47 protein-coding genes and 1 pseudogene (1 of these 48 cut by a window edge) are annotated in these 57061 nt (G+C 65.1%); 16 read left to right on the forward strand and 32 right to left on the reverse strand.

The window, feature by feature from the left end; translation table 11 throughout:
* Positions 1–55: 55 nt before the first annotated feature.
* The 5 genes from RYH74_RS22855 to RYH74_RS22875 are packed head-to-tail and all read right to left on the reverse strand — an operon-like array spanning position 56 to position 5387.
* On the reverse strand, positions 56–1120 hold the full coding sequence (locus RYH74_RS22855) for a 2,3-butanediol dehydrogenase (RefSeq protein WP_317410224.1): 1065 nt from the start codon (positions 1118–1120) through the stop codon (positions 56–58).
* A 52-nt stretch (positions 1121–1172) separates the two neighbouring features.
* On the reverse strand, positions 1173–2279 hold the full coding sequence (locus RYH74_RS22860; protein WP_085665407.1) for an acetoin dehydrogenase dihydrolipoyllysine-residue acetyltransferase subunit: 1107 nt from the start codon (positions 2277–2279) through the stop codon (positions 1173–1175).
* Positions 2276–3298: an alpha-ketoacid dehydrogenase subunit beta gene (locus tag RYH74_RS22865; RefSeq protein WP_013970705.1), complete on the reverse strand. Its 1023-nt coding sequence runs from the start codon at positions 3296–3298 to the stop codon at positions 2276–2278. Before RYH74_RS22865 ends, RYH74_RS22860 begins: the two co-directional genes overlap by 4 nt.
* A gap of 33 nt (positions 3299–3331) precedes the next feature.
* Positions 3332–4309: a thiamine pyrophosphate-dependent dehydrogenase E1 component subunit alpha gene (locus RYH74_RS22870; RefSeq protein ID WP_085592049.1), complete on the reverse strand. Its 978-nt coding sequence runs from the start codon at positions 4307–4309 to the stop codon at positions 3332–3334.
* A 22-nt stretch (positions 4310–4331) separates the two neighbouring features.
* Positions 4332–5387, reverse strand: a complete 1056-nt coding sequence (locus tag RYH74_RS22875) for an ATP-NAD kinase family protein (RefSeq protein ID WP_137162904.1) — start codon at positions 5385–5387, stop codon at positions 4332–4334.
* A gap of 283 nt (positions 5388–5670) precedes the next feature.
* On the opposite strand from RYH74_RS22875, the gene RYH74_RS22880 reads away from it, so the two are divergent.
* Positions 5671–7524 carry a sigma-54-dependent Fis family transcriptional regulator gene (locus RYH74_RS22880; RefSeq protein ID WP_085617855.1) on the forward strand — a complete coding sequence of 618 codons (1854 nt, stop codon included), beginning with the start codon at positions 5671–5673 and terminating at the stop codon, positions 7522–7524.
* A 172-nt stretch (positions 7525–7696) separates the two neighbouring features.
* Here the strand turns inward: RYH74_RS22880 and accC are convergent, their stop codons facing one another.
* From accC to RYH74_RS22910, 6 genes are all read right to left on the reverse strand, one after another.
* Positions 7697–9052: an acetyl-CoA carboxylase biotin carboxylase subunit gene (gene accC / locus RYH74_RS22885; protein ID WP_003257054.1), complete on the reverse strand. Its 1356-nt coding sequence runs from the start codon at positions 9050–9052 to the stop codon at positions 7697–7699.
* Between the two features lie 17 nt (positions 9053–9069).
* Positions 9070–9531, reverse strand: a complete 462-nt coding sequence (gene accB / locus RYH74_RS22890; RefSeq protein ID WP_075044486.1) for an acetyl-CoA carboxylase biotin carboxyl carrier protein — start codon at positions 9529–9531, stop codon at positions 9070–9072.
* 101 nt (positions 9532–9632) lie between these two features.
* Positions 9633–10088, reverse strand: coding sequence for a type II 3-dehydroquinate dehydratase (gene aroQ / locus RYH74_RS22895; RefSeq protein ID WP_003255330.1), 456 nt, complete (start codon positions 10086–10088; stop codon positions 9633–9635).
* A 179-nt stretch (positions 10089–10267) separates the two neighbouring features.
* The gene (locus tag RYH74_RS22900; RefSeq protein WP_317410197.1) at positions 10268–12040 is read right to left on the reverse strand and encodes a protein-disulfide reductase DsbD; all 1773 of its coding nucleotides are present in this window, start codon (positions 12038–12040) and stop codon (positions 10268–10270) included.
* 313 nt (positions 12041–12353) lie between these two features.
* The gene (locus RYH74_RS22905; protein WP_317410198.1) at positions 12354–14315 is read right to left on the reverse strand and encodes a methyl-accepting chemotaxis protein; all 1962 of its coding nucleotides are present in this window, start codon (positions 14313–14315) and stop codon (positions 12354–12356) included.
* Positions 14316–14557: 242 nt separating this feature from the next.
* Entirely contained in the window at positions 14558–15916 is a 1359-nt protein-coding gene (locus tag RYH74_RS22910) for a diguanylate cyclase (protein ID WP_075044488.1), read from the reverse strand.
* Positions 15917–16164: 248 nt separating this feature from the next.
* On the opposite strand from RYH74_RS22910, the gene RYH74_RS22915 reads away from it, so the two are divergent.
* The 5 genes from RYH74_RS22915 (at position 16165) to RYH74_RS22935 (ending at position 21113) form a co-directional block, all read left to right on the forward strand.
* Positions 16165–17232, forward strand: a complete 1068-nt coding sequence (locus tag RYH74_RS22915) for a DUF2333 family protein (RefSeq protein WP_013970713.1) — start codon at positions 16165–16167, stop codon at positions 17230–17232.
* Positions 17233–17234: 2 nt separating this feature from the next.
* Positions 17235–17771, forward strand: a complete 537-nt coding sequence (locus RYH74_RS22920; RefSeq protein ID WP_085617861.1) for an NUDIX hydrolase — start codon at positions 17235–17237, stop codon at positions 17769–17771.
* A 298-nt stretch (positions 17772–18069) separates the two neighbouring features.
* Positions 18070–18441, forward strand: a complete 372-nt coding sequence (locus RYH74_RS22925; protein ID WP_003257057.1) for a translation initiation factor Sui1 — start codon at positions 18070–18072, stop codon at positions 18439–18441.
* 152 nt (positions 18442–18593) lie between these two features.
* Positions 18594–20507 carry an arginine decarboxylase gene (speA, locus tag RYH74_RS22930; RefSeq protein ID WP_025337567.1) on the forward strand — a complete coding sequence of 638 codons (1914 nt, stop codon included), beginning with the start codon at positions 18594–18596 and terminating at the stop codon, positions 20505–20507.
* 150 nt (positions 20508–20657) lie between these two features.
* The gene (locus RYH74_RS22935) at positions 20658–21113 is read left to right on the forward strand and encodes an REP-associated tyrosine transposase (RefSeq protein WP_023662678.1); all 456 of its coding nucleotides are present in this window, start codon (positions 20658–20660) and stop codon (positions 21111–21113) included.
* Between the two features lie 93 nt (positions 21114–21206).
* On the opposite strand, the gene RYH74_RS22940 is transcribed toward RYH74_RS22935, so the two are convergent.
* Positions 21207–22544, reverse strand: coding sequence for an MATE family efflux transporter (locus RYH74_RS22940; protein ID WP_317410202.1), 1338 nt, complete (start codon positions 22542–22544; stop codon positions 21207–21209).
* 248 nt (positions 22545–22792) lie between these two features.
* On the opposite strand from RYH74_RS22940, the gene RYH74_RS22945 reads away from it, so the two are divergent.
* On the forward strand, positions 22793–27694 hold the full coding sequence (locus tag RYH74_RS22945) for an alpha-2-macroglobulin (protein ID WP_317410203.1): 4902 nt from the start codon (positions 22793–22795) through the stop codon (positions 27692–27694).
* 161 nt (positions 27695–27855) lie between these two features.
* On the opposite strand, the gene RYH74_RS22950 is transcribed toward RYH74_RS22945, so the two are convergent.
* Entirely contained in the window at positions 27856–28149 is a 294-nt protein-coding gene (locus RYH74_RS22950; protein ID WP_025337571.1) for a hypothetical protein, read from the reverse strand.
* Positions 28150–28226: 77 nt separating this feature from the next.
* Here RYH74_RS22950 and pbpC point away from each other — a divergent pair, with 77 nt between their 5' ends.
* Together pbpC and RYH74_RS22960 are read left to right on the forward strand one after the other, a co-directional pair.
* Entirely contained in the window at positions 28227–30581 is a 2355-nt protein-coding gene (pbpC, locus tag RYH74_RS22955) for a peptidoglycan glycosyltransferase PbpC (RefSeq protein WP_286100974.1), read from the forward strand.
* A gap of 225 nt (positions 30582–30806) precedes the next feature.
* Positions 30807–32471, forward strand: a complete 1665-nt coding sequence (locus tag RYH74_RS22960; protein ID WP_317410204.1) for a ShlB/FhaC/HecB family hemolysin secretion/activation protein — start codon at positions 30807–30809, stop codon at positions 32469–32471.
* Between the two features lie 134 nt (positions 32472–32605).
* On the opposite strand, the gene RYH74_RS22965 is transcribed toward RYH74_RS22960, so the two are convergent.
* From RYH74_RS22965 to RYH74_RS23000, 8 genes are all read right to left on the reverse strand, one after another.
* Positions 32606–33382, reverse strand: a complete 777-nt coding sequence (locus tag RYH74_RS22965; RefSeq protein WP_317410205.1) for a response regulator transcription factor — start codon at positions 33380–33382, stop codon at positions 32606–32608.
* Between the two features lie 119 nt (positions 33383–33501).
* Positions 33502–33972: a prepilin peptidase gene (locus RYH74_RS22970; protein WP_075044498.1), complete on the reverse strand. Its 471-nt coding sequence runs from the start codon at positions 33970–33972 to the stop codon at positions 33502–33504.
* 279 nt (positions 33973–34251) lie between these two features.
* The gene (locus tag RYH74_RS22975) at positions 34252–34821 is read right to left on the reverse strand and encodes a DUF4136 domain-containing protein (RefSeq protein WP_075044499.1); all 570 of its coding nucleotides are present in this window, start codon (positions 34819–34821) and stop codon (positions 34252–34254) included.
* Between the two features lie 19 nt (positions 34822–34840).
* Complete coding sequence (locus RYH74_RS22980) at positions 34841–35476, reverse strand: DUF4136 domain-containing protein (RefSeq protein ID WP_025337577.1); 636 nt, start codon at positions 35474–35476, stop codon at positions 34841–34843.
* Between the two features lie 21 nt (positions 35477–35497).
* Positions 35498–36247, reverse strand: a complete 750-nt coding sequence (locus tag RYH74_RS22985; protein WP_015268825.1) for a methyltransferase domain-containing protein — start codon at positions 36245–36247, stop codon at positions 35498–35500.
* Entirely contained in the window at positions 36244–36549 is a 306-nt protein-coding gene (locus RYH74_RS22990; protein ID WP_013970728.1) for a MazG-like family protein, read from the reverse strand. Before RYH74_RS22990 ends, RYH74_RS22985 begins: the two co-directional genes overlap by 4 nt.
* 157 nt (positions 36550–36706) lie before the next feature.
* Positions 36707–37558, reverse strand: a complete 852-nt coding sequence (locus tag RYH74_RS22995) for a MaoC family dehydratase (protein ID WP_317410209.1) — start codon at positions 37556–37558, stop codon at positions 36707–36709.
* A gap of 2 nt (positions 37559–37560) precedes the next feature.
* On the reverse strand, positions 37561–38913 hold the full coding sequence (locus RYH74_RS23000) for a 3-oxoacyl-ACP reductase (RefSeq protein ID WP_075044502.1): 1353 nt from the start codon (positions 38911–38913) through the stop codon (positions 37561–37563).
* 118 nt (positions 38914–39031) lie between these two features.
* Between RYH74_RS23000 and RYH74_RS23005 the strand changes: the two genes are divergently transcribed.
* Positions 39032–40309: an acetyl-CoA C-acetyltransferase gene (locus RYH74_RS23005; protein ID WP_317410212.1), complete on the forward strand. Its 1278-nt coding sequence runs from the start codon at positions 39032–39034 to the stop codon at positions 40307–40309.
* Positions 40310–40504: 195 nt separating this feature from the next.
* Positions 40505–41284, forward strand: coding sequence for a helix-turn-helix transcriptional regulator (locus RYH74_RS23010; protein ID WP_317410214.1), 780 nt, complete (start codon positions 40505–40507; stop codon positions 41282–41284).
* A gap of 126 nt (positions 41285–41410) precedes the next feature.
* On the opposite strand, the gene RYH74_RS26605 is transcribed toward RYH74_RS23010, so the two are convergent.
* From RYH74_RS26605 to RYH74_RS23030, 5 genes and pseudogenes are all read right to left on the reverse strand, one after another.
* A complete protein-coding gene (locus RYH74_RS26605) occupies positions 41411–42178 on the reverse strand; it encodes a methyl-accepting chemotaxis protein (RefSeq protein ID WP_371033815.1) in 768 nt (255 codons plus the stop codon).
* Positions 42179–42268: 90 nt separating this feature from the next.
* Positions 42269–43354, reverse strand: a pseudogene (locus tag RYH74_RS26610) (sensor histidine kinase); the annotation flags it as partial.
* 168 nt (positions 43355–43522) lie between these two features.
* A complete protein-coding gene (gene cueR / locus RYH74_RS23020; protein ID WP_085593413.1) occupies positions 43523–43933 on the reverse strand; it encodes a Cu(I)-responsive transcriptional regulator in 411 nt (136 codons plus the stop codon).
* Complete coding sequence (locus RYH74_RS23025) at positions 43930–46329, reverse strand: heavy metal translocating P-type ATPase (RefSeq protein WP_075044507.1); 2400 nt, start codon at positions 46327–46329, stop codon at positions 43930–43932. The genes cueR and RYH74_RS23025 overlap by 4 nt, the downstream gene beginning before the upstream one ends.
* A gap of 52 nt (positions 46330–46381) precedes the next feature.
* Positions 46382–46768, reverse strand: a complete 387-nt coding sequence (locus tag RYH74_RS23030) for a hypothetical protein (protein ID WP_046616857.1) — start codon at positions 46766–46768, stop codon at positions 46382–46384.
* A 145-nt stretch (positions 46769–46913) separates the two neighbouring features.
* On the opposite strand from RYH74_RS23030, the gene RYH74_RS23035 reads away from it, so the two are divergent.
* Positions 46914–47111: a heavy-metal-associated domain-containing protein gene (locus tag RYH74_RS23035; RefSeq protein ID WP_317410217.1), complete on the forward strand. Its 198-nt coding sequence runs from the start codon at positions 46914–46916 to the stop codon at positions 47109–47111.
* A gap of 194 nt (positions 47112–47305) precedes the next feature.
* The gene (locus RYH74_RS23040; RefSeq protein ID WP_075044509.1) at positions 47306–48487 is read left to right on the forward strand and encodes a multidrug effflux MFS transporter; all 1182 of its coding nucleotides are present in this window, start codon (positions 47306–47308) and stop codon (positions 48485–48487) included.
* On the opposite strand, the gene RYH74_RS23045 is transcribed toward RYH74_RS23040, so the two are convergent.
* Complete coding sequence (locus RYH74_RS23045) at positions 48438–48635, reverse strand: hypothetical protein (RefSeq protein WP_317410219.1); 198 nt, start codon at positions 48633–48635, stop codon at positions 48438–48440. The two genes, RYH74_RS23040 and RYH74_RS23045, sit on opposite strands and share 50 nt — an antisense overlap.
* 487 nt (positions 48636–49122) lie before the next feature.
* Here RYH74_RS23045 and RYH74_RS23050 point away from each other — a divergent pair, with 487 nt between their 5' ends.
* Positions 49123–49836 (forward strand): ArsR/SmtB family transcription factor, encoded by a 714-nt coding sequence (locus RYH74_RS23050; protein ID WP_013970739.1) that lies wholly within the window; start codon positions 49123–49125, stop codon positions 49834–49836.
* 16 nt (positions 49837–49852) lie between these two features.
* Here the strand turns inward: RYH74_RS23050 and RYH74_RS23055 are convergent, their stop codons facing one another.
* From RYH74_RS23055 to RYH74_RS23075, 5 genes are all read right to left on the reverse strand, one after another.
* Positions 49853–50800, reverse strand: a complete 948-nt coding sequence (locus tag RYH74_RS23055) for an adenosine deaminase (RefSeq protein WP_075044511.1) — start codon at positions 50798–50800, stop codon at positions 49853–49855.
* 86 nt (positions 50801–50886) lie between these two features.
* Positions 50887–51573: an SDR family oxidoreductase gene (locus RYH74_RS23060; RefSeq protein ID WP_075044512.1), complete on the reverse strand. Its 687-nt coding sequence runs from the start codon at positions 51571–51573 to the stop codon at positions 50887–50889.
* 369 nt (positions 51574–51942) lie between these two features.
* Positions 51943–52527: an IMPACT family protein gene (locus RYH74_RS23065; RefSeq protein ID WP_016484768.1), complete on the reverse strand. Its 585-nt coding sequence runs from the start codon at positions 52525–52527 to the stop codon at positions 51943–51945.
* Positions 52528–52536: 9 nt separating this feature from the next.
* A complete protein-coding gene (locus RYH74_RS23070; protein ID WP_003257076.1) occupies positions 52537–53199 on the reverse strand; it encodes a TetR/AcrR family transcriptional regulator in 663 nt (220 codons plus the stop codon).
* A gap of 90 nt (positions 53200–53289) precedes the next feature.
* Positions 53290–54207: a LysR family transcriptional regulator gene (locus tag RYH74_RS23075; protein WP_025337589.1), complete on the reverse strand. Its 918-nt coding sequence runs from the start codon at positions 54205–54207 to the stop codon at positions 53290–53292.
* A gap of 118 nt (positions 54208–54325) precedes the next feature.
* Here RYH74_RS23075 and RYH74_RS23080 point away from each other — a divergent pair, with 118 nt between their 5' ends.
* Both RYH74_RS23080 and RYH74_RS23085 read left to right on the forward strand, forming a co-directional pair.
* The gene (locus RYH74_RS23080; RefSeq protein WP_317410222.1) at positions 54326–55672 is read left to right on the forward strand and encodes an aspartate aminotransferase family protein; all 1347 of its coding nucleotides are present in this window, start codon (positions 54326–54328) and stop codon (positions 55670–55672) included.
* A 73-nt stretch (positions 55673–55745) separates the two neighbouring features.
* Positions 55746–57061 carry the 5' portion of a CoA-acylating methylmalonate-semialdehyde dehydrogenase gene (locus tag RYH74_RS23085; RefSeq protein ID WP_023662877.1) on the forward strand. Its footprint extends 178 nt past the window's final position, so 1316 of the gene's 1494 nt are visible here — the first part of the coding sequence; the start codon lies at positions 55746–55748; its stop codon lies beyond the right edge, outside the window.

Raw genomic sequence — 57061 nt, forward strand, 5'->3', positions numbered from 1 at the left:
CCTGCTTCGCGGGCACGCCCGCTCCCACAGGTTCCGTGTTGCCTTTGAGGTGCAATCAGCGCACGCCCGGCGAAACGATGATCTTCACGTTCTCCTCCTTGTTGTTGACCAACTCCTCGAAGCCCAGCTCGACAATCTGCTCCAGCCCGATCCGCCCGGTCACCAGCGGGCGAATGTCCAGCCTGCCGTCAGCGATGAAGGCAATCACATCGGCAAACTCGCCGTTGTACGCCAACGCTCCCAGCACCTGCTTTTCGGTGGACACCAGTTCGAAGAAGTTGAACTCGCTAGGCTCCTCGAATATCCCCACCAATACGCACTTGCCCGCCTTGCGGATGGTGTCGATGGCCAGCTTGGCCGTGTGCTTGTTGCCGATGCATTCAAAACTCACATCCGCCCCCAGCCCGGCAGTCAGCTTGCGAATTTCCGCCAGGGCGTCGCACTGGCTGGGGTCCAGCACCACGCTGGCGCCAACCTCTTTGGCCTTGGCCTTGCGTGCCGAGGACATTTCCAGGGCGATCACCTGCGCCGCGCCTGCCGCCTTGGCACACATGATGGTGCACAGGCCGATGGTGCCGGCGCCGACCACCACCACCGTCTGGCCAAGCAGGCTACCGGCCTTCTTTACCGCATGCATGCCCACCGCCAGCGGTTCGATCAGCGCCCCGGCCTCTGCCGGGAAACCCTGCGGCAGCCGGTACAGCAGGTTGGCGGGCACGTTGACCAGTTCGGCAAAGGCGCCGTTGTTCATCAGGCCGGTGAAGGCAAGGCGCTCGCAGATGTTGTACAGGCCGTGGGTGCAGTAGTAGCAGGTGCCGCAATGCTGGCAGGCGTCCGCAGCCACCCGGTCACCGACGGCAAAACCTTCCACGCCTTCACCCAGCTTGGCGATCTGGCCGCAGAACTCGTGGCCGAGGATGCACTGGCCCTGGATGCCGGTCAGCGGGTGCGGTGCCTCCACCGGGATGAATACCGGGCCGGCGACGTATTCGTGCAGGTCGGAGCCGCAGATGCCGCACCAGTCCACCTTGATCTGCACCCAGCCGGGCGCAGGGTCGGCCGGCAGGGGCACCTGTTCGACGCGAATATCATTGCGGCCATGCCAGACGGCGGCACGCATGTGGGTGTGGCTCAGGTCATTCATTGTTGTTCTCCAGGCTCACGGAAAGGGCTTAGTGCTTGCGCAGGAACGCGAGCAGTTGCTGGTTGACCTGTTCGGCCGCCTCCATCTGCACCATGTGCCCAGCCTCGGGCAGCACCAGCACTTCAGCCTCCAGCCCTTCGGCATGGCTGGCCGGGATGATCGCGTCCTTGCCGCCCCACACCACCAGGGCCGGGTGCTGCCCCAGCACCCCGCGCAGGTCGTGGCGCTGCCGGTCGCCGTCGGCGATGGCCGATGCCAACAGGCGCAACGCGTCGTCCACCCCTTCCAGGCGCTTGAACTTGAGCATGTCCTCCAGCATCTGCCGGGTGACCAGTGCCGGGTCGGCAAACAGCTGTACCATCTGCGGCTTGAGGGCATTGCGGTTGGCGGCAGCGACGAAGCCTTGCAGGTACTGCCCGTTGATCGCCTCGCCCAGCCCGGCACTGGCCACCAGGCTCAGGCTGGCCACCCGCTGCGGCGCCAGGCGCGCCACGTTCAGGCTGACCGCGCCGCCCATGGAGTGGCCGGCCAGGTGGGCCTTGGCGATGTCCAGGTGGTCGAGCAGGGCCAGCACGGTTTCGCTCAACTCATCCAGGTCGCCCCGTTGCAGGGCCTTGGCCGACTCGCCATGGCCCGGCAGGTCGAGGGCGATCACCCGTCGCTCGGCAGCCAGCGCCGGGTGGTTGAACAGCCAGTTGTTGAGGTCGCCGCCAAAACCGTGCACCAACACCAGTGGCGTGCCGCCTTCGCCCAGCTCGAACCAGCGCAGCAGGCGGCCCCCCACTTGCGCCTTCTGCGGGGCCGGCCCCTGGGCCTGGTCGGCGCCACCCTCGGCGACGAACTCGGCCTGGAAGCGCTGCACCACGGCATCGATTTCAGCTTCTTCGGCTTCGCCTTCCACCACCACCGCCAGCAGGGCACCGACCGGCAGGGTTTCATCAGGCCTGGCCACCTGGCGGCGCAACACTCCGCTGAACGGGGCTTCGACGCTGCTGCTGATCTTGTCGGTCTCGACGTCCAGCACCTCGTCGCCCTTGTTGATTTCGTCACCTTCCTGTTTCAGCCAGGTGTCCACCCGGCCCTCGGTCATCGACAGGCCCCACTTGGGCATGGTCAGGGTATGGATCTGGCTCATGCGGCACTCCTTGCGGCTTCGATCACTTTGCGTACCGCAGCCTCGATCTTCGCCGCGTCAGGGATGTACAGGTCTTCCAGTGCATCGGAGAACGGCACGGGAGTATGCGGGGCGGTGACCATTTCGATCGGGCCCTTGAGCGCGCCGAAGGCCTTCTGTGCCACCAGTGCGCTGATGTCGGTGGCCATGGAGCAACGCGGGTTGGCTTCGTCGATCACCACCAGGCGGCCGGTCTTTTCCACGCTTTCCAGGATGCTGTCCTCGTCCAGCGGGCTTGTGGTGCGCAGGTCCAGCACCTCGCAGTCGATACCCTGGCGGGCCAGGTTGTTGGCTGCTTCCAGCGCCACATGCACCATGCGGCCATAGGTGACCAGGGTCACGTCGTCACCATCGCGCAGGAAGTTGGCTTCGCCAAACGGCACGGTGTAGACCTCTTCCGGCACCTCGCCTTGCATGCTGTAGAGCAGCTTGTGCTCGCAGAAAATCACCGGGTCGTTGTCGCGGATCGCCTGTATCAACAGGCCCTTGGCATCGTACGGCGAGGACGGGCAGACCACCTTCAGGCCGGGAATGTGCGTCCACAGCGAGGTGAGCATCTGCGAGTGCTGGGCCGCCGCACGCAGGCCGGCGCCGTACATGGTGCGCATCACCAGCGGGGTGACCGCCTTGCCGCCGAACATGTAGCGGAACTTGGCGGCCTGGTTGAGGATCTGGTCCAGGCAGCAGCCGGCGAAGTCGACGAACATCAGCTCGCACACCGGGCGCAGGCCCTGGGTGGCAGCACCGACGGCGGCGCCGACGTAGCCGATTTCCGACAGCGGCGCGTCGAGCACGCGCCCCGGGAACTGATGGTAAAGGCCCTTGGTCACGCCCAGCACGCCACCCCAGGCGTCATCCTCGCCGGGGGCACCGGCGCCGCCGGCAACGTCTTCGCCAATGATGAACACCGTGTTGTCGCGGCGCATTTCCTGGGCCAGGGCTTCGTTGATGGCCTGCTGGTAGCTGATCTTTCTTGCCATGGTGATTCTCCTGTTGTTCTTGTAATCCGCGGCTCAGGGGTAGGCGACGTAGACGTCGGTGAGCAGGTCGGCGGGCTGTGGCTTGGGATCGGACTTGGCGCGGCGCACGGCGTCTTCGATCAGGTCCTCGACGCGGGCGTCGATAGCGTCCAGTTGCGCAGCCGTGAGCAGGCCGGCGCGGGTGGTCTTGTTGCGGAACTGCATGAGGCAGTCGCGGGATTCGCGCAGGTTCTTCACTTCGTCCGGGGCGCGGTAGGTTTGTGCATCGCCTTCGAAATGGCCGTAGTAGCGGCTGAGCTTGACCTCGATCAGCGACGGGCCTTGCCCGGAGCGTGCACGTTCGATGGCAGCACCGGCGGCCTCGTACACGGCAAAGAAATCGAAACCGTCGATGGTGACACCGGGCATGCCGAACCCGGCCGCGCGGTCGGCGATATGGTCGCAGGCAACCGACCAGGTCGAGGCGGTGGCTTCGGCGTAGCCGTTGTTCTCGGCCACGAAGATGCACGGCAGGTTCATGATCGAGGCCATGTTCATGGCTTCGAACACGGCGCCTTCGTTGGAAGCGCCATCGCCGAAGAAGGCCACCGACACATCGTCGCTGCCCTTGATTTTGGCCGCCAGCCCGGCCCCGGCCACCAGCGGTGCACCGGCACCGACGATGCCGTTGGCGCCGAGCATGCCTTTTTCCAGGTCGGCGATATGCATCGAACCGCCCTTGCCACCGCACACGCCGGTCTTCTTGCCGTAGATTTCGGCCATCATGCCGTACACATCCACGCCCTTGGCGATGCAGTGGCCATGGCCACGGTGGGTCGAGGCGATGCAGTCGCTGTCGCGCAGGTGGGCCATCACCCCGGCCGCGGAAGCCTCTTCGCCGGCATACAGGTGGACGAAGCCGGGGATCTCGCCGGTGGCGAACTCCACGTGCAGGCGTTCTTCGAAGGCGCGGATGGTGCGCATCACTTCATAGGCATGCAGCAATTGTTCGGTACTGAGTTGATTGGACATCTTGTTGTTCTCCAGGGTTGTCTCAACACGGGTTTGCAGGGTGCAACCGGTGGCCGCGCGGTACGGCCAGCAGGTGATGGCGGGCGGCATGCGCCAGCACGGCCTCGACATCCACGCTCAACGGGCCTTGGTGATCGAGGGTGATGGTTGGGGTGTCGTGCTCGGCGAATTCGATTTCGCGCTCGCCGTCCAATGCCAGGGTGCCGCTGGCCAGGCTCAGGCGATGGGCTACGCCGGGCGTCAGCGGGCCGCTGGCGGTGATGCCGCAGCCTTGCAGGAGGCCGGGTGCCAGCGGCGCGAGCAGCGCCTGCTCGGCGCCGGGGTTCAGGCGTACCCAGGCGCCGTGCGGGTCCTGGCGCGAGACTGGGCACCACAGGCCGCACAGGGCCGAGAGGCCAATGGCATGGGGTTCAGCGAAACAGGCGAAGACTTCACAAAGGTCCTCGCTGCGGCTCAGGGCCCGAGCGCCGATGAAACGCTGGGGCGACACCGCCACCTCCACCAGGGCCCATTCGGCAAGCTGTTGTTCGGGCACCTTAACCAGCAGGCGCTTGTTGCGGCGCAGGCCGATGCTGGCCGGTACCCGGCCGCTGGCAAGCAGGCCACCGGCCAGGCCGGCGCTGGTGGCCTCGCGCAGTTCGGGGAAGGCATTGTTGGTGCCGGTGGACAAGGTCAGCAGCGGTACGTCACCGGCCTCGGCAGCGACTGCCTTGTGGGTGCCGTCGCCGCCAAGCACGGCGATCATCGCCACACCGCGTTCGACCATGCGGCGGGTGGCCAGGCGGGTATCGGCAACGGTCTGGGTCAGCGGCAGGTCGAGTATTTCGATGGCCGGCCAGTGCTGGTCACGGGCGACCGGGCCCTGGCTGGCCTTGAGCACGGCGGCGGCAATGCCGGTCATGTCACTGGGCAGCAGCACCTGGCCGATGCCGGTGGCACCGAAGGCGGCCAGCAGGCGCTGGATCGCCGAAGCCTTGTCGGTGCTCGAATAGAGCCCGGCGTTGGCGGTCAGGCGGCGCAGGTCGCGGCCAGAGGCAGGGTTGGCAATGATCCCGACGGTCGGGGCGGGTAGCGGCATGGCGCACCTCGTATTCTTGTTTGCCAGGGCTGGAGCAAGCGCGGTGCCAGCTTCTTCTGAGTTGGCTGAAGTGCCTGAAGTAGAGCGGCTTCATTGCGCTTCTGCAGGTGCTGATGGTTCTGCTGGCGAGACGCCCGGTGCCAGTGCGGGCCCGACGTTGCCGAGACGCTGAGACGCTGCGTCTCAAGCCGGCCGGTAATCACGCAGTGCTTGTCGGGGCATGCCCGGAAGCGCTTAATGGCCGGACAACGATAAAAACAGCAACGAGAACCGGAGGGCCTGAATGCTTGCCGCGAACTCCCGAGCCCATGTCGACTGCGTCAGCAGGGTGCTGAAGAATGCCGACCGCCTGCCGCAGGCGCCGGTGCCACCGCTGATCCTCGATTCATGGCGCCGTTCCATGGAGCTGTACCGCCTCGACCCCGGGTCCCAGCAGGGGCCGCGCATCCTGTCCCAAAGCCTGCTCAACGAATGCCGCGAGCGCGCCGAACTGTTCCTGCGTATCGCCAGCGATGCCGTGGCCCGCTTGCATGAACGGGTGCGCGGTGCCGACTACTGCGTGCTGCTTACCGATGCCTTGGGGCGCACCATCGATTACCGAGTCGAGTCGGCCATCCGCAACGACTGCCGCAAGGCCGGGCTGTACCTGGGCACCTGCTGGTCGGAGGGCGAGGAGGGCACCTGCGGCGTGGCGGCGGTGTTGACCAGCAAGGCGCCGGTCACGGTGCACAAGCGCGACCACTTCCGCGCTGCGTTCATTGGCCTGACCTGTACGGCGGCACCGGTGTTCGACCCGTTGGGCGAGTTGCTGGGCGTGGTGGATGTCTCGGCCTTGCAGTCGCCGGACGACCGCCGCAGCCAGCACCTGATCCGCCAACTGGTCGAGCAGACTGCCCGCGAGATCGAAAATGCCTTCTTCATGCACAGTGCCCAGGGCCATTGGGTGATGCGTGCCCATGGCACGCCGGGCTATGTGGAAAGCCAGCCCGATTACCTGCTGGCCTGGGATGGCGATGGTCGCCTGCAGGCGATCAACAGCCTGGCGCGCCAGCGGCTGGTGGAGCACCTGGGACGTTTGCCCGAGCACATTGGCGAGCTGTTCGACATGGACCAGCTGCGCCGCGTGAACGCATCGTCCGCTCAACGCCTGCCGGGCCTGGGTGGGCTGTACGGCCGGGTCAGCGCACCCCGCCAGCGCCAGCGTGCGCAGCCGTTGCGCCAGGCCCAGGACGCCCGCATCGAGCAGCATCTGCGCCTGGCCACGCGGGTCAAGGACTGCAACCTGGCGGTGCTTGTGCAAGGCGAGACGGGGGCCGGCAAAGAGGTATTCGCCCGCCAGCTGCATCAGCAAAGCCTGCGTCGCGATGGCCCGTTCGTCACCCTGAACTGCGCGGCGATTCCGGAAAGCCTGATCGAGAGCGAGCTGTTCGGCTATGTGGCCGGGGCCTTCACCGGGGCTTCCAGCAAAGGCATGCAGGGGCTGTTGCAGCAGGCCGATGGCGGCACGCTGTTCCTCGACGAAATAGGCGACATGCCGCTGAACCTGCAAACCCGGTTGCTGCGCGTGCTGGCCGAGGGTGAAGTGGCGCCGCTGGGCGCGGCGCGGCGGGAGCGGGTGGATATCCAGGTGATTTGCGCGACCCACCGTGATTTGGCAGCGATGGTGGAGGATGGGCGTTTTCGTGAGGACCTGTACTTCCGCCTGGCCAATGCCCGCTTCGCGTTGCCGCCGCTGCGCGAGCGTGAGGACCGCTTGGGGTTGATTCACCAGTTGCTGGCCGAGGAGGCCGAGGCCTGCGGGGTCGAGGTGGTGTTGGCGGATGATGCGCTGCAGGCGCTGCTGGTTTACCGCTGGCCGGGGAACTTGCGCCAGCTGCGGCAGGTGTTGCGCTATGCCTGTGCGGTGAGTGAGGGGGGGCGGGTGCAGGTGCACGACCTGCCGCAGGAGGTACGCGGCGAGGTGGTCGCTTCGGCAGAAAGCAGCATGTCTTGTCCGGCCCGGCAGTTGCTGCTGGATGCGCTGATCCGCCATCGCTGGAAGCCGGCCGATGCGGCGCGGGCTCTGGGGATATCGCGGGCGACCTTGTACCGGCGGGTGCATGAGCACCACATCGAGATGCCGCGGATGAAGGGATAGGGCCCGGGGCTGCTTTGCAGCCCAATCGCCGGCAAGCCAGCTCCCACCTCGACCGCATAGACCTCAAGCCGTGTGCAATCCCTGTGGGAGCTGGCTTGCCGGCGATGAGGCCCTGACAGGCAATAAAAAACCCCGGCACAAGTCCGGGGTTTCGGTACATCACACTACGCGATCACTCCTGGCTAGCCAGTTTGTGCTCGAGGTAGTGAATGTTGACGCCGCCTTTGCAGAAACCTTCATCACGCACCAGGTCGCGGTGCAGCGGGATGTTGGTCTTGATGCCGTCGACGACGATCTCGTCCAGGGCATTGCGCATGCGCGCCATGGCTTCGTCGCGGTCCTTGCCGTAGGTGATCAGCTTGCCGATCAGCGAGTCGTAGTTCGGCGGAACCGAGTAACCGCTGTACAGGTGCGAATCCACACGCACGCCGTTGCCGCCCGGGGCGTGGAAGTGCTTCACCTTGCCTGGGCTCGGGATGAACTTCTTCGGATCTTCGGCGTTGATACGGCATTCCAGCGCATGGCCACGGATGACCACGTCCTCCTGGCGGAACGACAGCTTGTTGCCAGCGGCGATGCTCAGCATCTCCTTGACGATGTCGATACCGGTCACCATCTCCGACACCGGGTGCTCAACCTGCACGCGGGTGTTCATCTCGATGAAGTAGAAGCGGCCGTTCTCGTACAGGAACTCGAAAGTACCCGCACCACGGTAGCCGATCTCGATGCACGCATCGACGCAGCGCTTGAACACTTCCTGACGGGCTTTCTCGTCGATGCCCGGGGCTGGCGCTTCTTCCAGTACCTTCTGGTGACGGCGCTGCAGCGAGCAGTCACGGTCGCCCAGGTGGATGGCGTTGCCCTGGCCGTCGGACAGTACCTGTACTTCCACGTGACGTGGGTTGGTCAGGAACTTCTCCAGGTAGACCATCGGGTTGCCGAAGGCTGCACCGGCTTCGGTACGGGTGAGCTTGGCCGAGGAAATCAGGTCCTCTTCCTTGTGCACCACGCGCATGCCGCGACCACCACCGCCACCGGCGGCCTTGATGATCACCGGGTAGCCGACGTCACGAGCAATCGCCAGGGCGACTTCTTCATCTTCCGGCAGCGGGCCATCGGAGCCCGGCACGGTCGGTACGCCCGACTTGATCATCGCGTCCTTGGCCGAAACCTTGTCGCCCATCAGGCGAATGGTGTCGGCTTTCGGGCCGATGAAGGCGAAACCGGATTTTTCCACCTGCTCGGCGAAGTCGGCGTTTTCCGCCAGGAAGCCGTAGCCCGGGTGGATCGCGGTGGCGCCGGTCACTTCGGCGGCAGCGATGATCGCCGGGATATGCAGGTAGGAATCCTTGGACGATGCAGGGCCGATGCAGACCGACTCGTCTGCCAGGCCCAGGTGCATCAGTTCACGGTCGGCAGTGGAGTGCACGGCGACGGTCTTGATGCCCAGCTCTTTGCAGGCACGCAGGATCCGCAGGGCAATTTCCCCGCGGTTGGCGATCAGGACTTTTTCGAGCTTCCCAGACATCGTTGGCTCTCCGCGATTCAAACGACGGTGAACAGCGGCTGGTCGAACTCAACCGGCTGGCCGTCTTCTACCAGGATGGCGTCGATGACACCGCCAACATCGGCTTCGATGTGGTTCATCATCTTCATGGCTTCGACGATGCACAGGGTGTCGCCTTTCTTCACGCTCTGGCCAACTTCAGCGAAGTTCGGCGAGGTCGGCGAAGGCTTGCGGTAGAAGGTACCTACCATCGGCGAGCGGATCACGGTGCCTTTCAGGGCCGGGGCAGCGGCAGCGGCTTCAGCGGCCGGAGCGGCAGCGGCGACCGGGGCAGCAACAGGGGCAGCGGCTACCGGAGCCGGTGCGAAGTACTGCTGGGCAGCTGGGGTCTTGCTGTGACGGCTGATACGGACCGACTCTTCGCCTTCCTTGATCTCCAGTTCGTCGATGCCAGACTCTTCCAGCAGCTCGATCAGTTTCTTGACTTTACGGATATCCATTAATCATCAACTCCCAAAGGTTCGGTCAGGGGGCGAAATACAAAAAAAACGTATCTGAAACGTTTCTCTCGAACCCTGGCCCACTGAGGCCAGGGTTTTCATCATTTGGGCTGTGCGTTGGCAGCCAGTTGTTCCAGCGCGGACTCCAGGGCCAGGCGATAACCGCTGGCGCCCAGGCCGCAGATCACCCCTACGGCAACATCGGAAAAGTAGGAGTGGTGGCGGAACGGTTCGCGTTTGTGCACGTTGGACAAGTGCACTTCGATGAATGGGATGCTCACCGCAAGCAATGCGTCACGTAATGCGACGCTTGTGTGGGTGAAAGCAGCCGGATTGATCAGGATGAAGTCCACACCCTCGTTGCGTGCGGCGTGAATGCGGTCGATCAGTTCGTATTCGGCGTTGCTCTGCAGGTACTGCAGATGGTGGCCTGCGGCGCGGGCACGTTGCTCCAGGTCCTGGTTGATCTGGGCCAGGGTCACGGCGCCGTAGTGGCCAGGCTCGCGGGTACCGAGCAGGTTGAGGTTGGGGCCGTGGAGCACCAGTAGCGTTGCCATCTGCGGATTCCTTGGATTTGTAGGGCAATTCGACACAGCGCGGCGAGTGTGCCGTAAAGCGACGGCAAGTGTCCAGTTCCCGGCAATAGCCAGCACGATGTCCGAGGTTCGCGCGAAGTATGTGACCAAATAATTAAATTCGGTCACTGATTTCAGGATTTTTCACAGCTCGCGGGAAGTTATAGACCGACTTTGCCGCGCACGCGTGTCAGAATTTGCGCGAATTCACCGGCATTTATCTCGCCAATGACCCGATCAGCGGTTATTTCGCTACCTTTCGCGGCAAAGAACAACAGGGCGGGAGGGCCGAACAGCTGGTAGCGGTCGAGCAGGCTGCGTTGTTCGGCATTGCTTTCGGTGATGTCGAAACGCAGCAGCTTGAAGCCAGCCAGTTGCGCTTGCACCTGTGGGGCGGTGAGCACCTCGCGCTCGATCACCTTGCAGCTGATGCACCAGTCGGCGTACCAGTCCAGCAGTACCGGCTGGCCGGCCGCCTTGGCCTGGGCCAGGGCTGCGTCCAGTGCGGCGGGGGTAGTGATGGTCTGCCAGCTATCCGCCTGCACCGCCGCCCCGTTGCCGGTGGCCACAAGGGTTGCCGGCGGCAGCGGGCGCAGTGGGTCGCCGTGGCCGCTGAGGGCGCCGTACCAGCAGGCCAGGGCGTACACCAGCAGGGCCAGGCCGAGCAATTGGGCCAGGCGCTGGCGCGCGGTCTTGACGACAAATTCGAGGGCACCGAGGAACAGCGCCACGCCAGCGGCGAGGAAACCGACCAGCAGCAAGGTCAGCGGGCCTGGCAGCACACGGCTGAGCAAACCGATGGCCAAGCCCAGCAGCAGGACGCCGATGGCGTTCTTCACCGAGTTCAGCCAAGGGCCGCTTTTCGGCAGCCAGGCCGCGCCACCGGTAGCCACCAGCAGCAATGGTGCGCCCATGCCCAGGCCCAGGGCGAACAGCTTGAGTGCGCCGCCCAGGGCATCGCCGCTGGCGCTGATGTACAGCAACGCACCGGCCAGCGGCGCCGACACACAGGGCGAAACCAGCAGGCTGGAGAGTACGCCCAGTATTGCCGCGCCCAGCAGCGAGCCGCCCCGGGTGTGGCTGGCGACATTGTTCAGGCGGTTGCTCAGGGCTTGCGGCAGTTTCAGTTCGAACAGGCCGAACATGGCCAGGGCGAACACCACGAAGAACAGCGCGAAGGGCACCAGCACCCAGGCCGACTGCAGGCGCGCCTGCAGGTTCAGGCCGGCGCCGAACAACCCCATCAGGGCGCCGAGCACCGCGAAGCTGGCTGCCATCGGCAGCACGTAGGCCAGCGACAGCGCCAGCCCGCGCAGGCCGCCGGCCTGGCCACGCAGCACCACGCCGGAGAGGATCGGCAGCATCGGCAGCACGCAGGGGGTGAACGTCAGGCCCACCCCGGCGAGGAAGAACAGCAGCAGCGACTTCCAGGTCCAGGCGTGTTCAGCGCTGGCCGGGGTGCTTGCGCCGCCTTCGCCATCGATACTCAGGCGTGCGGTTTCCGGGGGGTAGCACAGGCCTTTGTCAGCGCAGCCCTGGTAGCCCACCAGCAGGGTGAAGGCACGCGGGTCGTTGCGCGGCAGCTCGATATCGAGCACGCCGTGGTATACCTCGACATCACCGAAGAACTCATCGTGCTTGGCCTCGCCCTTGGGGATGTTTGGTGTGCCCAGGGCAATGTCGGCCGGTTCGGTGCGGAACTGGAAGCGGTGGCGATAGAGGTAGTAGCCGTCGGTAGCGACGAAGCGCAGCTTGATGGTTTGCGCATCGGCCTGGACCAGGCTGAGCTTGAAGGCCTCGTGTACCGGCAGGAAGTCGGCGTTGTTGGCCAGCGAAGCTGCGCCGAGGGTGGCGCTGGGGCGGTTGTCGAGCAGGCCCGTGGCGAAGGCAGGGCTGGCCAGCAGCAGGAACAGCAGGAAAAACAGGCGGCGCATGGCGGACTCGCGAGGTGGAACGTGCTGGGCATGATAGCGGAGTTGGTGCAGGTTGGGGCCATGCGGGTGGCGGGGGCGACACATGGCCGCTGGCTCATGTGCTGCCTGTGCCGGCCTCTTCGCGTGTAAACCCGCTCCCACAGGACCTGCTCCAACCTCGAGGCATATGCTGTACCTGTGGGAGCGGCCTTGTGTCGCGAAAGGGCCGCAACGCGGTCCCGGCAATATCAGCTGGGAGGCACAGATACTGGGGGCGCTTCGCACCCCTTTCGCGACACAAGGCCGCTCCCACAAAGGTACAGCGTATGCCTTCTCAGACTCTGAAGGCCCGCACCGCCCGGTTCAGTTCACCGCCCAGGCTCAGCAACTGCTCGCCTTGCTCGCGCCCCTCGCCAATGCGCTGCAGGTTGTCCTCACCCAGCTCATGGATCCGCTCGCTGTGGTCGCGAATTTCGCTCACGGCACCACTCTGCTGCGCCGTGACATCGGCAATCCGCACCGCAGTGTCCGAAATGGTGCGAATGGCACAGACAATCTCGTCCAGCGCCCCATCCGCCGCCTGCGCCTGGTTGGCCGTGGCCTCGGCATGCTCAAGCTGCGCACGCATCCCGGCCACCGAACTTCTGGCTGCCTGCTGCAAGCGGTCGATCAGTGCCTGAATCTCGCCGGTCGCACCGGTGGTGCGCTGTGCCAGCGAACGCACCTCATCGGCTACCACGGCGAAACCACGGCCCATCTCACCGGCGCGGGCCGCTTCGATCGCGGCATTTAGCGCCAGCAGGTTGGTCTGCTCGGCAATCGAGCGGATCACCGTCAGCACGCCACCGATGGTGGCCGACTCCTCCGCCAGTTGCTCGATCATGCGGGCGTTGCCCTGCACCTCGTCGACCAGCTCACGCAAGCCTGACAGGCTCTGGCCGATCACCGCCTGGCCCTGCTCCACTGCACGCCCGGCATCGCGGCTGGCGTCGGCTGCGGCACTGGCGTCGCCGGCCACTTGCTGGATGGTTGCTTCCAGCTCACCCAAGGCATCGCGGATCTGCCCGGTGTCGCCGGCCTGGCGTTCGGCGCCGTCATGCAGGGCGGCGCTCATGCCGGCCAGGGCGTGGCTGCTGCCAGCCACCTGCTCGGCGTTGTGGCGGATGGTGCCGACCAGCTCCACCAGGTACTGGCGCAGGCGGTTGAGCGATTCCTGGATGTCGCGCAGTTCGCGGTTGGTCCTGCCCAGGGCGATGGCCTCGGCGAAGTCACCCTCGGCCCAGCGCGACAGGGCAGGGGCCAGGCCGGTCAAAGTGCGCGCCAGGCGGCGTTGCAAGGTGTCGATCAGCAGGGCGATAAGCAGGATCAGGCCGATCATCAGGCCCTGGATGATGCGCACTTCGCCGGCAATTTTCCCATGCTGACCGCGTACCTCGGGCTCCAGTGCCGCAATGGCCTGTTGCACGGCCTCCAGGCGTTGGCCGGTGCTGGCCGCCAGGGCGACGCGGCGCTCGATCTGTTCGCGGGTGCGCTGCAGTTCCGCCGGGTAGCGGCCGAGCAGGCTCTGCAGTTCGCGCTTGAGGCCGACGGCAATGTCTTCCTGCTGGGCGCTGGCCTGGGTTTCCAGGCCCATCATCGCGGCGAAGTCGTCGGCACCGGATTCGGCGCTACGGGTTACGCCCAGCAAGGGCAAGGCGTCGATCGCCTGGGCCTGGGCACGGATCAGTTGCAGTTCGCGCTCCACTTCGTCGGCCAGCTCCGGGCGGCCGCTGCTGACCAACTTGTCCCGGGCCAGCGACAGGCGACCGAGGTGCACGGTGGCGTCGAGCAGTGGCACCAGGTAGCGGTTGGCGTCGGCGCTGCCGCTGTCGCGGGCGTAGCCGGCCAGTTGTTCGAAGTTGGCGCCCAGTTCCCGCTCGGCCTGCAGCAGCAGGGCTTGCGGGTCACCAGCCAGCTTGCCGGCGGCCAGCAGCTCCTCGGCGGTAAAGGCTTGCAGGCTGTCCAGGCTGGGGCGCAGTTTGTCGGCCAGTTCGCTGGGCCACTCGGCCAGCGCGGCCTGCAGCTGCTGGTTGGCCTCCATCGCCGCGGCGTGGCGCAGGGCATCGCCACTGCCCAGGTACGCCTGGATGTTGCGGGCCGCCTGGTTCTGGAACTGCTGGGACAGGCCCAGGTAGCGCTCCATCAACTGGTAGGGGCGCTCAAGGGCCCGCTGCGACCACCAAAGGGTGGCGCCCAGGGCGATACACACGGTTACCAGCAACAGGGTGTTGAAATTGGTCAGCCACTTCAGGCGCATAGCCGCGAGCTTCCTGCGGGGAGGGGAGAGGTCGGTGGCTGAAGTTATTGCGATTTTGTGACGGGGTGATGACGACAGGGGGTTGGCGCCATAAAAAAGTGGCACAGTGCCTCCATTTCAATCTGTGCCGGCCTCTTCGCGGCTAAAGCCGCTCCCACAGGTACTCCACTGGACTGAGGGATTGCGCAGTCCCTGTGGGAGCGGCTTTAGCCGCGAAGAGGCCGGCACAGGCAAAGCCTGATTCAGGGCTCTACACGCACCACGCAATTACGCCCGGCATGCTTGGCCCGATACAGCGCCTCGTCCGCCGCACTGGCCATGGTCAGCGCATCCAGCCCCTCATCCATTTGCACCACCCCGGCACTGAAGGTGCACTGCAAGTCCCGTGGCTGCGCCGGGTAGAGAATCTCGGCAAAGCGCCGGCGGATTTCGTCCAGCACCTTGTGCGCCGCGTCCAGCGCGGTATTGGGCATGACAATGGCGAACTCTTCACCACCGTAACGGCCAATGAAATCGGTCTTGCGCAAGCGCTGCTTGAGAAACAGCGCCAGGCTCTTGATCACCCGGTCGCCCATGGGGTGGCCGTGGCGGTCGTTGATCTTCTTGAAGTGGTCGATGTCGAGCATGGCAAAGCTCAACGGCTGCTGCTCGCGACGGGCGCGGAAGCTGCAGTCTTCCAGCAGTTGCAGGATGTGGGTGTGGTTGTACAACCCGGTCAGGCTGTCGCGCACCATGCGCGCCTTCAGGTGCCGAGCGCGGGCGGCGCGGTTGCGCACGGTGGTGATCAGGTGGCGTGAGCGAAATGGTTTGGTCAGGAAGTCATCACCGCCTTCGCTCATGGCATCCAACTGCTTGTCCAGGTCGTCCTCGGCAGACAGGTAGATGATCGGCACGCTCACATAACGGTCGCTGTGGCGGATCACCTTGGCCAACTCAGGGCCGGTGCAGGCCGGCATGTACAGGTCGAGGATGATCAGGTCGGGCTGGAAGTCGGCCAGCTCGGCCATGGTGCGGATCGGGTCGGTCAGGCTGCGGGTGATCATGCCGGCACTGGCCAGCACGCGCTCGGTGTACAACGCCTGGGTGCGCGAGTCGTCGATGATCAGCACGCGCAACGGGTCATGCTGGGTGGCATTGGTCAGCAGTTCGACCTTTTCCAGCAGGCTGGAGGCTTCCAGGGTGCCGGTGAGGAAGTCCTGGCCACCGGCGCGCACGGCGGCCAGGCGGGTCGGGGTGTCGGTTTCGTGGTGGCTGAAGAACAGCAGCGGTATATGCCGGGCCAACCCCTGCTGCACCTGGGCAGCCAGCAGCAAGCCTTGGCCGGCACCGTTGAAGTCGACATCCATGATGATGGCCGAGGGCGGGTATTCGCCGATCGAGGCCTGAAACGCCGCGGCGCTGGCCAGCGCCTGCACCACCAGGCCAAAGAATTCCAGTTGCTGGGCCAGGCGCTGGGCACGTTCGTGGTCCTGCAGCAGGATATACACCGGCTTGCGCAGGGGCGGCAGCAGCACCTGGTCGAGCGGGTCGTCCTTGCGCAGGCCGCTACGCGTCAGCTGTTGGGCGGGGCACAACGGGCTCGGCTCGGCTGCTTGGCTCATGTCCTGGCTACTTGTAGGTTGGGGTGTGCAGGGGCAATGATGGCTCTATGCTAGCAGTTCTTTTCAGGTGCGTGAGTGCGCTGCATCAACAAAGCGGTCAGAACGAATATTCAGTTGCTGACCGATTGGTCGCTTATGCGTAAGGCGGTGTCTGCTTTATAGTGCTGCCACGCGGGCTTGCCGTGGCACCCTGGCGCAGGCCTGTGGTCCAAGCCCCTGAACCGTCGTGACTGATTAAGGACAAAGCCATGCTGGACTGGAAAAACCGCGAGGCCAAAGCCGAGCCCCGCGAGCGTGTCGACGGCCGTGGCGCCGCCGCCCGTAGCTACCTTGGCGGCCTCTGGAGCCGTGCCCTGGGGACCCTGATCGGGTTGTACCTGCTGGTGTGTATCGGCCTGGGCTGGTACTGGAGCCAGGAGCCGGAGCTGTTCCCGGTGCAGCAGAACGCCCAGGCCGCAGCCGAGCGTACCGGCCAGCAGATGGTGGTGGGCTACACCACTATCGAAACCCTCAAGACCGTGGCCGGCACCTTGCTGAACAAGCCCGGTGGCTACATTTCCAACGACCGCTTCCCGCCAGGGCTGTGGATGGACAACATGCCGAGCTGGGAATATGGCGTGCTGGTCCAGGTGCGCGACCTGTCCCGTGCCCTGCGCAAGGACTTCGCCCGTTCGCAGTCGCAGTCGACCGAAGACGCCGACCTGGCCAAGGCCGAGCCGCGTTTCAACTTCGACAACAAGAGCTGGATCCTGCCATCGAGCGAGTCGGAGTTCGAAGAGGGCATCAAGTCGCTGACCCGCTACCAGACCCGTCTGGCTGCCGGCGACAAGGGCGCGATCTTCTACACCCGTGCCGACAACCTGAACAACTGGCTGGGTGACGTGGCCACCCGCCTGGGCTCGCTGTCGCAGCGCCTGTCGGCCAGCGTTGGCCGGGTCAAGCTCAACACCACGCTGAAGACCGAGTCGCTGGTCGCCGGCCAGGCACCGCAGGTGGACGAGGAGCTGGTGGAAACCCCATGGCTGCAGATCGACAACGTGTTCTACGAAGCCCGAGGCCAGGCCTGGGCGCTGTCGCACCTGCTGCGCGCCATCGAGGTGGACTTTGCCGACGTGCTGGCGAAGAAGAACGCCACGGTCAGCGTGCGCCAGATCATCCGTGAGCTGGAAGCTTCGCAGGAAGCCCTGTGGAGCCCGATGGTGCTCAACGGCAGCGGCTTCGGCATGTGGGCCAACCACTCGCTGGTCATGGCCAACTACATTTCCCGGGCCAACGCGGCGGTCATCGACCTGCGTCAGCTGCTGTCGCAGGGTTGATGATGGCGATCAGCCCGAACGAGGCCGCCCACCGGGCGGCTTCCGACCGAGAACTGGTCACCTGGGTGGACGAAGCCGACCAGGTGCTGGGTGCCTTGCCCCGCGCCGAACTGCGCGAGCGCGGCCTGATCGGGCGCTGCACGTTCATTCTGCTGTTCAACAGTGCCGGTGAGCTGTGCGTGCACCGGCGTACCCTGAGCAAGGCGCTGTACCCGGGGTACTGGGATGTGGCGGCAGGCGGCATGGTGACGGCCGGGGAGGCGTATGCCGATTCGGCGGCGCGGGAGCTGGCCGAGGAGCTGGGGATCGACGGTGTGGAGCTGCGTTTTCATGAGCGGTTCTACTTTGACCAGCCAGATAACCACTTGTGGTGTGCGGTGTATTCGGCGGTGTCGGATGCGCCGTTGCGGTTACAGCCGGAAGAGGTGATCGAGGCACGCTTCATTGGCCTGGAGCAGGCTGAGCAAGAAAGCCTGACCAAGCCGTATTGCCCGGACTCGTTGGCGGCGTTGCAGCGCTACAAAGCCAGCCTCAAATAGATGCGTGGCCCATGCCGGCCCCTTCGCGGGTAAACCCGCTCCCACAGGGATTTCACAGGTCGTGAAACCTGCGCAGTACCTGTGGGAGCGGGTTTACCCGCGAAGGGGTCGCAAAACATTCGCAAAATGCCGCATTCCAGTACTTAGCAACAGCCGGATTTATCGTTACACTGCGCGCCCTTTTCGGGCTGCCGCAGGTCTTGCGGTGGTAGCGCCGCCCCTGCCAGAGTGGGGCTTCGCGGTCGGGCTCAACCCCCTGGGGCCGACCAGTTTTTGTCCTCAGCACAGAGGAACAAAAGTGGCCAAGAAAGCTTCTTCCTTCGCCGCCCTTGGCGGTCTCGTTTACTCCACCGACACCGGTCGGCACTGCCCCGACTGTAGCCAGCCGGTGGATGCCTGTACCTGCAAGCAGCAGGTCATCCCCGAAGGCGATGGCATTGCCCGTGTGCGCCGCGAAAGCAAGGGCCGCGGCGGCAAGACCGTGACCACCGTCACCGGCGTGCCGCTGCCGCTCGATCAGCTCAAGGAGCTGGCCTCTACCCTCAAGCGCCGCTGCGGTACCGGTGGCGCCCTGAAGGATGGGGTCATCGAAATCCAGGGCGACCATGTCGAACTGCTGATCGGTGAGCTGACCAAGCAGGGCTTCAAGGCGAAAAAATCCGGCGGCTGATGCGGCCACGCGATTTTTTGCCCAGTGCTTTCTAAACTCGTTGCCGTGACCAGGGTCTACCCGAGGGCACGGACGAATCGTCATTTTTGGCTTTTACACTGCGCCCGCCTTCTTGCGGGGCAGTGTCTTCGACTTATCTATAGGGGACTTGAATGTCCGTACGACGCACACGCAAAGACGATGGTAGCCAATGGACCGTGGCCGACAGCCGCAGTGTTTATGGTATCCGCCATTGGGGCGCTGGTTATTTCGCCATCAATGAAGCCGGGCGCGTCGAAGTACGCCCCAACGGCCCCAAAAGCGCACCGATCGACCTGTTCGAACAGGTCGACGAATTGCGCCAGAGCGGCCTGTCGCTGCCATTGCTGGTGCGCTTCCCCGACATTCTGCAAGACCGCGTGCGCCAGCTGACCGGCGCCTTCGATGCCAACATCGCGCGCCTGGAATACCAGAGCAAGTACACCGCGCTGTACCCGATCAAGGTCAACCAGCAGGAAGCGGTGGTGGAAAACATCATCGCCACGCAGAACGTCTCCATTGGCCTGGAAGCCGGCTCCAAGCCCGAGCTGCTGGCAGTGCTGGCGTTGGCGCCGAAGGGCGGCACCATCGTCTGCAACGGCTACAAGGACCGCGAGTTCATCCGCCTGGCGCTGATGGGCCAGAAGCTCGGCCACAACGTGTTCATCGTCATCGAGAAAGAGTCGGAAGTGGCCCTGGTGATCGATGAGGCTGCCGAGCTCAAGGTCAAGCCGCAGGTCGGCCTGCGCGTGCGCCTGTCGTCGCTGGCCTCGAGCAAGTGGGCCGACACCGGTGGCGAGAAGTCCAAGTTCGGCTTGTCCGCCGCCCAGCTGATCTCGGTGGTGCAGCGCTTCCGCGATGCCGGCCTGGACCAGGGTATCCGCCTGCTGCACTTCCACATGGGTTCGCAGATCGCCAACCTGGCCGACTACCAGCACGGCTTCAAGGAAGCCATCCGTTACTACGGTGAGCTGCGTGCGCTGGGCCTGCCGGTCGACCATATCGACGTTGGCGGTGGTTTGGGCGTGGACTACGACGGTACCCACTCGCGCAATGCCAGCTCGATCAACTACGACATGGACGACTACGCCGGCGTGGTAGTGGGCATGCTCAAGGAGTTCTGCGACGCGCAGGGCTTGCCGCACCCGCACATCTTCTCCGAGAGCGGCCGTTCGCTGACCGCGCACCACGCCATGCTGGTGATCCAGGTGACCGACGTCGAGAAGCACAACGACGACGTGCCGACCATCGAGAACAAGGAAGCCCTGCCCGAGACCGTGCAGTGGCTGGTCGACCTGCTCGGCCCGACCGACATCGAGATGGTGACCGAGACCTACTGGCGCGCCACCCACTACATGGGTGACGTGGCCGCGCAGTATGCCGATGGCAAGATCAGCCTGGCCGAGAAGGCCCTGGCCGAGCAGTGCTACTTTGCCGTGTGCCGCCGCCTGCACAACTCGCTGAAAGCCCGCCAGCGCTCGCACCGCCAGGTGCTGGACGAGCTGAACGACAAGCTGGCCGACAAGTACATCTGCAACTTCTCGGTGTTCCAGAGCCTGCCGGACACCTGGGCCATCGGCCAGGTACTGCCGATCATCCCGCTGCACCGCCTGGACGAAGAGCCGATGCGTCGTGCCGTGCTGCAGGACCTGACCTGTGACTCCGACGGCAAGATCAACCAGTACGTCGACGAGCAGAGCATCGAGACCAGCATGCCGGTGCATGCGGTGAAGGAGGGCGAGGACTACCTGCTGGGTGTGTTCCTGGTCGGTGCCTACCAGGAAATCCTCGGTGACATGCACAACCTGTTCGGTGACACCGACTCGGTGAACATCTACCAGAACGCCGACGGTAGCGTGTACCACGCCGGTATCGAGACCCACGACACCATCGAAGACATGCTGCGCTATGTGCACCTGTCGCCGGAGGAGTTGATGACGCATTACCGTGACAAGGTGGCCAGCGCCAAGATCACTGCGCGGGAGCGGACACAGTTCCTGGATGCCCTGCGCCTTGGTCTGACCCGGTCTTCGTACCTGTCGTCGTGATTGCCAGGCCGCTCCCGCTTTTTTGTGGGAGCGGCCTTGCGTCGCGATATGAGGGCGAAGCCCTCACAGCGTCATACCTGGTAATGGTCCAGTCCTCGCCTATCGCATCAGCGCCGCTACCTTTGAATGCAATGTTCAAAGGAGGACGACATGGAAAGTCCCGGCTCCCATCGTTTACGTAGTGGCCGAGTGTCCGAACCAGGGCGTCTCTACCTGCTCACCACGACCACTCGCAACCGAACACCGTTGTTCAAAGACTTCTTGTTCGCCAGAACAGTTATCCAGCAATTGCGGCTCAGCGAAGAGCGCAAGGCGTGTCGATCTCTGGCGTGGGTCTTGATGCCGGATCATCTTCACTGGCTTCTCGAGCTTGGGCCGTCGAGCCTGGGTAGGCTGATGTGCGAGTTCAAGTCCAGAAGCAGTTGTGCGCTGTACAAGGTGGGGGCTGAAAGGCGGCATATCTGGCAGACCAGCTTTCATGATCGGGCTTTGCGCCGCGAGGAGGATGTGAGGGCAGTGGCGCGCTACATCATCGCCAATCCCATTCGGGCTGGCCTGGTGCGGCGGGCTGGTGATTATCCACATTGGGATTGTGTGTGGCTGTGAATCCGCAGGTGAGGGCTTCGCCCTCATTTCGCGACACAAGGCCGCTCCCACAAAGTCCTGCGTACGCCGATCAATGTGGGAGCGGCCCCGGCATTACTGAACCCAAAGCCCTTTTTCCTGCAACCGCCACCCCACCCACCCCAACGTCACCGCCCGCAACGCCATGAACCCGAGAAACGCCAACCACAACCCATGGTTGCCAAACCCACCCATGAGCACTCCCAAGGGCAGCGCAATCACCACCGACACCAACATCGCATTACGCATCTCCCGCGCCCGGGTCGCGCCAATGAACAAGCCATCCAGCAAATAGCTCCACACCGCAATCAACGGCAGCAATGCCAGGTACGGCAGGTACGGATAAGCCGCTGCCCGCACACTTTCGATGTCGGTCTGCAAATCGATGAACAGGTGCCCGCCCAGCAGGAACAACCCGGCAAACCCCAGGCTGGTGATCAGCGACCAGCCACAGGCCACCACCAGCGAGCGGCGCAATGTGTCGCGGTCGCGGGCGCCAATGGCATGGCCGCACAGGGCCTCCACCGCATGCGCCAACCCGTCGAGCGCATAGGCAGTCAGCAGCAGGCCATTGAGCAGCAGGGCATTGGCCGCCACGGTGGCTTCGCCCAGGCGAGCGCCCTGCACGGTTATCAGCAGGAACACCAGTTGCAGCGCCAGGCTGCGCAGGAAGATGTCGCGGTTCACCGCCAGCAGCGGCCGCCAGGCCTGCCAGCGCTTGAGCGCCGCCCACACGATCTGCCCCGGGTAGGCGCGCAGGGCCGGGCGGGTCAGGGCCAGGCCGAGCAGGGCGGCGCTCCACTCGGCAATCACCGACGCCCGCGCCGAACCTAGCACGCCCCAGCCCAGGCCAAGCACGAACCACAGGTTCAAGACGATGTTCAGCAGGTTGGTGGTCAGCAGGATGGCCAGTGGCGCCCGCGCGTTCTGGGTGCCGAGGAACCAGCCGACCAGGGCGTAGCTGGCCAGTGCCGCGGGCAGGCCGAGCAGGCGGGTATGGAAGAAGTCTTCGGTGGCTTGCTGCAGGGCCGCGCTGGGTTGCATCGCGTGCAGCGCCAACTGGCTGAAGGGCAGGGCCAGCAAGCCGATCAGCAGGGCGAAGCCGACCGCCAGCAACAGCCCTTGTACCAATACCTGGCGCAACGCTGCACCGTCGCCACGCCCGGCGGCCTGGGCTGCGAAGCCGGTGGAGCCCATGCGCAGGAAGCCCATCAGGCCGACCATGAAGGTGAACAGCGTGGCGCCCACGGCTACGGCACCCAACTGGTGGGCGTGGGGGAGGTGGCCGATGACCGTGCTGTCGACCAGGGCTACCAGCGGCACGGAGATGTTGGACAGGATCATCGGCGCGGCCAGGGCCCAGACCTTGTGGTGGGTGGGGCGGTGCTGCCAGTCGGCGGTCAGTGAGGTCATCGGGTGTCCTGGGGAATCCTGGGGCTGCTGCGCAGCCCTTTCGCGACACAAGGCCGCTCCCACAGGTGGCGTGCAAACTGGAAGCCTGTGCAGTACCTGTGGGAGCGGCCTTGCGTCGCGAAAGGGGCGCAAAGCGCCCCCGCTTTTCTAAATTGCCAGCAGTGTACCGGCCATGCAGTCAATTCGCGCGACCATAGTTGCGCTATAGTTGCTGCCCTCACGTACACGCTGCCTAAGAGTTCTACTCCATGTTCAACAAAGGATTGTTGCTGGCCTGCGCGCTGGCTTTGCTCAGTGCCTGTGACTCTTCGACGCCGGACAAGCCGGCGCCATCCGAAAAGCCGGCGGCCACAGCGCCCGCTGCTACCCCGGCACCCCAACGCGAAGACCCGGCCGTACTCGCCAAACGCTACGAGGGCCGCGAGCTGACGGTGCTGGATGTTTCCGAAGTGCAGCTCGATGGCGCCGCGACGCTGTCGATCAGCTTCTCCGCGCCGCTGGATGCCAAGCAGGACTTCGCCAGCAAAGTGCACCTGGTCGACACCGTCAAAGGCAAGCTGGACGGCGCCTGGGAGCTCTCCGACAACCAGATGGAGCTGCGCCTGCGCCACCTGGAGCCGCAGCGCAAGCTGGTGCTGACCGTCGACAAGGGCCTGCTGGCGGTCAATGGCAGGCAACTGGACAGCGAGTCGATCAGCCGCCTGGAAACCCGCGACATGCAGCCGACCATCGGCTTCGCCAGCCGTGGTTCGCTGCTGCCCACGCGCCTGGCCGAGGGCCTGCCGGTGATCGCCCTCAACGTCGACAAGGTCGATGTCGAGTTCTTCCGCGTGAAGCCGGACATGCTCTCGACCTTCCTGGTCAACTGGGGGCGCAACAGCAGCCTGTACTACTACCAGTCCAAGGAAACCCTGGACATGGCCGATCTGGTCTACAGCGGCCGCTTCGACCTCAATCCCGCACGCAACACCCGCGAGACCGTGCTGCTGCCGATCGCCGGCATCAAGCCGCTGCAGGAGCCAGGCGTGTACCTGGCGGTGATGCGAGCCTCGGGCACCTACGACTACTCGCAACCAGCGACGCTGTTCACCCTCAGCGACATCGGTGTGTCCGCGCATCGCTACCGCGACCGCCTCGATGTGTTCGCCCAGGCCCTGGAAGGTGGCAAGGCGATGAACGGCGTGAACCTGGAAATCCATGACGACAAGGGCAAGCTGCTGGCCCAGGCCAGCACCGATAGCGATGGCCACGCCCAGCTGCCGATCACGCCCAAGGCCGACACCCTGATCGCCACCCAGGGTGTGCACACCACCCTGCTGCGCCTGAGCAGCGCGGCGCTGGACCTGGCCGAGTTCGACATCACCGGCCCGCAGGCCAACCCGCTGCAGTTCTTCATCTTCGGCCCGCGTGACCTGTATCGCCCCGGTGAAACGGTGTTGCTCAACGGCCTGCTGCGCGACCAGGACGGCAAGCCGGTCAAGGCGCAGCCAGTGAGCGTGGAAGTGCGTCGCCCGGATGAGCAGGTCAGCCGCAAGTTCGTCTGGGAAGCCGACGGCAATGGCCTGTACCAGTACCAGCTGCAGCTGGCCAGCGAGGCGCCGACCGGGCGCTGGCAACTGCTGCTCGACCTGGGCGGTGGGCGCAAGCAGGTGTATGAATTCCTCGTCGAAGACTTCCTGCCCGAGCGCCTGGCGCTGGAACTCAAGGGCAGCAGCAAACCGTTGTCTCCGGATCAGGATGCGCGCATCCAGGTCAATGGCCGTTACCTCTACGGCGCCCCGGCTGCCGGCAACCGCCTGAGCGGCCAGGCCTATGTTCGCCCGCTGCGCGAGGCGGTACCGGCGCTGCCTGGCTACCAGTTCGGCTCGGTCACCGAAACCGAGCTGAACCAGGACCTGGAGCTGGACGAAGTCACCCTCGACCAGGCCGGCAAGGCCGTGGTCGATATCGAAAGCCGCTGGGCCGAAGCCCGCTCGCCGCTGCAACTGACCGTGCAGGCCAGCCTGCAGGAGTCCGGTGGCCGGCCGATCACCCGGCGCCTGGAACAACCCATCTGGCCGGCCGAGCGCCTGCCAGGCCTGCGAGGCCTGTTCGACGGCGAGGAAACCGACAGTGACGGGCCGGTGGAGTTCGAGTTCCTGGTGGCCGACCGCAACGGCAAGAAGCTGGCGGCCAACGACCTCAAGGTGCGGCTGGTACGCGAGCGCCGCGACTACTACTGGAACTACTCGCAGAGCGATGGCTGGAGCTACGCCTACAACGAGAAATTCCTCACCCAGAGCGAAGAGACCGTCAGCGTCAAGGCCGGCTCCACCGCCAAGCTGAGCTTCCAGGTGGAATGGGGCCCGTACCGTGTCGAGGTGGAGGACCCGGAGACAGGCCTGGTGTCCAGCGCGCGCTTCTGGGCCGGCTACCGCGCCCAGGACAACGCCGAAGGCGGCGCGGTGCGACCGGACCAGGTCAAGCTGGCGCTGGACAAACCGGCCTACGCCGACGGTGCTACCGCCAAGGTCACCGTCACCCCGCCCGCAGCCGGCAGTGGCTACCTGATGATCGAGTCCAGCGATGGCCCGCTGTGGTGGCAGGAGATCGACGTGCCCGCCGAGGGCAAGACGTTCGACGTGCAGCTGGACAAGCAGTGGGCCCGCCACGATCTGTACATCAGCGCGCTGGTGATCCGCCCGGGTGAGCGCAAGGCCAACGCCACGCCGAAACGCGCGGTGGGCGTGCTGCACCTGCCGCTGAACCGCGCCGAGCGCAAGCTGGCGGTGAGCCTGCAGGCGCCGGACAAAATGCGTCCGAAACAGCCGCTGACCGTGAAGGTCAAGGCTGCAAATGCCGATGGCAGCGTGCCGAAACAGGTGCATGTGCTGTTGTCGGCGGTGGACGTGGGCATCCTCAACATCACCGACTTCAAGACCCCCGACCCGTTCGCCAGCCTGTTCGGGCGCAAGGCTTACGGTGCTGACCAGCTGGATATCTACGGCCAGTTGATCGAAGCCGGCCAGGGTCGCCTGGCCAGCCTGGCATTTGGTGGTGACGCGGCGATGGCCAAGGGTGGCAAGCGCCCCAACACCACGGTGACCATCGTCGCCCAGCAGAGCCTGCCGGTGACCCTGGACGACAAGGGCGAGGGCCAGGCCACGGTCGATATCCCCGACTTCAATGGCGAACTGAGGCTGATGGCCCAGGCCTGGACCGAGGAACAGTTCGGCATGGCCGAAGGCAAGACCGTGGTCGCTGCGCCGCTGATCGCCGAGCTCTCGGCGCCGCGTTTCCTGGCCGGTGGCGACCGCACCAGCCTGGCGCTGGACCTGGCCAACCTGTCGGGCCGTGCCCAGCAGCTGAACGTTGAAATCAGCACCGAAGGGCAGCTGAGCCTGGTGGCCAACGCCGTGCAGAACGTTGCCCTGGCTGAAGGCCAGCGCTCGACGCTGATGATCCCGGTACAGGCCCAGGGTGGCCTGGGGCAGGGCAAGGTGCATGTGCGGGTCACTGGCCTGCAGTTGCCGAACGAGCCGACCGGTGCGTTCGAGCGCGAGTGGACGCTGGGCGTGCGCCCGGCCTACCCGGCGATGCTCAAGCACTACCGCGTGGCCTTGAAGGACCAGCCATGGACCCTGCCTGAAGCAGACCTGGCCGCCTTCGAACCCGCCGGGCTTGAAGCCAGCCTGGCCTTGTCGAGCCGGCCACCGCTGAACCTGGCCGAGCAGATCCGTGCCCTCGAAGCCTACCCCTACGGTTGCCTGGAGCAGACCACCAGCGGCCTGTACCCGTCGCTGTACGCCGATGCCGACAGTCTCAAGCGCCTGGGCATCAAGGGTGAGCCAGCCGATGTGCGCAAGCGCAAGATCGAGATGGGTATCGAGCACCTGCTGGGCATGCAGCGTTACAACGGCAGCTTCGGCCTGTGGAGCTCGGACAGCGAAGAAGAATACTGGCTGACCGCCTATGTCACCGACTTCCTGCTGCGCGCCCGTGACCAAGGCTATGGTGTGCCGGCCGAAGCGCTGAAGAAGGCCAGCGAGCGCCTGCTGCGTTACCTGCAGGAGCGCAACCTGATCGAAGTCGACTACAGCGAGAACGCCGAACACACCCGCTTCGCCGTGCAGGCCTATGCGGCATTGGTGCTGTCGCGCAGCCAGCAGGCGCCGCTGGGTGCCCTGCGTGGCCTGTTCGAACGCCGCGCCGACGCCCGCTCTGGCCTGCCGCTGGTGCAACTGGCGGTGGCGCTGGACAAGATGGGCGACAAGCCGCGTGCCGAGCAGGCCCTGCAGGCGGGGCTGGGCATCAGCCGCGGTAAAGGCTGGATGGCCGACTATGGTAGCGCCCTGCGCGACCAGGCACTGATCCTGGCGCTGCTGCAGGAAAGCAACCTGGCCAGCCGCCAGGTCGACCAGCGCCTGTTCGCCCTGTCGGATGAACTGGCGGCCAACCGCTGGCTGTCGACCCAGGAGCGCAATGCGCTGTTCCTGGCCGGCCGTGGCCTGCTGGGCAAGCCGGAAGGCCAGTGGCAGGCGCGCCTGGACAGCGCGGGCGAAGTGCGCGAGTTCAACAATGCCGAGGCCGGCATGAAGCTCGAAGGCCCGTTGCTGGCTTCGCCATTGAGTGTGCAGAACCAAGGCAGCGAAACGCTGTACCAGCAACTGACCTTGTCGGGTTACCCACGCCAGGCGCCTGCGGCCGGTGGCAACGGCATGCAGATCCGCCGTGAGTACCTGGGCATGAACGGCCAGCCGTTGGACCTGCACAACCTGCGCAGCGGCGACCTGGTGCTGGTGCACCTGGCGCTCAAGGCTGAAGACCGGGTGCCGGATGCGCTGGTGGTGGATTTGCTGCCGGCAGGCCTGGAACTGGAGAACCAGAACCTGGCGCAGAGTGCCGCCAGCCTGGACAACGCCAGCAGTGCGGTGAAGGAATGGCGCGAGTCGATGCAGAACGCCAGCGTGGTGCACCAGGAGTATCGCGATGACCGTTATGTCGCTGCGCTCAAGCTGGACAGCTACGGCACCACCCACCTGCTGTACCTGGCTCGGGCAGTGACCCCGGGCACCTACCGCGTGCCGCCGCCGCAGGTCGAATCGATGTACCGGCCAAACCTGCAGGCCGTGGGGGATGGGCAAGGGGAGATGACCGTAAAAGCCCGCTAAGCACCTGCCTTGCGCGCACTATGTGGGAGCGGCCTTGTGTCGCGAAAGGGCCGCAAAGCGGCCCCGGCATTTCAAGCGGCGGAGCTGAGATCCTGGGGCTGCTGCGCAGCCCTTTCGCGACACAAGGCCGCTCCCACAGGTCCGCGCCGGGCAGTTCAATGTCAGTGAATCACCCAGCTCATCACCCACAACCCCAACAGCAGCCAGATGATCCCGAGGATGATCGAGGCGCGCATGAACGCGCGGATTGCCGAGTACAGCAGCACCAGCCCGATGATCAGGGCGAGGATGCTGAGCAGCGAGGTCTCCATGCCCAAGGTGCGCGCCAGGCCATCGATGAAATTGCCTCCGGCACTGGCCAGCAGGTTGAACAGCCCGCTCAATGCGTCGACGATGAAGCGGATCAACGACCCCAGCGCCTGGCCCAGCCACTCGAAAAAACCTTCTACATGCATAGTTGCTTCCTGATGAACGAATCGGCGATGTTGCCGTTCCCAAGCCTTTGGCCATCACCTGGCCAGGTCGGTTCCCGATGCCAAGCTTAACGCGGCCGCGTACCCGTGCGGGCAGGCTGTTGCGCACCACGGTGATCGGCATGCTGGTGCTGTTCGGCCTGTTGTGGCTGGCCGACCGCCTCTGGCCGCTGCCCATGCCCGGCGACGACCTGGCCCGCGTGGTGCTGGCCGAGGACGGCACGCCGTTGTGGCGCTTTGCCGATGCCGATGGCGTGTGGCGCTACCCGGTCAGCCCCGACGAGGTTTCTCCGCTGTATCTGCAGGCGCTGCTGACCTACGAGGACCGCTGGTTCTACAGCCACCCCGGGGTCAACCCGTTGGCCCTGGCCCGCGCTGCCTGGCTGAACCTGCGTGGCGGGCGTGTGGTGTCGGGCGGCAGCACGCTGTCGATGCAGGTCGCGCGTCTGCTCGACCCGCATGAACGCACCCTGGCCGGCAAACTGCGCCAGCTGTGGCGCACGGCGCAGCTGGAATGGCATTTGTCCAAGCGCGAAATCCTGCAGATCTACCTGGACCGCGCGCCTTTCGGCGGCACCCTGCAGGGCGTGGCGGCCGCCAGTTGGGCATACCTGGGCAAGTCACCCATGCACCTGACCCCGGCCGAAGCAGCGCTGCTGGCCGTGCTGCCCCAGGCGCCCAGCCGCCTGCGCCCGGACCGCCACCCCGAGCGTGCCCAGCGCGCCCGGGACAAGGTGCTGCAACGCCTGGCCGAATACCAGGTGTGGCCGGCCCAGCAAATCCGTGAGGCAGGTGAAGAACCGCTGTTGCTGGCGCCACGTCAGGAACCGGCCCTGGCGCCGCTGCTGGCCCGGCGCCTGAACAGCGCCGACAGCCCGCCGCTGATCCGCACCACGCTCGACGCCGCGCTGCAGCGTCGCCTCGAAGACCTGCTGCTGGGCTGGCGCGCACGGCTGCCGGAGCGCACCTCCGCCGCCATCCTGGTGGTCGATGCGCAGACCATGGCGGTGCGTGCCTACCTGGGCTCCATCGACCTGGCCGACGAGCGCCGCTTCGGGCATGTCGACATGGTGCGTTCGTTGCGCTCGCCGGGCTCCACCCTCAAGCCGTTCCTCTACGGCATGGCGCTGGATGACGGCCTGATCCATTCCGAGTCGTTGCTGCAGGATGTGCCGCGACGCTATGGCGACTATCGCCCCGGCAACTTCTCCATGGGTTTCAGCGGGCCGGTGTCTGCCAGTTCGGCGCTGGCGCTGTCGCTCAACCTGCCGGCGGTGCAGCTGCTGGAGGCCTACGGCCCGAAACGCTTTGCCGCGCAACTGCGCATGGCGGGCATGCCGCTGATACTGCCGCCCCTGGCCGAGCCCAACCTGTCGTTGATCCTGGGTGGCGCGGGCAGCCGCCTGGAGGACCTGGTGGGTGGCTACGCTGCGCTGGCGCGGGGTGGCAACAGTGCGCGGGTGCGCCTGCAACCGCAGGATCCGTTGCTGGAACGGCGCCTGCTGTCACCAGGGGCTGCGTGGATCATCCGGCGTATCCTCAGCGGCCAGGCGCGCCCCGACCGCGACCCGCATGCCGAGCTGGTGCAACGCCCGCAACTGGCCTGGAAAACCGGCACCAGCTACGGCTTTCGCGATGCCTGGTCGATCGGCGTGGGCCCGCGCTACCTGATCGGCGTATGGATCGGCCGCCCCGACGGCACACCGGTACCCGGCCAATTCGGGCTTGCTTCGGCGGCGCCGCTGATGCTGCAGGTGCACGACCTGCTGAGCAACCGTGACAGCCAGCGTGGCATCGGCGTGCCGGTGGAGCGGGTGCCGGCCAATGTCGGCGTGGCGGCGATCTGTTGGCCGCTGGGCCAGCCGATGAACAAACAGGACCGCAACTGCCGGCGTCAGCGTTTCGCCTGGACCCTCGACGGCACTACCCCGCCAACCCTGCAGGCCGCCGACCAGCCACTCGGCCTGGGCCTGCGCGAAAGCGTATGGGTCAACGACCAGGGGCTGCGCGTCGATGGCAGTTGCCCGGGCGCCAAGGCCCGCGAGATCGCCCTATGGCCCGCCCCGCTGGAGCCTTGGCTGCCACGTGTGGAGCGGCGTGCGGCGCGCCTGCCGGCCATCGACCCAGCCTGCCCGCCGCAGGTGCCAGCCAGCGCGCCACCGCTTTCGATCGTGGGCGTGCGCCCGGGCGACAACCTGCGCCGCCCGGCCACCAGCAGCGAACCGTTGCAACTGTATGTGTCGGCGCTGGGCGGCGGCGGGCGGCGCTGGTGGTTCCTCAACGGCCAGCCATTGGGCGAAACCCAGGGGCAGGACAGCCTGCTGGTGCGCTTCCAACAGGTAGGCCAGGCGGAAATCAGCGCGCTGGATGAAAGCGGCGAGACGGCGCGCGTGGCGTTCCAGGTCAGCGAGTAGCTGTTCGACGAGGGCCGAGGCAGCACCTACGCTTGCAAGTAACGGGTGTGACCGGCTGGCGCCCCTGATGCCTGTCAGTCAAGCAATTTGGGGCCGCTTTGCGGCCCTTCGCGGGCACGCCCGCTCCCACAGGTTTGGTGCTGGGTTCAGGAAAGCGCGATCTCGGTGGGAGCGGGCGCGCCCGCGAAGGGCTGCAACGCAGCCCCAGGGAACATGGAGCGCCCTATGCGTCCTCTGGCCGTGCCCCTGTTGTTGCTGCCTTGGGCGCTTGCGGCCCATGCCGAGCCTTTGCCGGGTTTTCTCGACAGCCATGAGTACGAACGTCGCCTGCCCGGCGCCAACCTGCCGATAGACGCCTACCGCCCAGTCAGCGTTCACCTGCAGCTGGCCGGGGCGGATGGCGACAGCCCCGCGTGGGCGCCTGCGGATACCCCGCTGGTGCTGCATAAAGTGCGCTTCGAAGGCGGCACGGTGTTCCCCTTGAGCGACCTGCGCGAACACTACCAACCGCTGATCGGGCGCCAGACCACGTTGGGCGAGCTGCAGCAGTACACCGCGCGCCTGACCCAGCGCTATCGGCAGGAAGGCTACCTGTTGTCATACGCCTACCTGCCGCCGCAGGAGGTGGCCGATGGCCGGGTCAATGTGGTGCTGGTCGAAGGCTATATCCGTGATTACCGCGTGGACGGCGATATTGGCCCGGCCAGCGCCTATCTGCACCAACTGCTGGAGCGGCTTGCAACCGAGCGCCCGCTGACCCGGGAAACGCTGGAGCGCTACCTGGGCCTGGCCGAGCGCCTGCCGGGGGTGACGATAGAGCCGCAGCTGGCCGTGGCGCAAACCGCTGATGGTGCTGCGCGGTTGACCGTGCATGCGCAGCGCAAGCCGTTCAGCGCTGCGGTTACCGTTGCTGATGGCAACCGCGACGATGCGCAGGCGCTGCTGACGGCAACCAGCCACGCCCAGACCCGCTTTGCCGAACAGATCGAGGCCAGCCTGTTGCTGCCGCCGGGGGATGACCAGGTGCATTACCAGCGCCTGGCCTACAGCCAGTACCTGGACGCGGGCGGCAGTCAGCTGCTGCTGTCGGCTTCGCGCTATCGCAGCGAGCCCGGCACGCGGATTCGTCTGGACGATGGCCGTGACATCACCCGCAAGCGCGACAGCGATCGCTATGCGATCGGCCTGCGCCAGCCGGTGATCGTCAGGCCGGATGAATGGATGGTGGTGCAGGGGCAGGTGTATTCGGTCAGTGAGCACTTCGAGGACCGGGTGGATGGGTTGCCATCGGCACGGGACTACGACACCTACGTGCGTGCGCTGTCATTCGAGGGCGACTGGCGCAAGGTGGAAGAGGGCCGTTTGCGTATCGTCAGCGCCGGGGTCTATCAGGGCCTGGATTACCTAGGGGCGCGCAGCGATGCCGACCACGATCTGGATTTTCTGCGGTTGCGGCTTTCCGGTTTGCAGAGCGACAGGCTGCTCGGTAACTGGCAGGGGGTGGTGTCCGGGGCGCTGTACTGGAGTGATGACCGCTTGCCCGACAGCGAGCGTGCGGGGTTTGGCGGGCAGAGTTTCGGCCGTGGCTACCCGCGCGACCAGGCGGACGGGGACAAGGGCTGGGGTGTGGCTTACGAGGTGAATTACAGCATGCACGCCAACTGGCTGGCGTTGGTGCAGCCCTATGTGGTGTTGGATACGGCGCAGGCCTGGCATAACCGGGGGCCTGTGGAGGATACCCACCTGGCTTCGGCGGCGCTTGGTGTGCGGTTGGGCGATGGGCGCTTGTTCAATGTGGCGCTGGAGCTGGCCAAGCCTTTGGCGGATGTGGCATTGGACAGCCTGGACCGCGGGCCTCGGCTGACGTTGACGCTTGGCGTTCAAATGTAAGGGGGGCGCTGTGGGAGCGGGCGCGCCCGCGAAGAATCCAACGCGGTGCATGGCACCGGCTGCGCCGGTGTTCGCGGGCGCGCCCGCTCCCACAGGGGTCGCGATGAGCTGCAACGCAGCCTGAAGCTACCTGTTTAGTGGGTAGTAAACCGCTGATGCACCGGCGACGAACTGGGTGTCAGCGCCAGGGCCAGCTGGGTGCGGTTGTGCATGTGGGTCAGGCGCAGCACCTGCGACACATACAGCTTCACGGTGTTCTCGGTAATGCCCAGCTCACAGGCGATCTGGTAGTTGGTCTTGCCCTTGCCCACCAGGCGGGCCACCTCCAGCTGGCGTGGCGACAGCTTCCCGAACGCCGCTGGCAGCTCGCTTTCGCTTTCTTCCACATCCGTGGCACGTCGATGAGTACCTTGGCCCCGGGCCTTTTCCAAATCCTGGTAGAGCTCGTCAATCGATTCGGCCAGATCCTGCAGGCGCTGATTCAATCCGCCGAGGTCGTGGAAGTTGCGCTGGCGTTCCAGCAATGCCTCTTCCTGCCGACGTACGCCTTCAAGCAGTTCATCGAGCTCCACCGGCTTCTGGTAGTAATCGGCAAAGCCTTCGCGCAGCGCGCGGATCACGTCCTGTTTCTCGGCACGCCCGGTCAACATGATGGCTTCGAACATGCGCTGGCCGCCGTCGACCTGCTTCAGGGTGCGCATCAGTTCAACGCCATCCCGTCCCGGCATGTGCAGGTCGCAGATAAGCAGACCGATGGCTGGGTCTGCCATATAGCGCTCGATGGCTTCGTCAGCAGAATGGGCCGGTACGCAAACATAGCCCTTGGTTTCGAGGAATTCACAGAGTTGTTCGACAATGACCGGTTGGTCGTCCACCACCAAAACCTTCAACTCACTCACTTGTCTGGACACGATCCACTCCCTGTTCGTATACGGCCCTGCTCCCGGGCCAGACGCTCTGGCAGTTTAAAAATAGTCGCACCAAGCGAATATGTACAAGTTTTGTACAAGGTGTCGGACCACAGGCTGGCTCATTGGACCCATACCGCTGTCAACAGAAAGCCGGCCAGCACATAGGGGACGAACGCCTGCTTGTCACCCATTTCTTCGGTCAGGGCCTGCAAACGCTTTTTCACCTTTGGGTTGAGCAAGGTCCACAGGCGCCGGCGGGTGAGCAGCCACAGCAGCACGCTGACACCGGCGCCGATGAAGGTGCCAAGCACGTATTGCGGGCTGGTGGCCAGGGCCAGGGCGCCCATCAGCTTGACGTCATCGGCGCCGAAACGGCCGAGCATGTAACCGGGCAGCGTCAGCAGCATGACGATGGCCAGCGCCCAGCCTGCATCGCTGGCATCGGCGCCGATCCAGCTGTGACCGGTGGCGAACAGCCAAGCCAGGGCGCAGGTAGCCACGCCAAGGGTGAGCATGTTGGATATCTGGCGTTGACGCACGTCCTGTTCGGAGCACAAGGCAAGCCACAGCAGGAGAACAATGCTTTGCATTGGCAGGTCGCCCTTCCCAAATGTTGAACACATCTACCCGGTCAGTCAGGTTTCCTTAAGTGAAGATAGACGGGAACCTGTGGGGAGTGGAGCGGGAGAAAGAAAAAGGCGTGGCCGGGATGGATTTTGTCGCTGTTGAAACAGGCCTCGCAGGCGACTCTTGTGGGAGCGGGTTCACCCGCGAACACCGGCAAAGCCGGTGCCATGCACCGCGTTGTTTTCTTCGCGGGTAAACCCGCTCCCACAGGGGCTGCGGCGCCTGCATAACCGCGTTCGGTGTTACTTCTTGCTCCCCGGCGGGTAGTTGGCCAACACCTTGGTCACGGTGTTCTGGATCGCGCTGTTGCGTTCCTCGGGGCTTGGCGGGTAGTTGTTCATGATCTGCTCGGCACTGCCGCGCCACACCAGCTTGCTGTCACGCCCATCGAACAGGTCGATCTGGATGGTGGCGACCTTGTAGTCGACGCTGCGGGTTTCGTTGTACATCGGCCCACCCCAGTAGCCGCCCCAGTAGCCCCCCCAGCCACCGCCGTAGTTGGTGGTGATCTGTTGCTGGCGCTGCTCGACGATCAGGTACGCGCGCACTGTCAGGTCTGGCCGCGCGCCACTTTGCACCGGGCGCAGGCCGCGCTGGTCGAGTTGATTTGCGACTGCCTGGCGAATGCGCTGCTCGGTCAGGTCGCTCTTGATTCGTGGGTCGTCCGGGCGGTACTGCAGGCCCGGTTCCTGCCATGCCCAGCTGCGGTAGGCGGCAAAGTCACGGCTGGCATCGAAATCCTGCTGGACGTTATTGCTGGAGCAGGCGGCGAGCAATAACGCGAATGACAGTAGAACGAGACGGCGCAACATGATGGTTCTCCATTGGATATCAACTGGGAGGATAGCCGTTGAGCGCCTTGTGCACAGAATCGCGCAGGGCGCTTTCGCGTTCACGCGGCGAGTCCTTGTCGCTGCCGCTTTCGGCGCTGGCACTCCATACCGGCTGGCCGCTGCGGGCGTCGTACAGGTCGATACGCACCACCATCACCTGCACCTCATAGGTGCGCACGATGGGCACGCTGGCATAGCCACCATAGCCATGGCGGTAGCCGCCATAACCGACACCACCGTAGGGGTACGGGCCGTAGTAAGGGTCGTAGGCATCGTAGTCACGTACCTGGCGCAAGCGCTTTTCCAGGCGTATGTCGGCGCTGACCAGCAAGTCGCCGGGGCCGCCCCGGGCGGGGCGCAGGCCATGCTGGTCCAGCGCGCCGCTGACGGCATCGGCCAGTTGCCCCGGGTCGGTATCGACCGAGCCACTGGGCAACTGGCCGTCGCGCCAACTCCAGCTACGGTAGTGCCCGTAATCTCGGGCCGGTGTCGGGTAGGCACTGGCATCGAAGGTGCTGGCCGCCTGGGCAGGCGCCGGTGGTAACGGGCGGCTGCTGGCCACATAGGGGTTGCTGCCCTGGCAGCCAGCCAGGGCAAGCGGCAGCACGGCCAGGCACAACAGACGGTACGGCATGTATTCCTCCCGGCGGGCAGGTCAGCGGGGGCGGCAGACCCAGTGCAGGTAGCGGCCGAGCCCGGCGAAGCTGGGGTGTCGACGGTAGGCCAGTTCCATTTCCAGCAGGTCGAGCAGCTCGGCCTTGCCTTGGAATTCCTTGGGCATGTAGTCGTGGAACACCCGCACGCCACTTTCGCTTTCAACCTGCCACATAGGATCAAGTTGCGCCCTGAGTTCGCGTGGATCAAGCGGTTTTTGCGGGGTCAGGCTCTGCTTTTCACCTTCCAGGCGGTTGCTGCGCAACTTGCGGAAATGGCCCTTGAGCAGGTTGCGATAGACCAGGGCGTCGCGGTTGTAGAAGGCCAGCGACAGCCACCCGGAAGGGGCCGTGAGCTGGTGCAGCACCGGCAGGATGCTTTCGGGCTCGGCCAGCCATTCGAGTACGGCGTGGCATAGCACCAGGTCGTAGGGTTCGGTCAGCTGGCCAAGCAGGTCTTGCCAGGGGGCCTGGATGAAGGTGGCCGGTTGGCCGGCTTCGGCAAAGCGCGCCCGTGCGCCGTCGAGCATGGGCGCGGCGGGTTCGGCCAGGGTCAGCTGGTGGCCGCGCTGGGCCAGCCACAAGGCCATGTGACCCAACCCGGCACCAATGTCGAGTATGCGCAGCGGGCGGTCGGGCAGGGCTTCGGCCAGGTCGGCCTGCAGCACGGCCAGGCGGATGGCGCCCTTGGCGCCGCCGTAGATCTTCTCGGCAAAGCGGGTGGCCAGCTCATCGAAATGACGGTCGTTCATCGGGCGAAGCGCCTCTCGCTGTCGGCCAGCTTGGCTCGCACCACCTGGTCCATGTCCAGGCCCAGTTCGCTGCACAGCAGCAACAGGTACAGCACCACATCGCCGATTTCCTGGCCGGCATGGGCCAGCTTGTCGGCGGGCAGCTGGCGCGATTGGTCTTCGCTCAGCCACTGGAAGATTTCCACCAGCTCGGCCATTTCGACGCTGGCGGCCATGGCCAGGTTCTTCGGGCTATGGAAGCCACGCCAGTCGTTGTTGTCGCGGATCTGGTGCAGGCGTTGGGTGAGTTCTTGCAGGTTCATCGGGGGTCTCCTAATGCTGCATAGCTTCTGCGCAGGCCCGATGCAAAGCAAGGGGGCCGCTATGCGGCCCAATCGCCGGCAAGCCAGCTCCCACAGGATAATTACCGGCCCAAGCCTGCGCGTCCCCTGTGGGAGCTGGCTTGCCGGCGATGAGGGCTTAAAGCCGGTCCCAGCGCCCGACCATATGCAGAACCCCTCCATGCCCATCCAGCCGCAGCTCTCCCGCAGCCCCCGCCTCACTGGCACCGAGCACCACCTCCGACGGCAACCGCACCGGTTTGCGGAAATCCACCTCGAAGGCATAGCCACTGTGCGGCAGGTGCCCGCGCAGTGCCGCCAGGGCCATGGCCTTGCTCCACATGCCATGGGCAATGGCCGTGGGGAAGCCGAACAGCCGCGCACTGGCTGCGCTGAGGTGGATCGGGTTGTAGTCCCCACAGACCTTGGCATAACGCCGGCCAATATCGCTGTCGGCGTACCAGCGGGTCGCCTCTGGCAATGCTTGCGGTTCGTCCTCGGCAGGCTCACCTGCCTCGCTTTCCAGCTTCAACCCGCGCACCAGCATGCGGCTGGTCTCGCGCCAGAGCAGGCCGATGCCGTCTTCGGCTTCGGTGACCAGGTCGAAGGTGCCGCCCTTTGCATGCGCTTGCAGATTGCCTGCATGCACCGCAAAGCGCAGCCCTTCGATACCGCCCAGTGGGCGCAGCACCTCGATGCGGTTGTGCAGGTGCACCAGGCCGAGCAGCGGGAAGGGGAAGTTTGGCGCGGTCATCAACTGTAACTGCAGCGTGAACGCCATGACATGTGGATAAGTACCCGGCAGGCGGCCATCGTCGGTGAAGTGACACAACCGTCGATAGGCGGCCAGGTTGCCCGGCTGGACGCGGATGAAGCAGCGCAGGCCGTCGTCCGGCAGCTGGTCGCCGCTGATGCTGCGCTTGCTGGCCGCGCGCAGGTACAGGCTGGCGCGCGAAGCCGGGCTGTGCAGGTCGTGCCAGTGTCGGCTCATGTTCAGGCCCCCATCAAGGCCTGGCCGCATACCCGCAGCACCTGGCCGTTGACTGCACCGGAGCCCGGCTGGCTGAGCCAGGCGATGGCTTCGGCGACATCCTGCGGGCGGCCGCCCTGGCCAAGCGAACTCAAGCGTCGCCCGGCCTCGCGCAGGCCCATGGGCATGGCGGCGGTCATGTGGGTTTCGATGAAACCGGGTGCCACGGCATTGATGCTGCCGCCGCGCTCGGCGAGCCGGGGCGCCCACGCCTGGGCCAGGCCGATCAGCCCGGCCTTGCTCGCGGCATAGTTGGCCTGCCCGCGGTTGCCGGCGATGCCGCTGACCGAGGCCAGCAGGGTTATGCGCGCGTTTTCACCCAGGGCGCCGTTGTCGTACAGCGCCTGGGTCAGCACCTGCGGTGCCTTGAGATTGACCGCCAGCACCGCGTCCCAGTATTCCGGGGTCATGTTGGCCAGGGTCTTGTCGCGGGTGATACCGGCGTTGTGCACCACGATGTCGATGCCGTCGGGCAGGGCTGCAAGCAGTTGCGTTGCCGCGTCGCCGGCGCAGATGTCCAGGGGCAGCGCCTTGCCGCCCAGGCGCGCGGCCAGGGCGTCGAGGTCCTGGCTGGCTTGCGGCACATCCAGCAGCAGTACGTCGGCACCGTCCCGGGCCAGGGTTTCGGCAATGGCGGCGCCGATGCCGCGCGCGGCACCGGTTACCAGGGCGCGGCGCCCAGCCAGCGGCCGGGTCCAGTCCTCGACCTGGCTGGCGCAGGCATGCAGGCGCAGCACCTGGCCGGAGATGAAGGCGCTTTTGGGCGAGAGGAAGAAGCGCAGGGCACCTTCCAGCTGGTCTTCCGCGCCGGGGCCGACGTACAGCAACTGCGCGGTCGCACCGTTGCGCAGCTCCTTGGCCAGCGAGCGGCTGAAGCCTTCCAGGGCCCGTTGGGCAATGCTGGCCAACGGGTCGTCGAGGCTATCTGGTGCGCGGCCCAGCACCACCACATGGGCGCACGGCGCCAGGCTGCGCAGCAGTGGCTGGAAAAATTCGCGCAACTGCTTCAACGCGTCGCTGTCGGACAGGTGACTGGCATCGAATACCACGGCCTTGATCTTCGGCCCCAGGCCAGCCACCCACTCTTCGGCCTGGAGGTTGTCGGTATTGAAGCTGTAAAGCGTGTCGGTCAGGCGCGGGGCAATGGCTTCGACCTGGCTCGCCAGTGGCCCGCCACCCAGTACCAGGGCACCTTCGACCGGGCGCAGGCGGCCGGCCTGCCAGCGCTCCAGCGGCGCCGGGCGTGGCAGGCCAATGGCATCCACAAGACGGCGGCCGAGGTTGGAGTTGGCAAAGCCGAGGTAGCGATCGCTCATGAGTGGGTCTCCCGGAAGGCAAGCTTGAAAGTGTGGACCAACTTTGTGGCAAGGTCGTTCGAATGCGGTAAAAACACCTAGGCTGTACGGATCAAATTGTTTCAGGAGGAACAAGCGCATGCGTTCACTTCGCCGGGTCGCGATCCTGGGCGGCAACCGAATTCCCTTCGCCCGCTCCAATGGCGCCTACGCCACGGCCAGCAACCAGGCGATGCTCACCGTCGCCCTCGAAGGGCTGATCGAACGCTACCGCTTGCATGGGTTGCGCATGGGGGAAGTGGTGGCCGGTGCGGTGCTCAAGCACTCGCGTGACATGAACCTGACCCGTGAGTGCGTGCTGGGCTCGCGGCTGTCGCCGCAGACGCCGGCCTACGACATCCAGCAAGCCTGCGGCACCGGGCTGGAGGCAGCGCTGCTGGTGGCCAACAAGATTGCCCTAGGGCAGATCGACTGCGGGATTGCCGGCGGCGTGGACACCACCTCCGATGCGCCGATTGCGGTAAACGAAGGCCTGCGCCACATCTTGCTGCAGGCCAACCGTGGCAAAAGCCTGGGCGAGCGGCTAAAGCCATTCCTCAAGCTGCGCCCTCACCACCTGAAACCCGAATTGCCGCGCAACGGCGAGCCGCGCACCGGGTTGTCGATGGGCGAGCATTGCGAACGCATGGCCCAGGCCTGGCGCATTGGCCGTGCCGAACAGGACGAGCTGGCGCTGCTCAGCCACCAGGCGCTGGCTGCCGCGTACGCCGAAGGTTGGCAGGATGACCTGCTGACGCCGTTTTTGTCGTTGACCCGTGATAACAACCTGCGCCCCGACCTGACCCTGGAGCAACTGGCCAGGCTCAAGCCGGCCTTCGATCGCAGCGGGCAGGGCACGCTGACGGCGGGCAATTCCACACCGCTGACCGATGGTGCTTCGCTGGTGTTGCTGGGCAGCGAGGAATGGGCCGAGCAGCAGGGGCTGTCGGTTCTGGCCTATCTGGTCGATGGCGAAACCGCTGCGGTGGATTTCGTCACTGGTCGCGAAGGCTTGCTGATGGCGCCGGTGTATGCGGTGTCGCGGCTGCTGGCGCGCAATGGCCTGACGCTGCAGGACTTTGACTATTACGAGATTCACGAAGCCTTTGCTGCCCAGGTGCTGTGCACGCTCAAGGCCTGGGAAGATGCCGATTATTGCCGTGAGCGGTTGGGGCTGGATGCGCCGCTCGGGGCAATCGACCGCAGCAAGCTCAACGTCAAGGGCAGTTCGCTGGCGGCCGGGCACCCGTTTGCCGCGACCGGTGGGCGGATATTGGCCAACCTGGCCAAGTTGCTGGCGAGGGCGGGGAAGGGGCGGGGGTTGATTTCGATCTGTGCGGCGGGTGGGCAGGGGGTGACCGTCATCGTCGAGCGCTGAAGCCACGCCTTGTGGGAGCGGCCTTGTGTCGCGAAAGGGGCGCGAAGCGGCCCCGGGGTTTCAGCGTCACAGCAAAAATTGTTGGGGCCGCTTTGCGGCCCTTTCGCGACACAAGGCCGCTCCCACAGAGACCGCGCCTGACTTGACCACGAATCAGCTGTTAGGCTTGTCTGGTCAGAACTACAAGAAACCGCCATGCCGATCATCGGACACCCCCGCGCCATACCGGCGCTGGACCACCTGCCCAGGCCACTCTATGCCCGTGCCGAAAGCCTCGGCGCCGGCTCCTGGACCACCCGCCACCAGCACGACTGGGTGCAGTTCTCCTACGCCATCAGCGGCGTTCTCGGGGTGTATACCCACGAAGGCAGCTACTTCGCGCCGCCCCAGTGGGGCGTGTGGATACCAGCCGATGCCGAACACGAAGTGGTCACCTCGATGCAGGCCGAAATGCGCAGCCTTTACGTGCGCCGGGATGCCTGCCCGTGGGCACCGGAGCAATGCCGGGTACTGGAAGTGACCCCGCTGGCGCGCGAACTGATCAAGCAGTTCTGCCTGTTCCCGGCAGACTACCCGGAGGGTGACAGCGCCGAGGCGCGGCTGGTGGCAGTGCTGCTCGACCAGTTGCGCATGCTGCCCGAGGTCGGTTTTTCGCTGCCACTGCCACGGCACCCGAGGTTACTGGCGCTATGCAATGGTCTGATCGCTGCACCGGACCAGTCGCAGACCTTGCAGCAGTGGGCGCGAGAGTTGGGGTGCTCGGAGAAGACGCTGATGCGGCTGTTCCAGCGGGAGACGGGCTTGAGTTTTCGCAACTGGCGGCAGCGTATGCGGCTGTTGTCATCGTTGGCGCTGCTGGAGGCGGGGGAGAGTGTGACCGAGGCGGCGTTGGGGTGTGGGTATGACTCCACCTCGGCTTACATTGCGGCGTTCAAGCAATTGTTCGGTGCGACGCCGGGAGAATTGAGGCTTTAGTGATTGGTCGCCTGCGCCGGCCTCTTTGCGGGTGAACCCGCTCCCACAGGTACTGCACAGCTTGCAAAGCTGCGGTGATCCTGTGGGAGCGGGTTCACCCGCGAAGAGGCCGGCGCAGGCAACACATCAGGTACGGAACCTGCGCACCAGCGCATCCAGCTCATTGGACAACCCGGCCAGGCTCTCCGAATCCATCCGCGCCGCCTGGGCCAGTTCGGCCACCAGTTGCGCATCGCCGTGAATCTGGCTGATGTGCCGGTTGATGTCCTCGGCCACCTGGTGCTGCTCTTCGGCCGCCGTGGCGATCTGGGTGTTCATGTCGCGGATCACATCCACCGACTCGCGGATCTGCCCGAAGCTGTCACGGGCCAGGCCGATGCGGCTCACCGACTGCTGCGAAACCTCCAGGCTGGCGTGCATCTGTGCGGCCACTTCGGCAGTGCGGCTGGCCAGGTTGCCCAGCAGGCCGTCGATCTCGGCGGTGGAATCGGCAGTGCGCTTGGCCAGCGCCCGCACCTCGTCGGCAACCACGGCAAAGCCACGGCCCTGCTCGCCGGCACGGGCCGCTTCGATGGCGGCGTTGAGCGCCAGCAGGTTGGTCTGCTCGGCAATCGAGCGGATGGTGCCGAGGATCGACTGGATGGCGTTGCTGTCACGTTCCAGCTGCTGGATCGACTGCGCCGACTGCTCGATCTCCTGGCTCAGGCGGTCGACGCTATGTACCGCGGCATCGATCTGCTGCTGGCCTTCGCGGGCCTGTTGCTGGCCACTGTCGGCCGACTGCGCTGCCTGGCTGCAGGAACGTGCCACTTCGTTGGCAGTGGCGACCATTTCGTGGAAGGCGGTAGAGACCATGTCCACCGCTTCGCGCTGTCGGCCTGCGGCTTCGGCCATGTCGCTGGAAACGCGGGTCGAGCTGCTGGAGGTGCTGAGGATCTTGCTGGCGGCAGCACCGATGTGCTGGATCAGGCTGCGAATGGCACCGAGGAACTGGTTGAACCAGCTGGCCAGTTGCGCGGTTTCGTCGCGGCCACGGATTTCCAGGTTGCGGGTCAGGTCGCCCTCGCCCTGGGCGATATCTTCCAGGCCGCTGGTGACGCTGTTGATCGGGCGCACGATCAGCTTGGCAAAGGTGGCACCGACCACGGCGAACAGCGCGGCCAGTACCAGGGCCACCACGCCGATCAGCCAGGTCAGGCGGGTGGTGGTCTGCATCACTTCGCTTTGTTCGATCAGGCCGATCAAGGTCCAGCCCAGCTGTTCGTCCGGGTAGATGTTGGCCATGTAGCGCACGCCATTCAGCTCCACTTCGGCCAGCCCCTTGCCGTGCTTGGCCAGCTCGGCGTACCCGTCGCCAAAACTCGCCAGTTGCTTGAAGTTGTGCTTGGCGTCACGAGGGTCGACCAGTACGTTGCCGTTGTTCTCCACCAGTAGCACGTAGCCGCTTTCGCCCAGCTTGATCTGCTGGACGATCTCGGTGAGGCCTTTGAGCGAGACGTCGACGTTGACCACGCCGCCGGGGTTGCCCAATTGGTTGGCGACGGTGCGCACAGTGCTGACCAGCACGGCGTCGTCGGCAGCCCAGTAGTAGGCGCCGGTACGCAAGGTCTTGCCAGGGTTGGCCATCGCCAATTGGTACCAGGGGCGGGTGCGTGGGTCGTAATTGACGAACTTCTGCCCGGCCGGCCAGCCGACATAGCCACCGTCATTCACCCCGTAGGACAGGTACGCATAGCTGGGATGCGTGGTGGCCAGGCGGGTCATGAACTCCAGCAGCTTGCTGGCCTGGTCGCCCAGTTCATAGGACGGGGTTGCGCTCATGTACTTGTTCAGTTCGCTACCCGTGGCGGCGACCATCGGCTGCGCAGCCAGATACTCGACGTTCTGGTTGATGCCCTGGAAGAAGATGTTCATCGCGTTGCTGACCTGGCGGATTTCCCGGCTGCTGCCATCGAGGAATCCGTCGCGGGCTTCGCCACGCAGGTTGAGGACCACCAGGGTGGCCACAAGGACGATGGGCAAGCCGGCGATGACCGCGAATGCCCAGGTCAGTTTCTGTTTGATGCTCATCGACGCTCCCGGATTTTTTATTTTCGATACACGAGGCAGGTAACAATTGCATCGGCAGCATCCGGGTTTAATGTAGGAAAACGCCCGTATTTATTGGATAAAGTCGCAGTTGGTGACTATTCGGTCGTGTTTGGACGTATATGGCATACCAAATGGTTGCGGGGTGGCTCAGTGACAGCAGCCGCCCGCAGCGCCATTGGCCAGGTCCTTGAGGATCGGGCAGTCCGGGCGCTCGTCTCCCTGGCAGTGCGAGACCAGTTCGCCGAGGGTGTCGCGCAGGCTCACCAGCTCTTCGATGCGCCGGTTCAGTTCAGCGATGTGCTGCGTCGCCAGCGCTTTCACATCGGCGCTGGCGCGTTGGCGGTCCTGCCACAAGGTCAGCAGCTTGCCGACCTCTTCGAGGGAAAAGCCCAGGTCGCGGGAGCGCTTGATGAAGGCCAGGCTGTGCAAGTCTTCCGCCTGGTACAGGCGGTAGCCGCTGTCGCTGCGCGTGGCGGGCTTGAGCAGGCCGATGGACTCGTAGTAACGGATCATCTTGGTGCTGAGCCCGCTGCGGCGGGCGGCCTGGCCGATGTTCATGGAGCCTCCTGGGTGTTGCTGGTGGGTTTCCACGCCTTGAGCCATAGCGCGTTGCTCACCACGCTGACGCTGGACAGGGCCATGGCGGCGCCGGCCAGTACCGGGTTGAGGTAACCCAGCGCGGCCAGCGGGATGCCGATCAGGTTATAGATGAACGCCCAGAACAGGTTCTGGCGGATCTTCGCATAGGTCTTGCGGCTGATCTCCAGGGCGGCCGGTACCAGGCGTGGGTCGCCGCGCATCAGGGTGATGCCGGCGGCCTGCATGGCCACGTCGGTACCGCCGCCCATGGCAATGCCGATATCGGCGGCGGCCAGCGCCGGCGCATCATTGATGCCATCACCGACCATGGCGACCACGCCATCCTGCTTGAGTGCAGCCACGGTCGCGGCCTTGTCGGCCGGCAGCACTTCGGCATGCACGTCGTCGATGCCCAGGGCATCGGCCACCACTTTGGCGCTGCCGCGGTTGTCGCCGGTCAGCAGGTGGCTGCTGATGTGTTGCGCGTGCAGAGTATCGATCGCCTGCGCGGCGCCGGGCTTGAGGCTGTCACCAAAGGCGAACAGGCCCAGCACCCGCGGCTGCGCGCCGCGTTCGATCAGCCATGACAGGGTGCGCCCCTCGGCTTCCCAGGCTTGGGCCTTGGCGGCCAGGTCGCCGGGTGGCAGGGCGCTTTCATCGAGCAGGCGGCGGTTGCCCAGGGCCAGCTCGCGGCCTTCCACGCGCCCGGCGATACCACGCCCGGTCAGCGACTGGCTGTCAGCAACGCCAGGCACGTCCAGGCCCTGTTCGGCGCAGGCATCCAGTACCGCCTTGGCCAGCGGGTGTTCGCTGCCGCGCTGCAGGGCACCGGCCAGGCGGTGCAGGTCGGCGCTGCTGCCCACCTGCGCCTGGCTGTGGACAACGCGCGGGCTGCCGGAGGTGAGGGTGCCGGTCTTGTCGAACACCACACGGTTGACCGCATGGGCGCGCTCCAGGGCTTCGGCGTCCTTGATCAGGATGCCATGGCGGGCGGCGACCCCGGTGCCGGCCATGATCGCTGCGGGCGTGGCCAGGCCGAGGGCGCAGGGGCAGGCGATGACCAGTACCGCGACGGCATTGATCAGCGCGGTTTCCAGTGGCGCGCCGGCCAGCCACCAACCGACCAGGGTAATCAGCGCCAGTACCAGCACGGCCGGGACGAATACCTGGCTGACCCGGTCGACCAGCTTCTGGATCGGTGCCTTGGCCGCCTGGGCGTCTTCCACCAGGCGGATGATGCGTGCCAGCACGGTTTCGGTACCCAGTGCCTGGGTACGTACCAGCAGCCGGCCTTCGCCGTTGATGGCGCCACCGGTGACGCTGTCCCCTGGCTGCTTGGGCACCGGCAGGCTCTCGCCGCTGATCAAGGCTTCATCGGCATGGCTGCTGCCGTCTTCCACCACGCCATCGACCGGGAAGCGCTCGCCGGGTTTGACCAGTACCAGGTCGCCGAGGCGCAGTTGGGCAATGGCCACGTCTTCTTCCCGGCCATCGACCAGGCGCACGGCCCGTTCCGGGCGCAGGGCCTCGAGGGCACGGATGGCGCTGGCGGTCTGGCGCTTGGCACGGCTCTCCAGGTACTTGCCCAGCAGCACCAGGGCAATCACCACGGCCGAGGCTTCGAAGTACAGGTGAGGGGCCATGCCGGCGGGGGCCTGTGCCCACTGGTACAGGCTCAGGCCGTAGCCGGCGCTGGTGCCCAGGGCCACCAGCAGGTCCATGTTGCCAGTCCCGGCGCGCACGGCTTTCCAGGCGGCCACGTAGAACCGCGCGCCGAGAATGAACTGCACCGGCGTGGCCAGCAGGAACTGCACCCACGCTGGCAACATCCAGTGCACGCCAAACGGCTGCACCAGCATTGGCACCACCAACGGCAGGGCGAGCAGCAACGCTGCGCCGACCGCCAGGCGTTCGTTACGCAGGCGGTGCTGGGCAGCATTTTGGTCGTCCCTGGCGGTTTGTGGCAGGCTGGCGCTGTAGCCGGCCTTTTGCACGGCGTCGATCAGCAGGTTGTCGTCGAGGGCCGCAAGCACTTCGAGGTGCGCGCGTTCGCTGGCCAGGTTGACGCTGACCTGTTCAACCCCCGGCAGCTTGCCGAGGGCGCGCTCTACGCGGCCGACGCAACTGGCGCAGGTCATGCCGCCAATCTGCAGTTCGACGGTGCGGGTGGGCACGCCATAGCCGGCTTCGCGTACGGCGTCGACCAGCGCGGGCAAGCTGTTGGCCGGGGCCTGGACCCGGGCCTGTTCGGTGGCGAGGTTGACGCTGACCTGTTCAGCGCCGGTGACCTTGCGCAGGGCGCGCTCGACCCGGCCGGCACAGCTGGCGCAGGTCATGCCGGAGATCGGCAGGTCGTATGTGGTGGATGCGGGCATGGCTCTCCTCCTTGGACAGGCCTCCAGCATCAACCTTGCCATGCAGGTAAGGTCAATAGCCCAGGCCGGCTCGCTTCAACTCCAACCCATATTGCCCCATGGCGATGCGGTATTTGTTGATCTGGCCCGCCTGCAGGTTCAGACGTGTGCTGCGTTGGTCCTCGACACCCGCGGCGCAGCCGGGCATTTGCCCGGGCAGCAGGCGCAGGCGCACATCCACCGGGCCGGGCGGCAGGTTGAACGAGGTGGACTGCTCCTGGAACACGCGCCCGGAGAGCTGGTCGTTGAGGTAGATACCGATTTCGCAACTGGTGGCCACTTCCAGGCGCTCCCGGGAAATGATCAGCACGCTGTAGTCCGAGTTGCCCTCGGCACTGGCCGGTGGCACTGCAGCCAGCGTGCTCAATAGCCCTACGACGCCCAATGCTGCCCTGAACATGAAGAATCTCCTGCTTGCGTGATCATCAAAGGCGCAGCTTGGCCGACGCGCGCGCGGATTTCCACCCCGGCTGTTGTCGACAGATCTTGACCTTGCCCCGATGGCAAGCTTGAGACTCGTGGAAAACCTGAAGGAGGTAACCCCCATGCAAGTGTTCAATGTACAAGGCATGACCTGCGGCCATTGCGTGAAAGCCGTGACCCGGGCGGTGCAGGAGCAGGATGCCGCGGCCAAGGTGGAGGTCGACCTGGCAGCCAGGCAGGTACGGGTGCAGAGCGACTTGGCTCAGGAGCAGATCCTCACGGCCATTCGCGATGAGGGTTATCAGGCCGACGTAGCCTGAACACTTGCCTGTGGGAGCGGGCGTGCCCGCGAACACCGGCGCAGCCGGTGCCATCCACCGCGCCGCCTGATTCGCGGGCACGCCCGCTCCCACAGGGACCGCGGCAGCCCTTGGATTTGTTGCAAATGTTTTCATGTCGATAGGGCCCACAGCAGGTAGAATCGAGCACTTGCTTAGCCTGCTATGGATTCCAGATGAACCTGCGAATGGTGCTCATCCTGGGCGCACTCAGTGCGTTCGGGCCCTTGGCGATCGACTTCTACCTGCCCGCCTTCCCGGCCATGGCGCAGGCGTTCGCCACCGATGAAAAACACGTCCAGGCCACCTTGGCCGCCTACTTCCTTGGCCTGTCCATCGGGCAACTGGCCTATGGGCCGGTAGCTGACCGCTTTGGCCGACGCAAGCCGCTGATGTTCGGGGTGACCCTGTTCACCCTGGCGTCACTGGCCTGTGCCTATGCCCCCAACCTCGACACCCTGGTGCTGGCGCGTTTCGTCCAGGCGTTGGGCGGTTGCGCCGGGATGGTGCTGTCGCGGGCCATCGTCAGTGACAAGTGCGACCCGGTGGCTTCGGCCAAGGTGTTTTCGCAATTGATGCTGGTCATGGGCCTGGCGCCGATCCTGGCACCGATGCTGGGCGGGGTGCTGGTGAACGTGGCCGGCTGGCAATCGATCTTCCTCGCCCTGAGCCTGTTCAGCGCCGGCTGCCTGCTGGCGGTCAGCCTGGGCCTGCCGGAAAGCCTGCCCGAGCACATACCGCGGCAACCGCTGTCTGGCGCCTTGCGCCAGTACTTGCGCCTGTTCGCTGACCGGGTGTTCGTCGGCCATGCCCTGACCGGTGGTATCGCCATCGCCGGCATGTTTGCCTACATCGCCGGTTCACCCTTCGTGTTCATCAAGCTTTACGGCGTGCCGGCCGAGCATTACGGCTGGTTGTTCGGCACCAATGCCGCCGGCTTTATCCTGGTGGCGCAGGTGAATGCACGCTTGCTGGCCAAGCGCGGGCCGGCGTTCCTGCTGGCGCGTGCGGTGTGGTTGTACCTGGTCGCGGGCCTGGCGTTGCTGGGCGTGGCGGCACTGCGGCCAACACAGCTGTGGCCACTTCTGGTACCGCTGTTCGTCTGCATCTCCAGCCTCGGCTGCATCATCCCCAACGCCTCTGCCTGTGCCATGAGCGGGCAGGGCGCGCGGGCCGGCAGTGCCTCGGCGCTGATGGGCTGCCTGCAGTTCAGCGTCGCCGCCGGCGCAGCGGCGCTGGTCGGGCTGCTGCATGATGGCAGTGCGGTGCCGATGGCGCTGGTGATCAGCCTGTGCGGGGCGCTGGTGGTCAGTGTCGCGCTGCTGACCCGACGCTTGCCGGCCAAGGCTCCCGCATAAGCGGGTGAGGTGCCTGCAGGCGGGTTTCCAACGTGGCGACGAAGGCACGCGCCTCGGCCTCGCTGCGGAAACTGACCACGTGTTGATCGAGCTGGACCTGCCAGGAGCAGGCGGGGTTTCGGCTCGACGCACTGACGACAATTTTCATCGCGGCATACCTCCAAAGGGGGAGAGCGGATGAAATGTAGCGCTGCACATTCTGCCTGCCATGACCTGAATCAGTGTCCTGACTGACGGTCGGCAAGAACGTTTTCTACATGTTTTTTCCTGCGTGGGGTGCAATGCCCGCAAGCACGTGGAACCTTCGCTTTGGCTTGCGCTACTTGTGGAAATTGGTTGTCGGCCGCGTCCGAAGTTGCATCCGGTGTTTTTTCCGCCCGTCGTTCTCGTGCTCCTGCCATGGGGGCCGGGCTGCTTGCCCGCGCGGTCCGGGCAGCTTTCACGCACTGTTTCACTGCTTGCCATGGGTAGGCATACCCAGTGGTTTTTGGCCGGTGGTGCCACTGCCCAACGCTGCCTGAATGGCGTTTTTTGCGGCTTATACTGGCGAACCAGGCCAGTGCCAGCGAGAGGCGCTTCCCTGCCAGGGGTGGCCATCGCATCCACACAGTGAACTTGCAGGGAGTTACAGGGACATGAACGCAGCCAGCAGTATCAGCCAGATTGCCAGCCTGATGGCCGACCCCAAGCGCAGTGCCATGTTGTGGGCATTGATCGATGGCACGCCGCGGCTGGCCAACGAGCTCGCGGTAATGACAGGCCTGACCTCGTCATCGGCCTGCGCTCACCTTTCGTTGTTGTCATCGGCCGGTTTGCTCCGGCATGAAGCACGGGGCCGCAAGCGCTACTTCCGGCTGGCCACCCCGCAAGTCGGGGCAGCGGTGGAGGCGCTGGCCAGTGTCCAGTTGGAGAGCGCCAGGGGGGAGCGGGCCAAGGCGCCGGTATCACCGCTGCCCATGTCGATACGCAGGGCGCGTCGCTGTGGCGATCACCTGGGCGGGGAACTGGCCGGCGAGCTGTATCACCGTCTGGTGGTGGCCGGCTGGTTGGAGGGGAGTGGTCGACAGCTGATGGTCAGCGAGGAGGGGCGGACGCAGTTGGCTTTGGTCGGGGTCTACATCGATGCCTTGGCGCCGCATCAGCAACGTGGCTGTGTGATCTGCCGCTGCACCGAGTGGAACGACCAAGGGCCGCATCTGGGTGGCGTACTGGGGCAGGCCTTGTTCCGGCTGTTCCTGCAATCTGGCTGGATGCGCGAGGCCGAGGACTCGCGGGCATTGCATATTTCTGCGTTGGGTATCCAGCAGATCAATCGCATTGCCCGCGTGCCGACGTTGCAGGTCGGTTGAGTCGTGGTCAGGTCACTCAGGCCAGCCGGGCATCCAGGCTGTTCTGGGCCAGGCGACGGGCCTGGTCTTCGGTCATGCCCAGGTGGGTGTGCAGGGCGTGGAAGTTTTCGGTGACATAGCCGCCGAAGTAGGCCGGGTCGTCTGAGTTGACCGTGACCTTCACGCCGCGCTCGAGCATGTCGAGGATGTTGTGCTGGCTCATGTGGTCGAACACGCACAGCTTGGTGTTCGACAGCGGGCACACCGTGAGCGGGATCTGCTCGTCGATGATGCGCTGCATCAGGCGCTCGTCCTCGATGGCGCGCACGCCGTGGTCGATACGCTTGACCTTCAGCAGGTCCAGGGCTTCCCAGATGTACTCGGGCGGGCCTTCCTCGCCGGCATGGGCAACGGCGACCAGGCCTTCACTGCGGGCGCGGTCGAACACACGCTGGAACTTGCTCGGTGGGTGGCCCATTTCCGAACTGTCCAGGCCAACAGCGATGAACGCATCGCGGAACGGCAGGGCCTGGTCGAGGGTTTTCTGTGCCTCATCTTCGCTGAGGTGGCGCAGGAAACTGAGGATCAGGCCGCTGCTGATGCCCAGTTGCTGGCGACCGTCCTTGAGCGCCTGGTTGATGCCGTTGAGCACCACTTCGAAGGGGATGCCGCGGTCGGTGTGGGTCTGTGGGTCGAAGAACGGTTCGGTGTGGATCACGTTCTGCGCCTTGCAGCGTTGCAGGTAGGCCCAGGTCAGGTCGTAGAAGTCCTGCTCGGTACGCAGCACGTCGGCGCCCTGGTAATACAGGTCCAGGAACTCCTGCAGGTTGTTGAAGGCATAGGCACCGCGCAAGGTCTCCACATCGGCCCAGGGCAGGGCGATCTTGTTGCGCTCGGCCAGGGCGAACAGCAGCTCGGGCTCCAGCGAGCCTTCCAGGTGCAGGTGCAGTTCGGCCTTGGGCAGGGCGTTCAACCAGTCATACATGGTGGGTCATCTCGATCAGGTACGGTTGCCGCCATTCTACAGAGCCTGGCCGGGCATTGCGCACGGCCAGGCTGCGACCTGGTGAATCACCAGACCAAGGGTTCGCCCTTGTAGTTGATGAAGCGCAGGCCGCCGTTGCCGCTTTGCGCCTTGATCTGATCAAGCATGCCGCGGGTGCTGGTCAGCACGTCGATCTCGGCGTTTTCACCGCCCATGTCGGTTTTCACCCAGCCCGGGTGCATGGCCAGCACGCACAGGTCGGGGCGTTGTTGCTCGACGACGAAGCTGTTGATCATCGAGTTCAGGGCCGCCTTGCTGGCCTTGTACAGGCAGATTTCGCCGCCATCGGGGATGGTCACGCTGCCCAGGATCGAGCTCATGAAGGCCAGCACGCCGCTACCTTCGCGTACCTGGCCGACCAGGCGGCGGGCCACGCGGATTGGCGCCACGGCGTTGGTCATGAACAGGTCGCCGATGTCCTTGTTCTGTACCGCCTCCAGGTCCTGCGGCAGGGGGCCCATGACCCCGGCGTTGACGAAAATCAAGTCGAACACTTGGCCTTGCAAGCGTTGCTTCAGGGCATCGAGCTGGGCCGTGTCGTTCATTTCCAGCTGTTCGATGTGCACGCCGGGCACATTCGCCAGGGCGCCGGGCTGCTGCGGGTTGCGCACAGTGGCGGTGATGTTCCAGCCGTCTTCGTGCAGGCGTTGCACCAGGCCCAGGCCCAGCCCGCGCGAGGCCCCGATGATAAGTGCGGTTTTTGCGTTAGCCATGTCGATGCGCTCCGTGATCGGTTCGAAGAAGGGTATTGAGGATAATGCACTGTGGTGCCGGGCGCCTTGTCGTAGGTTGTACGAAAAATCACCAGTTGCCTCAGGCCCTTGTGCGGCGTGGCCTTCGGCTTGTTGGCGCACGGGTTATCCACAAGCTGGTCCACAGTTATTGTGTGCAAGCGCAGGTGGCTGTGCAGGGCTACGCAGGCTGTGAGCCTGGGGATAACGTCAGGAGCATCAACGGTTTGCGGCTGTCATCAAATGGTGATCAAAATATGATCAAGGCTCTGCAGCCCTTGAGTAATGCCGCCTGCAAGCGAGTGCCCCAAGCTTATCCACAGGCCGGCCCACAGTTGTTGTGGGCAATGTTCAGCGTGCTTCGAGCAGAATGCGCCCGCGGCTCAAGTCGGCCAACTGCTGCTGCAGTGGCGCCAGGTGGGCGTCACCCAGTGCAATCAACAGGTCCACGCCATTGGCGGTGAACTGCTCATCCAGGACCAGGCCGTCAACCTCCGCCAGGCGCAGCTTCACCAGCGCCAGTTCGCTGAAACTGCAACTGCAGGTGAATTCGCTGCGCTGCACCAGCAGCCGCTTGGGTGCCTGTTGCAGGCACTTGTTGGCACCGCCGCCATAGGCCCTGGCCAGGCCGCCGGTGCCCAGCTGGATACCGCCGTACCAGCGGATCACCAGCACTACCACCTGGTCGCAGTCCTGCGCTTCGATGGCCGCGAGGATTGGCCGCCCCGCGGTACCGCCAGGTTCGCCGTCATCGCTGCTGCGGTACTGGGCGCCAAGCTTCCAGGCCCAGCAGTTGTGGGTGGCGGCCAGGTCGCTGTGGCGTTCGATGAAACTCATCGCGTCGGCGGCACTGCTGATCGGCCCGGCGAGGGTGATGAAGCGGCTTTTGCGGATTTCCTCGCGGTATTCGCAGAGGTCGAGCAGGGTAGAAGGCATAAATGACGATCAGGCAGCCGGCTTGATGCCGCAGCCCTTCAGAATGATGTGGATAAGATTGTTGCTCGCGTCTTCCATGTCCTGCTTGGTCAGGCGGCTGCGGCCGGTTACCTGGCAGATCTGGGTGGCAAAGTCGGCGTAGTGCTGGGTGCTGCCCCACAGCAGGAAGATCAGGTGCACCGGGTCGACCGGGTCCATCTTGCCGGCTTCGATCCAGGCCTGGAACACCGCGGCGCGGCCGCGGAACCATTCGCGGTAGTCGGCACTGAAGTACTCGCTCAGGCAGGTGCCGCCGCTGATCACCTCCATGGCGAAGATCCGCGAGGCTTGCGGGTTGCGCCGGGAGAACTCCATCTTGGTGCGGATGTATTGGCTCAGCGCTTCGCCCGGGTCGTCGTCGACGCTCAAGGCGTTGAAGGTGCTGTCCCACAACTCGATGATGTTGCTGAGCACGGCAATGTACAGGCCCAGCTTGTTGGTGAAGTAGTAATGCAGGTTGGCCTTGGGCAACCCCGCCTTGAGGGCGATGGTGTTCATGCTGGTGCCCTTGAAACCATGGCGGGCAAACTCGTCTTCGGCGGCCTGGATAATGGCCTGTTCGTTCTTCTGGCGGATGCGGCCCGCGGGCTTGCCCGAGGCGGAGAGGCGATGCGCAGGGACTTCTAGGGTCATGGACGATTCCGTACGGGTCAGTGGCTGCGGCTGTCGGACAAGATTACCTGCCTGTGCCGAAGTGACAAGCGTTTGCGGCACAGACTGGCATCAGCGTGTCGCAGCCAGGCTTTCGAGGAAGCTTTCCAGCACCAGGTTTGGCCGCCGGCCCTTGCGCGTTACCCAGCTCAGGCTCAGGTCATAGAAGCGTTGCCGGGGCTTGAGGGCACGCAAGCGACCTTGCTGCACCCAGAACGTGGCGTAGTGGTCTGGCAGGTAGCCGATGTAGCGACCGGTAAGGATGAGAAACGCCATGCCTTCGCGGTCCGAAGCACTGGCCGTGCAGTTCAGCGCCTGGTAATGCGCCTGGATTTCGGCCGGCAGGCGAAAGGTGGGGGTGATGGCTTCCTGGCTGTTGAGGCGGTCGTCGTCGATCTGCTGGTCATCGGCGTAGAACAGCGGGTGGCCGACCGCGCAGTACAGCAGCGAGCGCTCGCTGTACAACGGCTGGTACTCGAGGCCCGACAGCGGGCTGGTCTGTGGCACCACGCCGACATGCAGGCTGCCATCGAGCACGCCATGCTCGACCTGGCTGGGCGCGATCATGCGGATCTGGATGCGCACATCGGGGCCGCGGTCCTTGAGCTCGGCCAGGGCATGGGTGATGCGCATGTGTGGCAAGGTCACCAGGTTGTCGGTCAGGCCAATGTTCAGCTCGCCACGCAAATGCTGGTGCAGGCCGTTGACCTCGGTGCGGAAGCTTTCCAGGGCGCTGAGCAGCTGCAGCGCCGAATGGTAGACCTCGCGGCCTTCCTCGGTCAGCGAGAACCCGGCGCGGCCGCGCTGGCACAGGCGCAGGCCCAGGCGTTGCTCGAGGTCGTTCATCTGCTGGCTGATGGCCGAACGGCCAATGCCCAGCACGTTTTCCGCGGCCGAGAAGCCGCCGCATTCGACGACACTGCGGTAGATCTTCAGCAGGCGGATGTCGAAATCGCTGACTTGGGCGAGTGGATCGGGGCGTCGGCTCATTAGTTTAGTCAGGGCATGTCTGAAGATTAGAAATGTTGGCTTTTTCAGACTTTATCGCCGTGCCAATTTAGCTGCAACAACATCCATCGTTGCCTAATCGTCTTCCGAGGAACCGCCGATGAACATGCCCGAAACCGCTACCGCCGGTATCGCCAGCCAGCTCAAGCTGGATGCCCACTGGATGCCCTACACCGCCAACCGCAACTTCCAGCGCGACCCACGCCTGATCGTGGCGGCCGAAGGCAGCTACCTGGTCGACGACCAGGGGCGCAAGATCTTCGATGCCCTGTCCGGCTTGTGGACCTGTGGCGCCGGGCACACCCGCAAGGAAATCACCGAGGCAGTGGCCCGCCAGATCGGCACCCTGGACTACTCCCCGGCCTTCCAGTTCGGCCACCCGCTGTCGTTCCAGCTGGCCGAGAAGATCACCGAGCTGACCCCGGGCGACCTGAACCATGTGTTCTATACCAACTCCGGTTCCGAGTGTGCCGACACCGCGCTGAAGATGGTGCGTGCCTACTGGCGCCTGAAAGGCCAGGCCACCAAGACCAAGATCATCGGCCGTGCCCGTGGCTACCACGGCGTGAACATCGCCGGTACCAGCCTGGGTGGCGTCAACGGCAACCGCAAGCTGTTCGGTCAGCTGCTGGATGTCGACCACCTGCCTCACACCGTGCTGCCGGTGAACGCCTTCTCCAAAGGTATGCCGGAAGAGGGCGGTATCGCCCTGGCTGACGAGATGCTCAAGCTGATCGAGCTGCACGACGCCTCCAACATCGCTGCCGTGATCGTCGAGCCGCTGGCAGGTTCGGCTGGTGTACTGCCGCCGCCGAAGGGTTACCTGAAGCGCCTGCGTGAAATCTGCACCCAGCACAACATCCTGCTGATCTTCGACGAAGTGATCACCGGCTTCGGCCGCATGGGCGCGATGACCGGCTCCGAAGCCTTCGGCGTGACCCCGGACCTGATGTGCATCGCCAAGCAGGTGACCAACGGCGCCATCCCGATGGGCGCGGTGATCGCCAGCAGCGAGATCTACCAGACCTTCATGAACCAGCCGACCCCGGAGTACGCCGTGGAATTCCCGCACGGCTACACCTACTCGGCCCACCCGGTAGCCTGCGCCGCCGGCATCGCCGCGCTGGACCTGCTGCAGAAGGAAAGCCTGGTGCAGGCCGCCGCCGAGCTGGCGCCGCACTTCGAGAAGCTGCTGCATGGCGTGAAGGGCACCAAGAACATCGTCGATATCCGCAACTACGGCCTGGCCGGCGCGATCCAGATCGCTGCCCGCGACGGTGATGCCATCGTGCGTCCGTACGAAGCGGCGATGAAACTGTGGAAGGCAGGCTTCTATGTACGCTTCGGTGGCGACACCCTGCAGTTCGGCCCAACCTTCAACACCACGCCGCAGGAACTGGACCGCCTGTTCGACGCAGTGGGCGAAACCCTGAACCTGATCGACTGATCTTTCCGATTCTGATGCCAGGCGCGTGAACACATCGCGCGCCTGCCTCAACCTTCTTTATCTGGAGTTTTGCATGAGCATTGTTCAGCACCTGATCCACGGCGAACTGGTTACCAAGGGTGAGCGCACCGCCGATGTCTTCAACCCGTCTACCGGCCAGGCCGTGCGCAAGGTCGAGCTGGCCAGCCGCGCGACCGTGCAGGAAGCGATCGACTCGGCCAAGGCTGCCTTCCCGGCCTGGCGCAACACCCCACCGGCCAAGCGCGCCCAGGTGATGTTCCGCTTCAAGCAACTGCTGGAGCAGAACGAAGCGCGTATCTCGCAGATGATCAGCGAAGAGCACGGCAAGACCCTGGAAGATGCTGCCGGTGAACTGAAGCGTGGTATCGAGAACGTCGAGTTCGCCTGCGCCGCGCCGGAAGTGCTGAAAGGCGAGTACAGCCGCAACGTCGGCCCGAACATCGATGCCTGGTCCGACTTCCAGCCACTGGGCGTGGTTGCCGGTATCACCCCGTTCAACTTCCCGGCCATGGTGCCGCTGTGGATGTACCCACTGGCCATCGCCTGCGGCAACGCCTTCATCCTCAAGCCTTCCGAGCGCGACCCGAGCTCGACCCTGTTCATCGCCCAGCTGCTGCTGGAAGCCGGCCTGCCGAAGGGCATCCTCAACGTGGTGCACGGCGACAAGGAAGCGGTGGATGCGCTGATCGAAGCGCCGGAAGTGAAGGCCCTGAGCTTCGTCGGTTCGACTCCGATCGCCGAGTACATCTACGCCGAAGGCACCAAGCGCGGCAAGCGTGTGCAGGCCCTGGGTGGTGCGAAGAACCACGCGGTGCTGATGCCGGATGCCGACCTGGACAATGCCGTGAGCGCACTGATGGGTGCTGCCTATGGTTCGTGCGGCGAGCGTTGCATGGCCATTTCGGTGGCGGTGTGCGTGGGTGACCAGGTGGCGGACGCCCTGATTGCCAAGCTGGAACCGCAGATCAAGGCCCTGAAGATTGGTGCCGGCACCTCGTGCGGCCTGGACATGGGCCCGCTGGTGACGGCTGCTGCCCGTGACAAGGTGGTGGGCTATATCGATGACGGTGTTGCTGCTGGCGCCAAGCTGGTGGTGGATGGCCGTGGTTTCCGTGTGGCCGGTAATGAGGATGGCTATTTCGTCGGTGGCACCCTGTTCGACAAGGTGACCCCGGAGATGCGCATCTATAAGGAAGAGATCTTCGGCCCGGTGCTGTGCGTAGTGCGTGTGAACAGCCTGGAGCAGGCCATGCAACTGATCAACGATCACGAGTATGGCAACGGCACCTGCATCTTCACCCGTGACGGTGAAGCGGCGCGCCTGTTCTGCGACGAGATCGAAGTGGGCATGGTCGGTGTGAACGTACC

Origin of the sequence: Pseudomonas sp. LSJ-87 (assembly GCF_032971465.1) — a bacterium.
Lineage (GTDB): Bacteria > Pseudomonadota > Gammaproteobacteria > Pseudomonadales > Pseudomonadaceae > Aquipseudomonas > Aquipseudomonas putida_Z.

Coding starts and splice junctions, on each gene's coding strand:
- RYH74_RS23070 (WP_003257076.1), bottom strand. CDS start 53,199: ATGACCCTAGAAGTCCCTGCGCATCGCCTCTCCGCCTCGGGCAAGCCC.
- RYH74_RS22900 (WP_317410197.1), bottom strand. CDS start 12,040: ATGCGCCGCCTGTTTTTCCTGCTGTTCCTGCTGCTGGCCAGCCCTGCC.
- RYH74_RS22860 (WP_085665407.1), bottom strand. CDS start 2,279: ATGAGCCAGATCCATACCCTGACCATGCCCAAGTGGGGCCTGTCGATG.
- RYH74_RS23000 (WP_075044502.1), bottom strand. CDS start 38,913: ATGAGCGATCGCTACCTCGGCTTTGCCAACTCCAACCTCGGCCGCCGT.
- RYH74_RS22960 (WP_317410204.1), top strand. CDS start 30,807: ATGCGTCCTCTGGCCGTGCCCCTGTTGTTGCTGCCTTGGGCGCTTGCG.
- speA (WP_025337567.1), top strand. CDS start 18,594: ATGTCCGTACGACGCACACGCAAAGACGATGGTAGCCAATGGACCGTG.
- aroQ (WP_003255330.1), bottom strand. CDS start 10,088: ATGGCAACGCTACTGGTGCTCCACGGCCCCAACCTCAACCTGCTCGGT.
- RYH74_RS22970 (WP_075044498.1), bottom strand. CDS start 33,972: ATGCAAAGCATTGTTCTCCTGCTGTGGCTTGCCTTGTGCTCCGAACAG.
- RYH74_RS22945 (WP_317410203.1), top strand. CDS start 22,793: ATGTTCAACAAAGGATTGTTGCTGGCCTGCGCGCTGGCTTTGCTCAGT.
- RYH74_RS23025 (WP_075044507.1), bottom strand. CDS start 46,329: ATGCCCGCATCCACCACATACGACCTGCCGATCTCCGGCATGACCTGC.
- RYH74_RS22975 (WP_075044499.1), bottom strand. CDS start 34,821: ATGTTGCGCCGTCTCGTTCTACTGTCATTCGCGTTATTGCTCGCCGCC.
- RYH74_RS23035 (WP_317410217.1), top strand. CDS start 46,914: ATGCAAGTGTTCAATGTACAAGGCATGACCTGCGGCCATTGCGTGAAA.
- RYH74_RS23010 (WP_317410214.1), top strand. CDS start 40,505: ATGCCGATCATCGGACACCCCCGCGCCATACCGGCGCTGGACCACCTG.
- RYH74_RS22905 (WP_317410198.1), bottom strand. CDS start 14,315: ATGCGCCTGAAGTGGCTGACCAATTTCAACACCCTGTTGCTGGTAACC.
- RYH74_RS22935 (WP_023662678.1), top strand. CDS start 20,658: ATGGAAAGTCCCGGCTCCCATCGTTTACGTAGTGGCCGAGTGTCCGAA.
- RYH74_RS22865 (WP_013970705.1), bottom strand. CDS start 3,298: ATGGCAAGAAAGATCAGCTACCAGCAGGCCATCAACGAAGCCCTGGCC.
- RYH74_RS23065 (WP_016484768.1), bottom strand. CDS start 52,527: ATGCCTTCTACCCTGCTCGACCTCTGCGAATACCGCGAGGAAATCCGC.
- RYH74_RS22910 (WP_075044488.1), bottom strand. CDS start 15,916: ATGAGCCAAGCAGCCGAGCCGAGCCCGTTGTGCCCCGCCCAACAGCTG.
- RYH74_RS23030 (WP_046616857.1), bottom strand. CDS start 46,768: ATGTTCAGGGCAGCATTGGGCGTCGTAGGGCTATTGAGCACGCTGGCT.
- RYH74_RS22875 (WP_137162904.1), bottom strand. CDS start 5,387: ATGCCGCTACCCGCCCCGACCGTCGGGATCATTGCCAACCCTGCCTCT.
- RYH74_RS22855 (WP_317410224.1), bottom strand. CDS start 1,120: ATGCGTGCCGCCGTCTGGCATGGCCGCAATGATATTCGCGTCGAACAG.
- pbpC (WP_286100974.1), top strand. CDS start 28,227: ATGCCAAGCTTAACGCGGCCGCGTACCCGTGCGGGCAGGCTGTTGCGC.
- RYH74_RS23050 (WP_013970739.1), top strand. CDS start 49,123: ATGAACGCAGCCAGCAGTATCAGCCAGATTGCCAGCCTGATGGCCGAC.
- RYH74_RS23060 (WP_075044512.1), bottom strand. CDS start 51,573: ATGGCTAACGCAAAAACCGCACTTATCATCGGGGCCTCGCGCGGGCTG.
- cueR (WP_085593413.1), bottom strand. CDS start 43,933: ATGAACATCGGCCAGGCCGCCCGCCGCAGCGGGCTCAGCACCAAGATG.
- RYH74_RS23080 (WP_317410222.1), top strand. CDS start 54,326: ATGAACATGCCCGAAACCGCTACCGCCGGTATCGCCAGCCAGCTCAAG.
- RYH74_RS23045 (WP_317410219.1), bottom strand. CDS start 48,635: ATGAAAATTGTCGTCAGTGCGTCGAGCCGAAACCCCGCCTGCTCCTGG.
- RYH74_RS23075 (WP_025337589.1), bottom strand. CDS start 54,207: ATGAGCCGACGCCCCGATCCACTCGCCCAAGTCAGCGATTTCGACATC.
- RYH74_RS23055 (WP_075044511.1), bottom strand. CDS start 50,800: ATGTATGACTGGTTGAACGCCCTGCCCAAGGCCGAACTGCACCTGCAC.
- RYH74_RS22985 (WP_015268825.1), bottom strand. CDS start 36,247: ATGAACGACCGTCATTTCGATGAGCTGGCCACCCGCTTTGCCGAGAAG.
- RYH74_RS22995 (WP_317410209.1), bottom strand. CDS start 37,558: ATGAGCCGACACTGGCACGACCTGCACAGCCCGGCTTCGCGCGCCAGC.
- RYH74_RS22940 (WP_317410202.1), bottom strand. CDS start 22,544: ATGACCTCACTGACCGCCGACTGGCAGCACCGCCCCACCCACCACAAG.
- RYH74_RS23040 (WP_075044509.1), top strand. CDS start 47,306: ATGAACCTGCGAATGGTGCTCATCCTGGGCGCACTCAGTGCGTTCGGG.
- RYH74_RS22915 (WP_013970713.1), top strand. CDS start 16,165: ATGCTGGACTGGAAAAACCGCGAGGCCAAAGCCGAGCCCCGCGAGCGT.
- RYH74_RS26605 (WP_371033815.1), bottom strand. CDS start 42,178: ATGGCCGAAGCCGCAGGCCGACAGCGCGAAGCGGTGGACATGGTCTCT.
- RYH74_RS22950 (WP_025337571.1), bottom strand. CDS start 28,149: ATGCATGTAGAAGGTTTTTTCGAGTGGCTGGGCCAGGCGCTGGGGTCG.
- RYH74_RS22990 (WP_013970728.1), bottom strand. CDS start 36,549: ATGAACCTGCAAGAACTCACCCAACGCCTGCACCAGATCCGCGACAAC.
- RYH74_RS22870 (WP_085592049.1), bottom strand. CDS start 4,309: ATGTCCAATCAACTCAGTACCGAACAATTGCTGCATGCCTATGAAGTG.
- RYH74_RS22920 (WP_085617861.1), top strand. CDS start 17,235: ATGGCGATCAGCCCGAACGAGGCCGCCCACCGGGCGGCTTCCGACCGA.
- RYH74_RS23005 (WP_317410212.1), top strand. CDS start 39,032: ATGCGTTCACTTCGCCGGGTCGCGATCCTGGGCGGCAACCGAATTCCC.
- accC (WP_003257054.1), bottom strand. CDS start 9,052: ATGTCTGGGAAGCTCGAAAAAGTCCTGATCGCCAACCGCGGGGAAATT.
- accB (WP_075044486.1), bottom strand. CDS start 9,531: ATGGATATCCGTAAAGTCAAGAAACTGATCGAGCTGCTGGAAGAGTCT.
- RYH74_RS22880 (WP_085617855.1), top strand. CDS start 5,671: ATGCTTGCCGCGAACTCCCGAGCCCATGTCGACTGCGTCAGCAGGGTG.
- RYH74_RS22980 (WP_025337577.1), bottom strand. CDS start 35,476: ATGCCGTACCGTCTGTTGTGCCTGGCCGTGCTGCCGCTTGCCCTGGCT.